Raw genomic sequence first — 54,961 nt, forward strand, 5'->3', positions numbered from 1 at the left:
GCGCACGAGCATCTGCCGGGACTGCCGGGTGATGTCCACCATCCCGGGGAAGACGGCGCGGATCCGTTCTCCCGCCTCTCTGTCGACGGGATAGTGGTCCTTGCCGCCCAGGAAGTAGTTCCAGACGCGAGCCGAGTGCGGCACGCTGCTGTCGATCCTGCGGACGCCGGAGTCGTCGGCGGGAAGGTCGGCGGGAAGAGTGTCACTCATGGGGCCTCGGAGTGGTCGGAACGGAGGGACGACCGCAGCCGCGTCAGTGATCTCCGCTCGTTGCCGGCGGATCGCGCGTCGCGCCCATCCTTTCCGATCAAGCTCCGGCACGCAACCACATGGCCGGGCTTGAAGGGCGACTACGGCCGCGTTCGCCCGCGCTACCATCCCGTCACCGGAGGCGCCGGCGTACGGCCGGCACCAGCGAGACCCGTATCGGGGAGGACAGGGATGATGTCGGCTCGACCGGAGGCTGCGACTTCTCCGGACGGACGGCCGGTTCAGCCGCGGGGCGGGCCGACGGTGGTGCGCATGATGCTCGGCGCCCAGTTGCGCAGGCTCCGCGAGGCCAGGAACATCAGCCGCGAGCAGGCCGGGCACGCCATCCGCGCCTCCACGTCGAAGATCTGCCGGCTGGAGCTGGGCCGCACCCCCTTCAAACGGCGCGACGTGGCCGACCTGCTCACCCTGTACGGCGTCGTCGACAGCGGGGAACGGGAGACGATGCTGGCGCTCGCCGAGCAGGCCGGCACCCCCGGCTGGTGGCACCAGTACAACGACCTGCTGCCCGGCTGGTTCGAGGTCTACGTCGGGCTGGAGGAGGCGGCGGCCACGATCCGCACGTACGAGGTCCAGTTCGTGCACAGCCTGTTGCAGACCGAGGACTACGCACGAGCGGCCATTCGGCTGCGGCACCGCGGGGCGCCCGAGGCCGACGTCGCCCGCCGCGTCGGCCTGCGCATGCGGCGTCAGCGGCTCCTGGACCAGGCCGACGGGCCCCGGCTGTGGTCGGTGGTGGACGAGTCGGCGCTGCGCCGTCCCCTGGGCGGACGGGCCGTGCAGCGCCGCCAGATCGAGCACCTGATCGAGGCCGCCGCGCGTCCGGACGTCACCCTGCAGATCCTGCCCTTCCGGGCCGGCGGTCATCCCGCCGTGGGCGGCCCCTTCACCATCCTGCGGTTCGCCGAGCCCGACCTGCCCGACGTCGTCTACCTCGAACAGCTCAGCAGCGCGCTGTATCTCGACAAGCAGGAGGACGTGGACGACTACACCTCCGTGATGAACGACCTCAGCGTGCAGGCCGAGTCGGCCCGCGACACCGTGACCATGCTGCGTGCGATCCTCCGGGAGCTGTGAGGTCAGTCCCTGCCCAGGTGGGCCAGCAGGCGGTCGAGGGGCCAGGTGTTCACCACGTCGTCGGGGGTGAGCCAGGCCCGCTGCGCGATGCCCACGCCGAACCTCTGGTGGGCCAGATGCGGGACGGCGTGGGAGTCGCTGTCGATGGAGAACTTCACGCCGTGGTGGCGCGCGAGCCGTACCAGGTCGGAGGGCAGGTCGGCCCGGTCGGGGTAGGAGTCGATCTCCATGATCGTGCCGGTCCTGGCGGCGGCGCGGAACACCGCGTCCCAGTCCGCGTCCACCGGCGGCCGCTTGCCGATCTTGCGCGTCGTGGGGTGGCCGATGACGTGGACGTGCGGGTTCTCGCACGCCGCGATGAAGCGGCGGGTCATCTCCTCGCGCGACTGGGTGAAGTGCGAGTGCACCGACGCGACGCAGACGTCGAACCCGGCCAGCACCTCGGCCGGCCAGTCCACCGAGCCGTCCGGGGCGATGTTCAGCTCGCTGCCGTGCAGCAGCCGCATGTCCGGATAGCTCACCTGCAGCTCGGCGATGCGGGCGCGCTGGGCGAGGGCCTTGTCGAGGGTCATCCGCTGCATGACCAGGTCGGGCGCGTGGTCGGTCACCGCGTAGTAGGAGTAGCCGCGCATCGCGGCGGCGGCCACCATGTCCTCCAGTGAGGCGATCCCGTCGGTGAGGTCGGTGTGCGTGTGCAGGTCGCCCCGCAGGTCGTGCAGCTCGACCAGGCGCGGCAGCTCGCCCCGCAGCGCCGCCTCGACCTCGCCGCCGTCCTCGCGCAGCGCCGGGTGCACCCACGCCATGCCGAGCGCCTGGTAGATCTCCTCCTCGGTCTCCGACGCGATGAGGCGGTCGCCGTCGAACAGGCCGTACTCCGACAGCTTCCAGCCCTTCTTGACCGCCATCTCCCGGATGCGGACGTTGTGCTCCTTGCTGCCGGTGAAGTAGATCATGGCCGCGCCCCACGACTCCGCGGGGATCAGCCGCAGGTCGACCTGCAGGCCGCGGTCGGTCCTGACCGAGGTCTTCCGCTCGCCCTTCGCGACGATCTCGGTGACGTACGGCTGCCGCGCGAACAGCTCCATCAGACCGGGGTCGCCGACGGCGAGGATGTCGATGTCGCCGATCGTCTCGCTCATCCGGCGCAGCGACCCGGCGAAGGCGATCCGGCCGGCGGGCAGCGAGGCGATGACCCGCTCCGCCAGGTCCGCCGCGATGCCGAGGTGCACCCGGTCACCCGACCGCTCCATGTGCTCGATGCCCTTGAGCAGGTTCTCCTCGGTCTTGGCGCCGAAGCCGCGCAGGCCCTTCAGACGGCCGGTCCGGATCGCGTCGGCCAGCGCGGCGGGGGAGTCGATGCCGAGCTCCTGGAACAGGAAAAGCGCCTTCTTCGGGCCGAGCGAGGGGATCCGGGTCAGCCTGCGCACCCCGTCGGGCACCTTGCCCCGCAGGTCGTCGAGCTGGCGGAAGCTGCCGCGCTCGAGGAACTCCTCGACCTTCTTGGCGATCGCCTCGCCCACGCCCGGAATCGACCGCACGTCGGTCTCCCCGAGGTCCCCGGGGAACCCCGCGATCGACTTGGCCGCCTTCTGGTAGCTGCGCACCCGGAAGGCGTCTCCGCCGTTCAGCGCGAAAAGCTCGGCGTACTCCTGCAGCGCCGCGGCTGCCTCGTCATTGGCCCGTCCCATGCGTCTCAGGGTAGGAGAAGCGGCAGCGCACGTTCGAACGAACGGAGCCAGTACGGCCAGGTGTGGGTGCCGTTTCCGTAGAAATCCGTCGTCACCTTCACCCCGGCCTTCCTCGCTGCCCTGGCGAAGTCCAGGTTCTGCCGCATGATCGCGGCCTCGGTGCGATCAACCGGGCCGTCCCCGTGGTCCAGGGGACCTGGGTCGCCGTCGCCGGAGGAGGCGTAGAGGCGCACGCCCTTCAGCCGCCCGACCAGGTCGGCGGGATTGTGCTCCGGCCAGGCGCTCGGGTCGCCCCACAGGTCCTCGGTGTCCACGCCGTTGTCCGCCATGAACGACCGGTATCCGGGGACGTCCTCGCGGGTGTCGAGCACCCCCGAGAACGACGCCGCGGCCTCGAACACGCCCGGATGCCGGGCCGCGTAGACGAACGCGCCGAGCCCGCCCATGGAGAAACCGGCGACCGCGCGGCGCGTGCCGACGCCGTACCGCGGCTCGACGAGGCGGGGCACCTCGGTCATGTGGAACGTCTCCCAGGCGGGGCCGTCGCGCCAGTCGGCGTACCAGCCCATCGAACCGCCCTCGGGGACGATGACGACGGCGTCGAGGCTTGCGGTCAGCCGAGCCACCTCGCCCGTCCTGAGCCAGTCCCAGCCGCCGCCGGCGCAGCAGCCGTGCAGCAGGTAGAGCGCGCGCCAGCCGGTGGAACCCGGCTTCCAGGCCGCCGGCTTCACCACCCACACCGAGCGCGGGCCGTCCGTGGCCGGGGAGTCGATCACGAGCTTGTCCGTCCGCTCGTCCACGGCCTCCTGCGAGACGACCCTGGCCGGGGAACCGGCGGGCGGCGGCGTCGCGGACTCGGCGGTGCTCTGGCAGCCGGTCACCATGACGACGAGGACGAGCCACGCCAGCATCTTCTTCACGAGAGCTGAATGTCATACCGATCACCCGCCGTCAACCCCGGAAAAGGGCTTCGCGTAGGTGAAAGGCCCGCGAGGTGGCGGGACCGGTCGCTCGAACACCCGGACCTGGAAGAACTCGCCCCACTTCGGGTCGGGGGCCGTCACACCGTGCGTCTCCGAGTGCTCGAAGCCGAAGCGCGAGTAGTACGCCGGGTCGCCGAGCAGCGCGACCAGCGGTTCGCCGAGCGCCTCGGCCGCCCCGAGCGCGGCGTGCACGACCGCCGAGCCCACGCCTCGTCGCTGGTGGGCGGGGTGCACGGCCAGGGGGCCGAGCCCGAGCACCGGCACGGCCTCCACGTGGGCCCTCGTGCAGACGACGTGACCCGCGATCCCGCCCGCGTAGTGCGCTCCCACGCGCGGCGGCCGCGTCGGCGAGTGGCGACGGCCTCCGGTGCGGCGGATCGCGCGCACCGGAGGCCTCGCTTACAGGCAGGGGGAAAGGGTCAGCAGGGACTGGCCGGACCCCCCGGGCTCACCGCGTGAAGGTCCACTTCTGGTTGTTCCCGCCCCAGCAGGAGTACAGCTGGATCTGGGTGCCGTTGCCGGTGCCCTGTCCGACGGCGTCCAGGCACAGCCCGGACTGGACACCGACGATGGAGCCGTCGGAGTTGAGGCGCCACTTCTGGTTGTCGCCGCCCCAGCAGGAGTAGATCTGCACCTTGACGCCGTTGCCGGTGCCGGCGGCGTCCAGGCACTTGTTGCCGTACACCCGCAACTCCTGCGCGGAGGTGTAGGTCCAGGTCTGGTTGGTCTGGCCGTTGCAGTCCCAGATCTGCAGTTGGGTGCCGTCGGTGGTGCTGGCGTTGGGTACGTCGAGGCAGCGGCCGGAGCCGACACTCCTGATCGGCCCGCTACCGTTCCCGCCACCGGGGCTGGGCGAGGTGCCGGGGCTGGGCGAGGTGCCAGGGCTGGGCGAGGTGCCAGGGCTGGGCGAGGTGCTCGGCGTGGCGGCGTTGAGGGCGTTCAGGACCGAGGTGTAGGCGGCCTTCTTGTTGCCGTTGCCGTCGAACAGCAGCGGGCTGGTGTTCGCACCGAGCCAGGAGTCGCTGTCGCGCACGCCCCACACGGTGACGCCGACGCACCGCGAGACCGCCAGGCAGTCGTTGACCACGCTGGCGTAGGTCGAGGCCGAGCCGCCCTGGATGTCCAGCTCGGTGATGGCCACGTCGACGCCGAGGGCGGCGAAGTTCTGCAGGGTGGTGCGGTAGTTGCTGGGGTAGGGGCTGTTGCTGTTGAAGTGGGACTGGAAGCCGACGCAGTCGATCGGGACGCCGCGGGACTTGAAGTCCTTGACCATGTTGTAGACGCCCTGGGTCTTGGCCCAGGTCCAGTTGTCGGTGTTGTAGTCGTTGTAGCAGAGCTTGGCGGCCGGGTCGGCGGCGCGGGCGGTGCGGAAGGCGACCTCGATCCAGTCGTTGCCCGTGGCCTGCAGGTTCGAGTTGCGCCGCCCGCCGTTGCTGTCGTCGTAGGCCTCGTTGACCACGTCCCAGTAGGGGATCTTGCCCTTGTAGTGGGCCATCACGCCGTTGATGTGGTTGATCATGGCTTGGCGCAGCGCGGTGCCGCTGAGGGACTGCATCCAGCCGGGCTGCTGGGAGTGCCAGGCCAGCGTGTGCCCGCGCACCTGCTTGCCGTTCTGCACCGCCCAGTTGTAGACGCGGTCGGCGTTGGTGAAGTTGAACTGGTTCTGGTTGGGCTCGGTGGCGTCGATCTTCATCTCGTTCTCGGCCGTCACCATGTTGAACTCGCGGTTCGCGATGCCGGTGTACGTCGAGTCTCCGAGTTTGCCGGCGGCGATGGCGGTGCCGAAGTAGCGGCCGGTTTGGGCGGCGGCTGCGCCGAGCGTGCTTGCCGCGGCGTCGGCGGGGACTGTCACCGCCACCACCGCCGTGGCCGCGGTAAGCACGCCGAGAGCGCCGGCGACCAGAGCCCGGCGCAGCCGGGTTCCGGGCGGGGGCATGATGTTTTCGCCCATGTCTGAGCCTCCATAACTGAATCACCAAAGGGGAACGGGGGAGTTCCCGTGGGATCGACGCCGCGCCTCGTCGATCAAGGGCGCACACCACCGGGGCGTCGTGATCGGCGGTCCCCTCCCGTGCACCACCACTTGGGAGCGGGGACCGCCTCGGAGGTTCAGTGTGGGAACCGCTCCCGAAACTTGTCAAGACTCTCCTAGAAACTTTCGGCCTAGCTGGCCGCGAAGTGAGTAGTAAATCGGTTCAGTAGGCGGCATCTGCGCTCCGAAAGTTTCGGCCCTTCGTGTTCTGGGCGGGGAAAAGGAGGGTTGAAAGTTTCACCACATGGCCCTCGCCGAACTCATGCGCCATCGCGATAACGCCCAGTTGGGCCACGATCGGACCCCAAGCGGCGACGCGAATACGTTCCGGGCCGTTGACAGCGGCTCTCTGTCTCGTATTGGCTCCGCCCCACACCACTCCAACCGCCCCGATGGAGAGGAGGGTCGATCAGAGAAGGATTGTGAACGCTAACAGCCATGGTGTTCCGGGTGTCGTTACCGGATCCGAGCTGCCGGCTCGGGTGACTCACCACGGTGGTGGCGCGGGTGTGGCTGAACTTGTCGCGCTCCCGCGGTATCCGCCGCGAGGGCCCTTGGGACAGCCGCGATGGCGCCGACCCCGAGCGCCATGCGGAGCCGGTCGGCTCGGTCGGCTCGGTCGGCCTGGTGCTGCCGGTCACGCCTGCTCGGGCTGCACCGGCCCCCCGTCCGCGGGCGCAGGCCTGGCACGGCACCGACGGCGACGGCGGCTTGCCGCCGTCGTCCCGGGCGCCCGCCTGCCGCGGCGAACGGCGGTGCCGGGGAGACCGGTGGTGGCACTACCCTGCCAGGGTGAGCGTGGAAGTGTCCGTGGTTGTCCGCTATCGCAGGGCCGTGACATACGGTGTGAACGCCCTGCTCGGCGCGCTGGAGACCGCGAAGGCCGAGTGCGATCTGCGGCTCGGGACCACCCCCGAGGAGACGGCGGCGCACATCGCGGCGAGCACCGCGGACCGCGTCCTGGTCCTCTGGTCGTTCTACTCGCCGGACGCCGAGGCGATGGCCGCCGAGCTGGCCACCGTACGGGCCCTCGCCGACGACCCCCGCGTCCTGCACATCGCCGGCGGAGTGCACGCCACCGCCGAGCCGCAGCAGGTCATCGACGCCGGCTGGGACCTCGCCGCGATCGGCGAGGGCGAGCCGACGATCGTCGCCCTGGTCGAGGCGCTGCGTGAGGACCGGCCGCTCACCACCGTGCCCGGGCTGGCGGTGCGCGACGGCGACGGCGCGGCGCTGCGCACGCCACCGGCCCCGCAGCTGCCGCTCGACGCCTTCCCGTCCTTCCCCGACCGGCGCCGCCACTTCGGGCCCATCGAGATCACGAGGGGCTGCGCCTACACGTGCCGCTTCTGCCAGACGCCCTTCATGTTCGGCGGCAGGTTCCGGCATCGCAGCGTGGACAGCGTGCGCGAGCACGTCCGCCGGATGGCCGCCCACGGCCTGCGCGACGTCCGCTTCATCACCCCCACCTCCCTCTCGTACGGCACGCAGGGGCCGGAGCCGGCGCTGGACGCCGTGGAGGAACTGCTGGCGGGTGTGAAAGAGGAGCTGCCCGCGAACGGGCGGGTGTTCTTCGGCAGCTTCCCCTCCGAGATCCGTCCCGAGCACGTCACGCCGGAGGCGATGCGGCTGATCAAGCGATACGTGGCGAACGACAACATCATCATCGGCGCCCAGTCGGGCTCCGATCGCGTGCTGGCCGCGGCCGGTCGCGGGCACGGCAGCGGGCCGGTCCGCGACGCCGTGCGGATCGCCGTGGAACACGGCTTCCGCCCGAACGTCGACTTCATCTTCGGGCTGCCCGGCGAGTCGCCGGAGGACCAGGACGCGTCCCTGCGGCTCGCCGCCGACCTCGCCGATCTCGGGGCGCGCATCCACACCCACACGTTCATGCCGCTGCCCGGCACGCCGTGGCGGGACGCCGAGCCCGCGTTCATCCCGCTGGCCACGATGCGTGAGCTCGACCGGCTCGCGCAGCGCGGCGACGCCTACGGGCACTGGCGCAAGCAGGCCGAGCACGCGGCGCGGCTGGCCGAGACGGCCAAGGCCTACCCGCGCCGCGCCCGGCGCCGCCGTACCACCGATGGCTGACGTCCCCGCCCGCCCCGGCTGGATCGTCGCGCTCTAGAACTGCTGCGGCCGGGCCTGGTACGGCTCCGCCAGGAAGGCGATCTCCTCCTCGGTGAGCTTGAGGTCGGCCGCGGCGAGCGCGTCGTCCACGTGGTGCTCCTTGGTCGCGCCGACGATCGGAGCGGTCACGCCCGGGCGGCTGAGCAGCCAGGCGAGGGAGAGGGTCGCGGGGGAGACGCCTCGCTCGGCCGCCGTCCGCGCGACCCGCTCCAGGATCGCCGCGTCGGCGGGCCCGCCGTACAGCTGCTCCTGCCTGGCGCCGTCGCCGACCTGCCGTACGGTGTCGGCCGGCTTGGCCGCGCGGGCGAGCAGGCCGCGCGCGAGCGGGCTCCACGGGATGAGCCCCACTCCCTGGTCGAGGCACTGCGGGATCATCTCCCGCTCCTCCTCCCGGTGGAGCAGGTTGTAGTGGTTCTGCATCGAGACGAACCGGGTCCAGCCGTGCTTGTCCGCGGCGTGCTGCGCCTTGGCGAACTGCCACGCCCACATGCTGGAGGCGCCGATGTAGCGGGCCTTGCCGGCCCGGACGATGTCGTGGAGGGCCTCCATCGTCTCCTCGATCGGCGTCTCGTCGTCCCAGCGGTGGATCTGGTACAGGTCGACGTAGTCGGTGCCGAGGCGGGCGAGGGAGGCGTCGATGGCCGACATGACGTGCTTGCGGGACAGGCCGTAGTCGTTCCTGCCCTCGCCCATCGGGAAGTAGACCTTGGTGGCCAGCACGTAGTCGTCGCGCCGGGGGAAGATCTTGCGCAGCAGCCGTCCGGTGACCTCCTCGCTGACGCCTCCCGAGTACACGTCGGCGGTGTCGAAGAAGGTCACGCCGCCCTCGGCCGCCTTGCGCACGATGGGCTCGGCCTGCTCCTCGTCCAGGACCCAGCCGCCCCACTTGGCCGGTTCGCCGTAGCTCATCATGCCCAGGCAGATCCTGCTGACCTTCATACCGGTGGTGCCAAGTCGTCGATACTCCATGCGAGCACCCTATTTCCGCCAACCCGGCGGTTGCGTACGGGTGCGCTCATGGCGGCTCTTCGCGGCGCCGATCCGGGAGCGCCGGTTCAAGGCTCAGCGGGAGGCCGAACGCGGCGAAGAGGTGAGGTGCCTCGAACACGTCGATCGCGGACAGAAGGCTCGCCTCCACGGCCGGCACGATCAGCGCGAAGGGGCGGAACGCGGTGTCGCCGGCGCCCTGGACGTAGGCGGCCACCGCCGGTCCGCGGTTCGCGGCGGCCGGCAGCATCCGCCATCGGCCGGGGGTGTTCATGTCTCGGCGCAGTGCCCGGGCGACCGCAGCCTTGCCGGTCCACTCGCCGACGCCGCGACGACCAGGACAGCACGTCGCGCAGGATGAGCACGGCCCGCTGGCGGGGCGGCAGCAGCTGGATCGCGGCGAGGAACGCCAGACCGATCGTCTCGCGACCGACGGCCACGACGTCGGGGCCGGGAGTCTCGTCGAGCAGGTGGTCCGGGTACGGCTGCGGCGGCGGGGTCGTGCGCCGCAGGGTGTCCAGGCAGAGATTGGTGGCGATGCGGTACAGCCAGGTCCGGGCGCTCGCCCGCTCCTCGAACGCGTCCCTGGAGCGCCACGCCCGCAGGAAGACCTCCTGCACGTGCTCCTCGGCCGCGTCGAACGACCCGAGCATCCGGTAACAGTGGACCTGCAACTCCCGGTGGTATCGGCGGGTCAGGTCCGCGAACCTCGCGGCGTCGTCCACGGCAACGTTCATACACCTACCGACGGAAAAAGACGGCCGGATCACCGGTGAGATTTCGGCCGTACCACGTCTACCCGGGTATGGCGATTGTGGAAGTGGACATCTCGATGTCGGTGGACGGGTTCATCACCGGGCCCGACCTGGACGAATGGCCCGGGCTTGGCAGGGGCGGCGAGCGACTGCACGCGTGGCTCGGGCACGACGAGGGGCGGCGGCTCAACGAGGCGACGTTCGCGGCCTCCGGCGCCGTCGTGACGAGCCGGTCGGTGTACGAGGCGACCGGCGGCTGGGGCGACGACGGCTTGTACCGGATGCCGGTCTTCGTCGTGACCCATCGGCCCCATCAGGTGGTGTGCAAGGGCGACACGACGTTCACTTTCGTGACCGGCGGGGTCGCCGCCGCGATCGAAGCGGCCGTGGCCGCCGCGGGCGACAGGCGGGTCCACGTGATGGGCGGCGCGTCGGTCGTCCAGCAGGCGCTGCGGACCGGCCTGGTCGACCGTCTGCGGCTGCACGTCGTCCCGCTGCTTCTGGGGTCCGGCACCGTCCTGTTCGACGGCGCCGGACCGGAGCTGGAACACCTGGACACCGTGGACACGCCGGACGCCACCCACGTGACGTACCGGGTCGGGCGCGCCACCCCCTGACCGGGCTCGGCCGAGGTTCGGGGCCGCCTCTAGAATCTTGTTCCATGGCGATGTACGTCCCCCTCGGCCAGGGCCGGTATCAGGCGGCGGAGCACACCCAGGGGCCGTGGGATCCGCGGCATCAGCACATGGGACCCGTCACCGCGCTGCTGGTGCACGAGCTCGCCCGCGTTCCCGGCCGTTTCCCCGATCTGCCTCTGGCCCGGCTGGCGGTGGACGTGTTCGCCCCCGTCCCGGTGGCGGAGGTGGAGGTGCGCACCGAGATGATCAGGGACGGCAGGCGCGTGCAGTGCCTCGGTGCCTCCGTCACCTCCGGCGGGCGTGAGCTGGTCAGGGCGACCGCGTGGCGCATCAGGGAGACCGGCAGCCCGGCGAGCGAGGCCGCGCCGCCGCCCGCGCCGGTCCCGCCGCCGCTACCGGGCGACGCCGAGTCGTGGATCGCCCGGGGCTTCGGGTATGGCAGGGCCACGGACTGGCGGTTCGTCAAGGGCTCCCTTGACGAGGCCGGGCCCGCCGTCGCGTGGGGCAGGGCGCGGGTGCCGCTCGTGAAAGGCGAGGAGATCACGCCGCTGGAACGGCTCGCGATGTTCGCCGACAGCGGCAACGGCATCAGCGGCGTCCTGGAATTCGACGCCTACCTGTTCGCCAACGTTGACCTCACGATCTCTTTGTTCCGCGCTCCCGAAGGAGAGTGGATCTGCCTGGACGCGGCCACGACGATCGGCCCGAGGGGACGCGGGCTCACCCGCACCACGCTGTTCGACCAGTCCGGCGAGGTCGGCACGGCCACGCAGACCCTCTTCGTCGAGCCCCGGTCAGCCTGACCCCCCCTCAGGTCGCCGTGCAGGTGACGGGCGACGGCGTTCCGTTGGCACCGCCGGACCAACTGGCGATGAAGCCGGCCGTCGTCGACGCGTTCGGCGCCAGCGCACCGTTCCAGGACTCGTTGGCGACGGTCACCGTGGATCCCGACTGGGTGTAGCGACCGCCCCACATCTGGCTGATGCTCTGGCCGTTGGGGAAGGTGAGGGTGACGGTCCACGAGGAGATGGGCAGGGAGCCCGTGTTGCGCACCGCCAGCTCGCCCTGGAAGCCGCCCTGCCACTGGCTGGTGACCCGGTACGCCGCGGAGCACGCGCGCGGACCGGCGGACGGAGACGGGCTGGGGGAGGGCGAGGGGCTGGAGGAGGGCGAGGCGCTCGGCGACGCCGAGGGGCTGGGCGACGAGCCGCCCGCGGGCGGCACGCGGATGACGCGGTCGTCGTCGGCGACAGGGGTCCCCCTGCCGTCGCGGTTGTTCGTCGTCACCCAGAGCCAGCCGTCCGGGCCGACGGTCGCGGCCCGCAGCCGTCCGTACGTCCCCTGGAACTCGGCCACCGGGGCGCCCGTCCTGCTGCCGGCGCTGACCGGCACCGTCCACAGTCGCTTCCCGGCCAGGGCCGCGGCGAAGAGCGTGCTGTTGGCGTACGCGAGACCGCTCGGAGAGGCCTCGGAGGTGCTCCAGGTCTGGATGGGATTGGTGAAGCGCGAGTCGCTGCACACGCCCTCGCAGGTCGGCCAGCCGTAGTTGCGGCCCGGCTGGATGTAGTTGAGCTCGTCCCAGGTGTTCTGGCCGAACTCCGTGGCGTACAGCCGGCCGCCCTCGTCCCAGGCCAGCCCCTGCACGTTGCGGTGACCGTAGCTGTAGACCCGCGAGCCGGAGAACGGGTTGTCCGTGGGGACCGTGCCGTCGGGCCGCATTCGCAGGATCTTGCCGGCCGGGCTGTTCAGATCCTGGGCGTTGGCGGAGGTCCCGGCGTCTCCCGTGGTCACGTACAGCATCCCGTCGGGGCCGAAGGCGATGCGCCCGCCGTTGTGGAACTGTGCGCGGGGAACGCCGGAGAGGATCACCTGCTGGGTCTGCGGAGCGCTGAGCCGGAACCGGACCAGCCGGTTGTCGGAGGCGCTCGAGTAATACGCGTAGACCCACTGGTCCTGGGCGTAGGTGGGGGAGACGGCGATGCCGAGCAGGCCGCCCTCGCCCGCGGGCGACACGTTGGGGACCGTGGCCACCCGTACGGGCGCGGATCCGGGGCGTACCTGCACGATGTTCGCCGTGTCGCGTTCGGAGACGATGGCGCTGCCGTCGGGGAGAAAGGCGATCCCCCACGGTGCCTGCAGCCCGGTGGTGGCGACCTGCGCCCGGGTGAAGTCGAATCCACCGGTGGCCGCGCTCGCGGGGGGTGGCTGGGTCACGACGAACATGGCGGCGGCGGTCACGGCGCTGAGTGCGGTCGCGAGTGCCGCGGCGAGGCGCTTGGGCATCACAGGCTCCCGGGGCGGTATGTCGGGTTCCGGCTCGTGACCATCGAACGCGTCCGCCGCGCCGGGAGCAATCACCCGGACGCCGCGCCATCGCCGCCCGCGGGCTGACCAGTGCTTTGGCCGGACCCGTGGACCCGGACAGGCCGCCGGGCGAGAAACTTTCATGGCCGGACGGAAATCCTCCCGCCGGGCACCGGGCCGCGACGGGGGGGCGTCAGGTCGCCGTGCAGGTGATGGGCGTGGGCACTTCGACGGTGCCGCCGGGCAGCCCGGCATCGAACCCCACCGTCACCGACTGGCCCGGCGCCAGCGCGCCGTTCCAGGACTCGTTGGTGACGGTCACCGTGGCCCCCGACTGGGTGTAGCGGCCGTTCCACAACTGGACCACGTGCTCTCCCTTGGGGAAACCGAAGGTGACGGTCCACGAGGAGATGGGCAGGGTGCCCGTGTTCCGCACCGTCAGTTCGCTCCGGAAGCCTCCCGGCCACAGGGAGACGATCCGGATCGTGGCCTCGCACGAGCGCGTACCCGCCGGCGGGGACGGGCTGGCAGACGGTGACGGGCTGGGCGAGGGGCTCGTCGAGGGAGACGGGCTCACCGACGGAGACGGGGACGGGTTGCCCGTCGGGGCGGCGGGCGGGATCCGGATGATCCGGTCGTCGCCGAGGACCGGCGTCCCCCTGCCGTCGCGGTTGCTCGTCGCCACCCAGAGCCAGCCGTCGGGCCCGACCGCCACGGTGCGCAGCCGCCCGTACGTCCCCTGGAGCTCGGCCACCGGGGTGCCCGCTCCGCCGCCCGCGGCCGGCACCGTCCACAGCCGCGTCCCGCGCAGGGCCGCGGCGAAGAGCGTCCCGTTGGCGTACGCCAGGCCGCTGGGCGACGCGTCGGCCGGGCGCCAGGTCACGACGGGGCCGCGGAAGCGTGTGTCGCCGCACACGCCCTGGCAGGCCGGCCAGCCGTAGTTGCCGCCCGGGACGATGTAGTTGATCTCGTCCCAGGCGTCCTCGCCGAACTCCGTGGCGTACAGCCGGCCGCCCGCGTCCCAGGCGAGTCCCTGCACGTTGCGGTGGCCGTAGCTGTAGACCGGCAAGCCGGTGAACGGGTTGTCCGGAGGGAGCGAGCCGTCGGGCCTGATCCGCAGGATCTTGCCACCCAGGCTGTTCAGGTTCTGCGCGTTGACGGCGTTCCCGGCGTCGCCCGTCGCGACGTACAGCATGCCGTCCGGGCCGAACGCGATCCGCCCGCCGTTGTCGGCCTGGCCGCGGGGAATGCCGGCGAGGACGACCTGCAGCACGTCGGGGGAGCCCCACCGGAACCGGGCCACGCGATTGTCGTAGGCGGTGGTGAAGTACACGTAGACGAACAGGTCCTGGAGGAAGGTGGGGGACAGGGCGATGCCCAGCAGACCGCCCTCGCCCATCGCGAGCACGCCCGGAACGGTGGTCACCCGCACGGACGTGCCTCCGGGGTACACCCGCAGGATCTCCGCCGTGGCGCGCTGGGTCACGAGGACGCTGGCGTCCGGGAGGAAGGCCATCCCCCAGGGCGTCAGCAGCCCTGTGGCGGCGACCTGCGGGTGGGTGAAGTCGAACCCGCCGGTGGCCGCGCCCGCGGCGGTCGGCCGGGTCACGACGAGCGCCGCGGCGGCGGTCACGGCGCAGAGGATGGTCGCGAGTGCCGCGGACAGACGCTTGCGCATCGCACGCTCCCGGGAGGGGATGGGGGCTACCGGCTCTCAACCATCGAAGGCGTCCGCCGCGCCCGAGGCAATCAGCCGGCGGAGGCCCCGTCCGCCGGCCTGCGCGTACGTCCGCCGCCGGGGCCCGGGTGAGGAAACTTTCACGACCCCGGCGCGACGCGCGGTGAACGACGGTCAGTGGGCCGCGGGCGGGATGCGGATGATCCGGTCGTCGTCGGCGGCCGGGGTCCCCCTGCCGTCGCGGTTGCTCGTCGCCACCCAGAGCGAGCGGTCGGGCCCGACGGCCACGGTGCGCAGCCGCCCGTACGTCCCCTGGAGCTCGGCCACCGGGGCGCCCGCCTTGCCGCCGCTGATCGGCACCGTCCACAGCCGTGTCCCGCGCAGAGCGGCGGCGAAGAGCGTGCCGTGGGCGTACGCGAGGCCGCTGGGCGACGCCTCGGCGGGGCTCCAGGTCAGGAGGGGATTGGTGAAGCGTGTGTCGGCGCACACGCCCTCGCAGGTCGGCCAGCCGTAGTTGCGCCCGGGAAGGATGTAGTTGAGCTCGTCCCAGGTGCTCTGGCCGAACTCCGTGGCGTACAGCCGGCCGCCCTCGTCCCAGGCGAGCCCCTCCACGTTGCGATGGCCGTAGCTGTAGACCGGCGAGCCGGCGAACGGGTTGTCCGCGGGCACCGTGCCGTCGGGCCCGATGCGCAGGATCTTGCCGCCCAGGCTGTTCAGGTTCTGGGCGTTGGCCGAGTTCCCGGCGTCGCCCGTGCCCACGTACAGCCTGCCGTCCGGGCCGAACGCGATCCGCCCGCCGTTGTGGATCTGGCCACGGGGGATGCCCGTGAGGATCGGCTGCTGCGTCTGGGGCGAGCTCAGCCGGAACCGGACCACGCGGTTGTCGGAGGCGCTCGTGTAGTACGCGTAGACCCACTGGTCCTGGGCGTAAGTGGGGGAGACGGCGATGCCGAGCAGGCCGCCCTCGCCCCCGGGCGACACGTTCGGGACCGTGGCCACCCGTACGGGCGCGGATCCGGGACTCACCCGCATGATGTCCGCCGTGTCGCGCTGGGAGACGAGCGCGCTGCCGTCGGGGAGGAAGGCCATCCCCCAGGGCGCCCGCAGCCCTGTGGCGGCGACCTGCGGGTGGGTGAAGTCGAACCCGCCGGTGGCCGCGTCCGCGGCGGGCGGCTGGGTCGCGACGAGAGTGGCGGAGGCGATCACCGTGCTGAGGGCGGTCGCGAGTGTCACGGCGAGGTGCTTGCCGAACCTTGGTGACCTGCGCGTTCGCACGTGCGCGGCCGGCACGGCGGCCGTGGCGCGGAGACTTTCACGCACTCGGCCGGGCTCCGCGTCAGCCGATCACGTGGGTCGTCCAGCCGCGTTCGTCGGCGCCGAGCAGGGTGATCCGGTCGAGCAGTCCTTGCGGACCGCCGATCGCGCGCAGCGACACGGGCACCGGACCGTCGACCTGCACGCACAGGTCGAGGCCGGTGGCGCTCGTGCACGTGCTCTTCGGAGGCTTCGGGGAGCCTCCTTCCGGGCTGACGCTCACCGTGACGGGCAGATTGTTCGCCCAGAGGAACAACTGGAGTTCCCACGCGCCGGTGCCGCGTAGCGGGGGCCGCCAGAAATGCACTTCCGTGAGGCGGGCGCCGGCGGGCAGGCCGTCGATGCGCAGCGGCAGCGGCACGGCCCGGTCGCCGACGGTCACGCCGGCCGCGACGCGCAGCAGGACCTCCTGCGGATCGGCGACGTTCAGGTAGTAGGCCTGCAGCTCGGCCCACTGGCCGCTCGCGGTCCGCCAGCGCAGGTAGGTGTCGCCTCCGTTGAGAGGGTCGGATGCGTCGTGGGTGACCCAGTAGGCGGGGCGGCCGCCGACCCGGGCGGACACGGCGACCTGTTCCATGCCATCGGCGAACTCCTCCAGCTCCGGTTCGGCGGCGTACAGGCTGAGAATGATCCGGGCGCCGAAGTCGCCTTTCCCTCGCGCCAGTATCTGGTCTCCGTGCGGCCCCGCCTGGTAGCCGACCCCGGCGATCGGCTCTGGCAACCAGCCGAACGAGGCGTGCGCGATCAGCGGGGCGGATCCGGTGGACAGCGTCACCGCCGAGATCGCCTCCGGCGCCGGCCTGACGAGCGGCATGGCCGCCAGCCCGACGGTCAGGGCGGCGGCGCCCATGCTGCCGATCGTCCAGGCCCGACGACGGCGCAACCTCCTTCGTCCTGTTTCGCGTGCACGGGCGAGGTCCAGGTTCATCGGTGGCGCGGGCGCCTGCGCCAGCATCTTGAGCTCCGCGGCCAGGTCCGCGATGTCGCCGGTCATGGTCATCACCCTCTAAGCGACGGGACGGGGCTGGAGGAGACGGCGCAGGGTGTCGATGCCGCGCGCCGTCTGGCTCTTCACGTTGCCGGTCGAGCAGCCCAGTGTCCGTGCCGCCTCCTCGACGCTGAGGTCGCAGAAATACCGGAGGACGACGGTGGCCCGCTGGCGCGGGGGCAGAGCGGCCAGGGCCGCCCGCAGGTCGAGCGCCGCGTCGACGTCGTCCTCGCGTTCCGCGACGTCGTCGTGGGAGCCGAGCAGCACGGTCAGACGCGCCAATGGCGCTCGCCGTTCGGCCAGGAACGTGTTGACGAGCGTCCTACGGGCGTAGCCGTCGACGTTGTCCGCCCGGCCGGCCCGGTGCCAGTTGGTGTAGAGCTTCGTCACGGTGGCCTGCACGAGGTCGTCGGCCGCGTGCCAGTCGCCGCACAACAGGTAGGCGACCTTGCGCAGCCACAGCGCCCTCGCCGTCACGTACTCGGTGAACTCGGCGTCCCGCGCCGGACTTTCCCCCATGTGCATCCGCCCCCCTTCCGTGGCCGCGGGCGTGCTCGCCTCTCTGATGCGCGCGACGCCTCGGAGGTTGCACGGCAGGCCGAGATCGCTCTCGTGGGCGCCTTCGGCTACGGCTCGGGCAGCGGGGCGGTCCTCAGCGGGGGCGGCGGGTGACGGCGTAGACGATCAGGGCGAGGCCCGCGAGGATCTGGCCGCCCAGGATGAGACGGTTGAGATCGAAGGCCGGCTGCCAGCGCACGTCGCCGTCCTTGAGGACGAACATCCCGACCGGCCTGTTGACGACGCCACCGCCTCCTCCGGCGGTCTCGCCACCCTTCTTCTCCGGGCTGCGGCCGAAGCCGCCCCCCGCGCGCACCGCCGCGACGGGAATGAAGGTCACCCCGTCCTTCTCGTACGGCTCGCCGAAGACGCGCTGGCCGGTCAGCTTCCTGAGCAGTGGTTCCATGTCGCCAATTCTCCGGCAAGCCGCCCACAAGTCGCTATCCGTACAAACAGGGGTGTGAACGACTACGACATCCGGCGGCCGACGACCGCCGACGCGGCGGCCATCCACGAACTGGTCGCCGAGCACGACATCGAAGTGACCGGCAAGCCCGACTGGACGCTCGACGACATCGCCGACACCCTCGGCGAGCTGGACCTGGAGCACGACAGCTGGGTGGTCCGCTCCGGCGGGCGGCTCCTCGGCTGGGGCTACGCCATGCGCAAGGGCGCGAGCGACAACGTGGACATCGACGTGCAGGCGCGGGAGCCCGGCGCGGCCGGCCTGCTGTGGGACCTGGTGCTCGGCCGGGCCGGGGACCTCGCCCGCGAGGCGGGGCACGACCACGCGGTCGTCGACGTCAGCCTCTACGAGCGGGACACGGTCATGCGCGAGGCCGCCAAGGAGCGCGGCTTCGCGCCCGCGACCAGCTTCCACCGCATGCGGACCGACCACGCCGGCGTACGGCCCCTCTTCCTGCCCGGGGTCACGGTCGAGACCGGCTCGTCCGACGGCGAGGAGGTGCTGCGCACGGCGCACGCCGTCCAGCAGGAGGGGTTCGCCGAGCACTTCGGGTTCGTGCCGAAGACGTTCGGCGAGTGGGCAGACGAGATGGAGTCGTCCAGCGCGAACGACTGGACGCAGCTGCTGCTTGCCCGCGTCCACGGCGAGCCCGCGGCCATGCTGCTCGGCACCAACCACTTCGTGCCCGACGAGAACTGCGGCTACGTCCGCACACTGGCGGTGCGGCCCGCCTTCCGCGGGCGTGGTCTCGGGCGGCTGCTGCTCACGCGGGCCTTCGAGGCCGACGAGCGGCGCGGACGGGTGGGCACGATCCTGCACGTGGACAGCAACAACACCACTCCCGCACTCGGCCTGTACCGCTCGGTCGGAATGCGGCCGGTGCTCGTCATCGATGTATGGCGGGCCCTCGTGCGTCCCACACGCTGAGATGTGCTTGCTCACGACCCGGATACCTCTACTGTGAAACAGGGAGAAACCAGACAACTAGGGAGTGGTTGATGCTGCACGAAAGGCTCGAGTCGGTATACGACAACGTCCTGCGCCGCAATTCCGGTGAGATCGAGTTTCACCAGGCCGTGCGCGAGGTGCTGGAGAGCATCGGCCCGGTGCTCGGCAAGCACCCGGAGTACGCGGAGCAGAAGATCATCGAGCGGATCTTCGAGCCGGAACGGCAGATCATCTTCCGGGTGCCCTGGGAGGACGACCGGGGCGAGGTGCACATCAACCGTGGATTCCGGGTCGAGTTCAACAGCGCGCTCGGGCCGTACAAGGGCGGACTGCGCTTCCACCCCTCCGTCTACCTCGGCATAATCAAGTTCCTGGCGGTCGAGCAGATCTTCAAGAACAGCCTGACCGGCCTGCCGATAGGCGCAGGCAAGGGCGGCGCGGACTTCGACCCGAAGGGCCGCTCCGACCGGGAGATCATGCGCTTCTGCCAGAGCTTCATGACCGAGCTGTACCGGCACCTGGGTGAGTACACCGACGTGCCCGCGGGGGACATCGGCGTCGGGGGACGGGAGATCGGCTACCTGTTCGGCCAGTACAAGCGCATCACCAACCGGTACGAGTCCGGCGTCATCACCGGCAAGGGGCTGACCTACGGTGGCGCCCAGGTGCGCACCGAGGCCACCGGCTACGGCTGCGCGTTCTTCGTCGAGGAGATGCTCAAGGCCCGGGGCACGTCGTTCGACGGCAAGCGCGTGGTCGTCTCGGGCTCGGGCAACGTCGCCGTCTACGCCATAGAGAAGGTGCGCGAGCTGGGCGGCGTCGTCGTGGCCTGCTCCGACTCCTCCGGCTATGTGGTGGACGAGAAGGGCATCGACCTCGACCTCCTCAAGCAGGTCAAGGAGGTCGAGCGGCGCCGCCTCAGCGATTACGCCGAGCGCCGGGGCGTGGAGGCGACGTACGTCGCCGGGCACAGCGTGTGGGAGGTGCCCTGCGAGGTGGCGCTGCCGTCGGCCACGCAGAACGAGATCACCGGCAAGGACGCCGAGGCGCTGGTGCGGGGCGGGTGCGTCGCGGTCGGCGAGGGCGCCAACATGCCCACCACGCCCGAGGGTATCCGGGTGTTCCAGGAGGCCGGGGTGGCCTTCGGTCCCGGCAAGGCCGCCAACGCGGGCGGCGTGGCCACCAGCGCCCTGGAGATGCAGCAGAACGCCAGCCGCGACTCGTGGACGTTCGAGTACTCGGAGCGGAAGCTCCAGGAGATCATGAGCGACATCCACGCCCGCTGCCTGGAGACGGCCGATACGTACGGCATGCCGGGCGACTACGTGGCGGGCGCCAACATCGACGGCTTCAGGAGGGTGGCGGACGCGATGCTCGCCCTCGGCCTCATCTGAGCGCTCGTCCGAGTGCTCATCCGGGGTTTCGACGGGTGCGCAGGAGAGGAAGCGCGCACCCGCCCGCGGCCAGTGAGACCGCGGCCAGTGACAGCGACGTCACCGTGGCGGCGTGCGCGGACGGGGTGAGGCTGAGGAACAGCGTGCCGAAGACGGCCACGCCGACGACCTGGCCGAGCTGGAGCGTCATCGCCAGCAGGCCGCTGGCGTCGGGCGCGTCTGCGGGCGCGACCCGGGCCAGCGCCACCGCCATGAGCGGGCTGAACGTGCCCGCCATGCCGGCCCCGATGGCCACGAAGCTGATCTCCAGCAGCGGCTCGCCGTGGCCGCCGCCGGCCAGCGCCCACGTCAGGGCCAGCTCACCGGCGGCGGTCACGACTGCGGACACGACGATCATCGGCCGGTGCAGGCGGGCCGGTAGCCGCTTCCAGTTGAGGCTGGTGAGCCCGAAGGCGGCGGCCGCGGGGATGAACAGGCAGCCCGCCCGCAGGGCGCTGTCGCCGAGGCCGCCCTGCAGGTGGAGGGCCATGGCGAACAGCCAGCCGCCGTACGCCGCCATGACGAGGAAGACGCCCGACGCGGCGGCGGCCACCCCGGGGGCGCGCAACAGGCGGCCGGGGACGAGCGGATGCGCGGCCCGCCGCTCCACGAGCAGGAACGCGCAGAACGCGAGAACCGACAGGCCCATCGCGACCCACCCCCACAGTGGCCAGTCCTCCTCGTGTCCGAGCACGAGCGGCACGACCAGCAGGCAGACGGCGAGCGACAGGGTGACCAGGCCGGGCACGTCGAGCCCCTGCTCACGCCGTACGTGCGCGGCGGGCAGAGTCCGGGCGCCGACGGCCAGCAGCGCGAGCCCGATCGGCACGTTGACCAGGAAGACCGGCCGCCAGGCCGTGCCGAACAGGTCGGCGGTCACCAGCAGTCCGCCGAACACCTGGCCGACGACCGCGCCCGCCGAGATGACCGTGGCGTAGACGCCGAGCGCCCGCCCCCGCGCGGCGCCGTCGAAGGTGACCTGGATCAGGCTGAGCACCTGGGGCACCATCAGGGCGGCTCCCGCGCCCTGCACCAGCCGGAAGGCGATCAGCACGCCGGTCGACGGGGCGAGCCCGCACATCAGCGACGCGGCCGTGAACACCACGAGCCCGGTGAGGAACAGCCGCCGGTAGCCGAGCAGCCCCCCGAGGCGTGCCCCGCTGATCAGCAGCATCGCGTACGCCACGGTGTAGCCGGAGATGACGAGTTGCAGCCCGGAGCCGGTGGCCCCGAGGTCGGCGCGCATCGTGGGCGCGGCGACGTTGACGATGGTGGCGTCGAGGATGGCCATGAACTGCCCCGCCAGGATGACGGTGAGCAGCAGTGCCGACGAGGTTCGCCGCGCGGCCGGCGCACGGGTGGTGACAGTGGTCATGGCGGCAACGATGCGACCGCCGCGATACCGGTAACGAGAGCCTGCCGATACTGGTACTGCCACCACCTGGCAACGCGGTCGCGCACTCGCCAGGATGGAGAGGTGACGACGGGGACCCGCACAAGGCAGACCAGGCGCGAGGAGCTCGCGGCCTTCCTGCGCAGCAGGCGCGAGCGGATCCGGCCCGAGGACGTCGGGCTGCCGCCCGGCCTGCGCCGCCGTACGCCGGGCCTGCGGCGGGAGGAGGTCGCCCAGCTCGCGGGCGTGGGCGTGACCTGGTACACGTGGCTGGAGCAGGGCCGCCCCATCAACGCGTCGGTGCAGGTGCTCGACGCCGTCGCCCGCACGCTGCGGCTGGACGCGGCCGAGCGGGAGCACCTCTACCGGCTGGCGGACATGCCGGAGATCGCCGATCCGGCCGGTGACGGGGACTGTCTGGACGCCGAGGTGCACACCATCCTGCGCCAGCTCGACCCCTTGCCGGCCTGCGTCTACAACGGCCGCTACGACCTGCTGGCCTGGAACGCCGCGTACGGCACGATCTTCGCGTCGGTGGTCGCCCGGCCGCGGCTCGAGCGCAACGTCCTGTGGCGGGTGTTCACGATGCCGGAGTGCTGCTGCCCGCTCGTCAACAAGGAGGAGGAGCTTCCCCAGATGGTCGCCACCCTGCGGGCGGCCTTCGGCAGGCACGTGGGCGAGCCGGCGTGGACGGGCTTCGTCACCCGGCTGTCGGCGGCCAGCCCGGACTTCGCCCGGATGTGGGCGATGCACGACGTGGCCAGGCCGGGCGTCAGGATGAAGCTGTTCAAGCACTCGTCGGTGGGCCTGATCCGCCTGACGTCCACCAGCATGGCGCTGGCGGCGCCGCCGGAGACCCGCATCGTGGTCTACACGCCGATGGACGACGAGAGCCGCCGGCACGTCGAATGGCTGACGGTCCATCCGGAGGTCGCCCACTGCCCGCGGCATGGGGAGCCGCTCCCGGGGTAAAGCCGGGGCCATGGCCTGTCGTATCAGCGAACTCGTCGTCGACTCCCATGACCCCGAGCTGCTCGCCGCGTTCTGGTGCGAGGTGCTCGGCTTCGAGGTGATCACCCGTCAGGACGGCTACGTGGAGATCGGCCCGCCGGGCACCGGCTTCGGCGGCCTCCAGCCGACGCTCGTCTTCGTGCCGGTGTCCGAGCCCACACGGGGCAAGCTGCGCCTGCACATCGACGTCAACCCGACCGACCGCGACCAGGAGGCCGAGTTGGAGCGCCTGCTCAAGATCGGCGCCGTACGGGCGGACGTGGGCCAGACCGGCGAGGAGGGCTGGCACGTGCTGGCCGACCCGGAGGGCAACGAGTTCTGCCTGCTGCGCCGCCGCCTGTGAGCCTCGCGCGGGCCGATGCTGTAGCGTCCGGAGAGTGGCGAGGATCTTCACGGTCGACGAGGCCAGGTCGCTGATGCCGGTGGTGCTTGAGCACGCCCGCGCGTTCGTCGCCGTCCGCGCCGACCTGGCCGAGCTCACCCACGACCTGCGGCACGCGGGCGCCTCACCCCTCGGCGGCGTGCCGGAGGCCAAGGGCCTGGAAGCGCGGATGGACGAGCTCCTGAGCTGGTTCGACGCCGAGGACATCGAGATCAAGGGCGTCGCCCCGCTGCTCGTCGACTTCCCCGCCGTGCTCGGCGACGTGTCCGTACGGCTGTGCTGGCTGGAGGGGGAGACCGCCCTGGGCTGGTATCACCGCAGCGACCTCGGCTTCCCCGGCCGCCGTCCCCTGCCCTGATCCCCGTTCCGTCGGGGATCAGGGGGCTCGACCGAGTATGTGCGCAGGTCGCAGACCCTGCGCTTGGTCCCGCCGAGGGCGGTGGCCGGCCGTTCATGAAGCGGCTGGTTCGGTGGTGCCGCCCGTGCTCCCGGTACGGGCACGGTGGCGGCGCAGCAGCCGCCGTGCTCCCAGTACGGCACCGGCGGTCGGGCCGATCACCACGAGCGCGCCGGCGCCGAGCCAGGGCCAGCCGATGACGGCGGCGATGACGAGGGGGGCCGTCAGGGTTGGTGCCCTCGTACTGCAGCGGGGTCCTTGGCGGGACCTTCCGTTCCGATGTTCGTCAGGCGATGCTGAGCGGGTGTCGCGGAACTCCCTGGAGCGGGCCCGTCTGCTGTGGGCGGGACTGGCCCGCGTCCCTGTCACGTTTCCCGGGCCCGGCGGCGTGACCGTGGTGGTCTCGCCCCAGTCGTGGATGTGCCCGCCGGGATGGACGGGCGTCGTGACGTTGGACGGCGCCGCCCTGGTCACCGTGCCCGAGGCCGATCTGGCCGAGCCGTTGCGCCACGCCCTGCCGGCCGATCGTATGAACCTTTCCCGGCTCCCCGCCCGGCTTTCCGCCCCGCTTTCCGCCCCGCTTTCCGTTCGCGACGTGCTGGGCCCGGCGACGCTCGCGTACCTCGACGCCGGCGACTTCGCCGCCGCCCACACCGGCACCCGGGTCGAACGCCTGCCGGCGGGCCATCCGGACATCGGCGGCCTGGTGGCCTCGGTGGGCAGGCAGGACGCCGAGGAGAGCGGCGTGGAGGAGATCGCCTCGGGGGTCTGGGTGGTCCGCGACGGCCGGGACGTGGTCGCCGCCGCCGGGTATCGCCCATGGTTGGACACGGCGGCGCAACTGTCCGTCCTGACGGCGGCGCGGTGTCGCGGTCGCGGCCTGGCTCGCGCGGTGGCCTCGGCGGCGGTGGCCGACGCGCTGGCCGACGGGCTGCTGCCGCAGTGGAGAGCGCGCGCGGAGCCGTCGCGACGGGTCGCCAGGGCCCTCGGGTTCCAGGAGGCCGGCGCCCAGATCAACCTGCTCGTGAAGCGCTGACCGGCGGCGCCGTTCAGTCCGACAGGTCGTCGAAGCCGTCGAAACCGCCGAAGGCGGCGCCGTATCGCACGCACACCATGCGGGCCACGGACTCGTGCGCGCCGAGGGGCTCGGCGCACCCGGCGCCGATCGACTCGGCGGCCGTCGTGATCCGCTCGCTGTCGGTCTCGGGGCCGATGACGTACGGCACCATGGCCAGCCGGTTGGCCCCGATGTTGCGCAGGCGCTCGGCGGCGTCGCGCACGCTCGGCTGGCCGTCCAGCGCGGCGGGGACGACGGGGAGCGTCAGACGGGCGGCCAGCAGGACGGCCGTCGCGTCGGCGCCGCGGGCGGCCTCGTCGCCCCCGGCGGTCGCGACGATGATCCCGTCGACCGGGGACGAGACGTTGAACAGGCGCATCCGGTCGGCGCGGGCCAGGCCCGCCTCGGCCAGGCGCACGTGCAGGGCCTCGGCCAGCAGCGGATGCGGGCCGAGCGGCTCGGTGACCCGCACCGCGGCCTCGCTCTGCGTCACGGCGTCCCGTACGGCGCGCAGCACGCGCGGATGGGGCCCGGTGACGAGCGGGACGACCACCGCCGCAGGTCCGTCCGCGGGCCGCTGGGCGGCGATGGACGCGAACTCCTTGGTGAGGTCGGCGCCGCCGTCGGCCAGCGAGACGATGCGAAGGTCGATCCGCGGGTTGTCGAGCCTGACGATGGAGGCGACCTCCATGGCCACGTCCCCGCTCGGGCCCACCGGATCTCCGGCCTTGCCCGGCACCGCCAGGACCAGGGCGGGGGCATCGGCGGGCAGGTCGGCGGGGAGCGGCCGTCGGTGGCGGCCGGTCCCGGGCCGAGGAGAGCGCTCTCTGGTGGGGAGCTTCGGCGGGTCCTCGTGACCTTCGTTCACATCGGCGGATTCTAGGGCGAATCTGCTCGAAGAGCAGAACCAACGCGCGGCTTGTTGCGGCTTGGTGATCTAGGCGGTTTACATGTTCGTTACTTGACGCTCTCCAAGGGACCCGGTTTGATATGGACTCATCCGGCCGTAAACGTTTACAGACCGCTGTGCGCTACCAGCCGGTAAACGATTACAGGACACTCTCTTCCAAGTGAGGTGCCGTTGACCGAGGGTCCCACGATCACCACGATCGCGCAACGCGCCGGTGTGTCGATCGCCTCGGTGTCACGGGTGCTCAACGGGCTGCCGACGCGCGAGGACACCGTGCGGCGCGTCATGCGCGCGGCCGACGAACTCGGCTACGTCCCCAACTCGGTCGCCCGTTCGCTCCGCAACCGCCGCACCGACCAGATCGCCTTCGCGATGGCCGATATCGGCAACCCGGTCTACGTGGCGATGGTGCGCGAGATCCAGCCGGTGCTGAAGGAGGCCGGCTACCGGCTCCTGATCCACTCCACGGACGGCGACGCCGAGGACGAGCTCGGCGTGCTGCGCGGGCTGCGCGAGCGCTACGTGGACGGACTCATCATCAGCCCGCTGCGGGGCGTGACCGAGGAGCACGTCGAGGCCATCGTCGCCGCGCGCGCCCCCGTCGTCGTCATCGGCTCGCTGCCGGAGGACATGCCGGAGGGCGCGCTGGTGGACAACGTGCGGACCGACTCCAGGACCGGCGTCCGGCTCGCGCTGGACCACCTGTACGCCATCGGCAGGCGGAGCATCGGCTTCCTCAACGGCCCGCTCGACACCGTTCCGGGCGCCGCCCGCGCCGCGGCCTACCGGGAGGCCCTGGAGGCGCTGGACCTGCCGTACGACGAGGACCTGGTCGAGGTGGGCGACTTCTACCGCGACAGCGGCGCGCGCGCCGCGCGGGCGCTGCTGTCGCGCGTGCCCGGCGTCGACGCGCTGATGTGCGCCAACGACCTCATCGCGCTCGGCGCGCTCGACGTGCTGCGCGAGCAGGGCAGGGACGTCCCCGGCGATGTGGCGGTGGTCGGCATGGACGACACCGACCTCGCCTCGGTGACCTGGCCGACGCTGACCAGCGTCTCGCTCGGCTCTGCCGAGCGCGGCCGGGCGGCGGCCGGGCTGCTGCTCGACCGGCTGCAGAGCGGCCCGCGCGAGCCGCGGGTGGCGGTCGTGCGGCCGAGCCTCACCATCCGCGGCTCGACCACCCTTCCCGGGACGTCGCCGGGAGGTGCCCGGTGACCGCGGTCGCAGGGCGGCCGTACGGCCGCGCAGGAGGCGGGTCGCGGCGCGGGCCGCGGTCCGGGGGCGGGCTCGTGCTGCTGCTCCCCGCGCTCGTGCCGGTGCTGGTCTTCAGCGTGGGCCCGCTGGTCTACGGCATCCTGCTGGCCTTCACCGACGCGCGGTCCGGCCGCAACACCGAGACCTCGTTCGTGGGCCTGGAGAACTTCGCCGAGCTGCTGTCGGACGGCGACTTCTGGGAGTCGTTCCGGATCGGCCTCATCTGGGGCCTGTCGGTGACCGTGCTGCAGTTCCTCGCCTCGCTGGGGCTCGCGCTGCTGCTGAACCAGGACCTGCGCCTGCGCGGCGTCGCCCGGGTGCTGGCGGTCGTGCCGTGGGCCATGCCGCCGGTGGTGGTCGGCCTGATGTGGCGGCTGGTGTACCACCCGGACGCGGGCCTGCTCAACAGCCTGTTCGGCACGAACGTCGACTGGCTGCACGACTTCTCCCTCGCGCTGCCCGCGGTCATCGTCGTGGGGGTCTGGACCGGCATGCCGCAGACCACGGTCGTGCTGCTCGCCGGCCTGCAGAGCGTGCCCAGGGAGCTGTACGAGGCGGTCAGCGTGGACGGCGCGGGCACCTGGCGGCGGTTCTGGAACGTCACGCTGCCACAGCTGCGGCCCGTCATCGTGGCCATCACCTCGCTCGACTTCGTGTGGAACATCAACCAGTTCAGCCTGGTCTACGTGCTCACCCAGGGCGGGCCGGGCGGGCGGACGAGGCTGCCCATGCTGTTCGCCTACGAGGAGGCGTTCCGGTACGGCTTCTTCGGGTACGCCGCGACGCTCGGCGTGGCGATCACGATCGTCGTGCTGGCCGTGCTGGGCCTGTACCTGTGGCGGCAGGCGCGGGAGGGAGACTGACATGACCCGCGCGCTGAAGTACCTCGCCCTGCTGGGATACGTCGTGTTCCTGGCGTTCCCGCTGCTGTGGCTGCTGTCCACGGCGCTGAAGACGCCGCAGGAGATGGCCGCCCTCGACCCCACGTGGATCCCGCGCCGGCCCACGCTGGCCAACTTCGCCGACGCCTTCGCGGAGCAGGACCTGGTCGGCGCCGGGCTGCGCAGCCTCGTCGTCGCGGTCGCCACCGCCCTGATCACGGTGGCGCTCGCGCTGCCCGCGGCGTACGCGCTGGCCCGGTTCCGCGGCACGGCCGGAAAGATCGCGATCGGCTGGGTGCTGGTCAGCCAGGTCTTCCCGGTCGTCCTGATCATCATTCCGCTGTTCATGGTGCTGCGCCGGCTGGAGCTGGTGAACACCCTCGCCGGGCTCACGGTCGTGCACGTCACGTTCGTCATGCCGTTCGCGCTGTGGATGCTGCGCGGATACGTGCGGGCGGTGCCGCGCGAGCTGGAGGAGGCGGCGGCCGTGGACGGCGCGGGGCGGTTGCGCGCGCTGGTCGCCGTCGTCGCCCCGCTGCTCGCGCCCGGCGTGGTCGCGACGCTGCTGTTCAGCTTCATCTCGTCCTGGAACGAGTTCCTGTTCGCCCTCGTGATCCTCAAGGATCCCGAGGTGGAGACCCTTCCGCTGACGCTGGTGCGCTTCGTCGGCCCGGAGGGGGTCGCCCGGCTCGGCCCGCTGGCGGCGGCGTCGCTGCTCGCGACGGTGCCGAGCCTCGTCTTCTTCGCGATCATCCAGCGGCGCCTGCGGTCCGGCCTGATGGCCGGGGCCGTCAAGGGCTGACCCGCATGGCGACCTTTGATAGGAGGTCTCAATGAAGAGATTGGGTGCCGCGCTGGCTGTGGCGGCGGTCGCGCTCGCCGCGGGATGCGGGAGCGGCGGTGACGGCGGTGGCGGCGACGCCGCGTCCGGGGAGCCGGTGAAGCTGCGCTTCCTCAGCCTGGCCTGGCAGAAGGAGTCGATCGAGGCCAACAAGCAGATCGTCGCCGACTGGAACAAGGCGAATCCGGAGATCCAGGTCGAGTACGTCCAGGGGAGCTGGGACAACGTCAACGACCAGCTCGTGACGTCGTTCGAGGCCGGCGACCCGCCGGACGTCATCCACGACGACTCCCCGGCGCTGTCGAGCTTCGCCTCGCGGGGCTTCCTGCTCGACCTCACCGGCAAGGTCCCCGCCGAGCTGAAGAGCGACATCCCGCAGGCCGCGTGGGACACGGTCACCTTCTCCGACGGCAAGAGCGGCCAGGGCGTGTACGGCGTGCCGTTCCTGCAGGAGTCGCAGGTGCTCATCGCCAACAAGAAGCTGCTCGACGGCGCCGGCGTGCGGGTGCCCTCCCCGGACTCCCCGTGGACGTGGGACGAGTTCGCCGACGTGGCGAAGAAGCTCACCAAGAAGGGCGCGTACGGCGTGGCCTGGCCGATGAAGTCGCCGGTCAACAAGGTGCTGAACCTGGCGCTCAACTTCGGCGGCACCTTCTTCGACACGCAGAACGGCAAGACCACGGTGAAGGTCGGGCCGCAGGAGCGCGAGGTGCTCCAGCGCATCCACGACCAGCTCTACACCGACAAGTCGGCCGACCCGTCCGCGCTCGGCATGGGCACCGCCGACCCGCTGCCGGGCTTCTTCGCCGGCAAGTACGCGATCGTCCCGGCCGGGGTGTACCTGCGCCAGCAGGTCGCCGAGCAGGCGCCGAGCGGGTTCGAGTGGGTCACGCTGCCGCCGCTGAAGGGGCAGAGCTCCCAGCAGGGAGCGGTCTCCCAGACGCTGTCGGTCGCGGCCGACAGCAAGCAGCCCGACGAGGCGCTGAAGTTCATCGCCTACTTCCTGAACGGCCCCAACCAGGCGAAGCTGGCCAAGGGTGACTGGCTGCTGCCCACCAGCACGACCGCCGCGCAGGACCCCGCGCTCACCACGAAGGAGAACGGCTGGGACGTCGCCACCGCCTCCGCGAAGGACCTCGTCGTCGCGCCGTTCCTCAAGGTGAACGGGTTCGACGAGTGGAAGAGCAAGGTGGCCACGCCGGCGATGCAGGAGTACTTCGCCGACAAGATCAGCCTGGACGAGCTGGCCAAGCGGCTCGTCGAGGAGGGGAACAAGGTGCTGGAGCGGTACACCCGGTGATCTCCGTCCGCGACCGCGCCCGGGGCTGTCTGCTCGGCCTCGCCGCCGGCGACGCCCTGGGCGCTCCTGCGGAGAACCTCGCTCCGGAGGAGATCGCCAACCGGTGGGGCGTGCTCACCGAGATCGAGCGCGGCGGCACCGACGACACCGAGTACACGATCTTCGCCGCCACCGTGCTCCTGCGCCACGGCCACGCGCTCACTTCCGAGGACGTGGCGCGGGCCTGGCGCGAGGAGATCGTGGCGCGGCTCGACGGGCCGATGCGCGGTGCGGGATTCTCCGAGCTCGGCACCGTCGAGGCCCTGCGCCGCGGCCTGGAGCCGCCGCTCACCGGCCGGTGGCACGCCCACGGCTGGTCCGACGGCCTGGCCATGCGGGCCGCGCCGTACGGGATCTTCGCGGCGGGCGACCCGGACGAGGCGGCGCGGCTGGCGGAGACCGACGGGCGGGTGAGCCACACCGGCGAGGGGATACTCGGCGGCCGGGCGGTGGCCGCGGCGGTCGCGGTCGCGATGACCGGCGCCCCGCCCGGCGAGGTGACCGAGGCGGCCCTGCGGGCGGTCCCGGAGGACTCCTGGACGGCCCGCAACCTCCGCGCCGCGCTCGACGTCGCCGCCCGCACGCCCCGCGCCCTCCTGGGACGTGCCCTGCACGACACGGTCGTGGTGGCGCACTACCCGTGGACGGACCTGGCGCCCGAGGCGGTCGCCCTCGCGTTCGCCGCCTACGCGGCGGGCGGCGGGGAGGTCGAGGCGTCGGTCGTCACGGCGGCCAACCTCGGCAGGGACGCCGACACCACCGCCGCCGTCGCCGGGGCCCTCGCGGGGGCGGGCCGCGGCGAGGCGGCGGTGCCCGCGCGCTGGGCCGAGCGCATCGGCCCGGTGGCGGGCCGGTGCCTGCCCGTGGTCGCCGGACGGGACGTCCGCGACGTCGCCGACGAGATCGTGAAAGGAATGTAGGACCACATGTCATCGGGGGAGAGGTTTGACCGTGTGAAGGGGACATTCGCCGGTCTCGCCGCCGGCGACGCGGCCGGGTGGCCGGCGGCCCGGCACCGGTCCACCCTGCTGGCGGGCTGGAGCAGGCGGCTGCACCGGGAACTCGACGCGTTCGCCGAGGAGCACCAGGTCACCACGCTGCCGGTGCCGTTCGCGCTGAACCAGCCGGTGGCGCCGCTGGCGGTCGGCCCGTCGGACGACGCCGAGTGGCTGGCCTGGACGGCCCTGACGATCCGGGAGGACCGGGCGGAGGCGTTCGGCCGCCTCGCGGGCCGCGACGACGTCCGGGCGCGCGTCTCGGTGTGGGCGGCGCTCGACAACCTGGCGGCAGGCAAGCGCCCGCCCGCCAGCGGGCACGACAACCCCCACCACTTCGACGACGCGGCGGCCGTGCGGGCCGTCGCCTTCGGCGCGGCCGGGCTGGACCCGCTGGAGGACGCGTGCGTCACCAACGCGGAGGACGGCGTGCTCGCCGCAGTCGCGATGGCCCGTGCGGTGGCGGCGCTGGTGGACGGCGCGCGGATGGCCGACGCGGTGGAGGCGGCGCTCGGCGCGCTGCCGGCCGGCACGGCCATCGGGCACGCGGCGCGCGAGGCGCTCGCGGCGGCGCGGGCGGCCGGATCGCCCTTCGCCGCCGTCCCGGCCCTGGACGCCGCCGTGCTCGACCACGTCTACAGCTACGGCGTCGCCGCCGCGCAGACGGTGCCGATCGCGCTGGCCCTCGCGGACGCCGCCGTCTCCTCCGCCGGAGGGACGCCCGGTGTGGAGGAGTTCAGCGCGGAGGCGTTCGGCGCGGGCGTCTCGGCGGCGGCCTGCCTCGCGCCGGTCGCCGACTCCGCGCCCGCGCTCACGGGCGCGCTGCTCGGCTGCGCCGCGGGGCACGACGCGCTGCCCGCCGCCTGGCGCGAGCGGGTCCGCACCCTGGCGGGTTGCTGCCTGCCGGAGCTCGCGGGAACCGACCTGCTGGACATCGCCGGGCGACTCGTATGAGGCCCGTCGCATCAGGCGTAGAGACCGACGTCACGCGTATGGACAAGGGGGAGGACTTGATGACGCCGCTGGAGGACCCGCCGGCCGATGTGCTGGCCGACAAGGCGGTCGGGTGTGTGGCGGGCGCCGCGGTGGGCGACGCGCTCGGCGGGGCCACCGAGGGATGGACGCCCGAGCAGATCCAGGAGCGCTACGGGGGCCGTGTCCGCGGCGTCGTCCCTCCCTTCAACGAGGACTGGCGCAACGCCCGCCCGATCGCGCCGTACCACAAGGGGGACGGCCACGTCACCGACGACACGTTGATGACGCACGCCCTCATCCGGGTGTACGAGCGGGTCGGCGGCCACCTCGACGCCTACGCCGCCGCCGAGCACCTGGTGCCCGAGATGATGGGGGAGAAGCGCTGGATCCCCGAGCTGGAGGCCGAGGCGCTGCCGCTCCACCGGGTGTTCCTCGCCGAGAAGTGGCTCGTGCTGCGGCTGCACTACGGCCACGCCGACCCCCGCGAGGCCGGCGTCGGCAACATCGTCAACTGCGGCGCCGCGATGTACATGGCTCCGGTCGGCGTCGTCAACGCGGGTGACCCCGACGGCGCGTACGCCGAGGCGATCGACCTGGCCGGGGCGCACCAGTCGAGCTACGGCCGCGAGGCGGCGGGGGTGCTCGCGGCGGCGGTCGCCGAGGCGATGCGGCCGGGGGCGACGCCCGACTCGGTCGTCGCCACCTGCCTGCGGCTCGCCCGCGACGGCACCCGGGCCGCGATCGACGCGGTCTGCTCCGTCGCCCGGGGGCTCGGACACTGGGAGGGCTCGTTCGAGGCCCTGCGGGCGGCGGTCCGGCCGTACGACACGGTGGCCGAGACCTACCGCGACCAGGGCCTGGGGGCGCGGCGGCCGAGTCGGCTGCACAGCATCGAGGAGCTGCCGCTCGCGCTCGCGTTCCTGGTGATGGCCAAGGGCGACTACCGCGAGACCGTGCTCGGCGGCGTCAACTACGGGCGCGACGCCGACTCGATCGCCTCGATGGGCGGGGCCGTCGCCGGGGCGCTCGGCGGGCGGGCCGCCGTCCCGGCCGGCTGGCTGGAGCAGGTGGCGACGGCCAGCCGTACGGACCTGGTCGGGCCGGGGCTGGCGCTCGCGGAGGTGGCGCGGCGGGTGCACCGGGCCGACCGGGAGCGCCGCCGCGCCCACGAGGCCGCCTTCGACGTCCTGCTCGCGCCGCACGGGGAGGGAGAGGTGCGATGATCCGGCTGACGTGGGTGCAGCCGGAGGACCTGGTCGGCCACGAGCTGCGGCAGGCGGCCGAGGACGGCCGTGGGGTGCTCCCGGAGGTGGCGGCGATCGGCGACCGCTGGCACGCCGCCGGGGGACACGACGCGCCGCCCCGGGCGGGCGCCTCCGCCGGGCCCGCCACTGAAGAGCTGCGCACGCTGGCCGGGGAGCTGCTCGACGAACTCGCGGCGATCCCCTCGCCGCTGCCCGAGCCCTCGGGGTTCGAGGAGATCGTCGCGAGCTGCCCGGACTGGCCCGCCTCCCGCCCGCAGATCCGTCCGGCGCCCGACCGCGTACGCGGAGCCTGGCGGGGCAGGGCGGCCGGATGCCTCCTGGGCAAGCCCGTGGAGAAGATCCCCCGCGAGGGGATCAGGGCCATCGCCGAGGCGACCGGCAACTGGCCGATCCGCGGCTGGTTCACCGCGAAGGCGCTGCCGCCGGAGATCGCGGAGCGGTGGCCGTGGAACCGCCGCAGCGCGGCCACCAGCCTCGCCGAGAACATCGACGGGGTGCCCGAGGACGACGACCTCAACTACGCGCTGCTCGCGCTCACCGTGCTCGAACGGCACGGACGGGACTTCACGACCGAGGACGTGGCGCAGACCTGGCTCGACGCGCTGCCCGCCGGGCGGGTCTTCACCGCGGAGCGGGCGGCGTACCGCAACCTGCTCATGGGTCTCGAACCCCCCGCGACCGCCGTCCATCGGAACCCGTTCCGCGAGTGGATCGGCGCGCTGATCAGGGCCGACGTGTACGGCTGGGCCAATCCGGGCGACCCGGCGGCGGCCGCGTCCCGGGCGTGGCGGGACGCCCGGCTCAGTCACACGGCCAACGGGATCTACGGCGCGATGTTCGCCGCCGCCATGTGCGCGCAGGCGCTCGTGGCCGGGGGCGTGGGCGAGGTGATCGAGGCGGGGCTGTCGGTCGTGCCGCCCGGCTCGCGCCTGGCCGAAGCCGTACGGCAGGCCGTCGCGGACGCCGCGGCGGAGCCGGACTTCGAGCGGGTCGTGGACCGGCTGTACGCGCGGCACGGGCACCTCCACTGGGTGCACACGGTCAACAACGCGGCGCTGCTGGCGGCGGCCCTCGTCCACGGCGCCGGGGACTTCGCCGCGACGGTCGGCGCTGCGGTGGCGGGAGGCTGGGACACCGACTCGGCCGCCGCCACGGCTGGGTCGATCGCCGGGGCGCTGGCGGGCGGCGTCCCGGAGCGGTGGACGACCCGGGACCGGCTGGCCAGCAGCCTGCCCGGCTTCGACGGCGTCTCCACCGCGTCGCTCGCCGCCCGCACGCTCGCGCTCATCGAAGGGGACCGACTGTGATCTCGGTGTTCGGCAGCGCCAACATGGACCTGGTGGCGTATGTCGCCCAGGCTCCCAAGCCGGGGGAGACCATCACGGGCCGGGAGTTCCGCACGATTCCCGGCGGCAAGGGGGCCAACCAGGCGATCGCCGCGGCCCGCGCGGGGGCCGACGTGGCCTTCCTCGGTGCCGTGGGCGACGACGCGTTCGGGCCGGGGCTGCGCGCCGCGCTCGCCGAGGCGGGCGTGGACACGGCCGGGCTGCGGGTCGTGCCCGGCCCCTCGGGCGTCGCCCACATCGTCGTGCAGGACGGCGGCGACAACTCGATCATCGTGGTGCCCGGCGCGAACGGCGCGGTCACGGGGCCCGCCGGGCGGGACGCGGAGGTCATCGGCCGGTCCGGCGCGCTGCTGCTGCAACTGGAGCTGCCGATGGACGCCGTTGTGGCGGCGGCTCACGTTCCCCGTGCTGTTTCGTCCCGGGCCGAGGTGATCCTGACCCCGGCCCCGGCGGTGCCGCTGCCCGCCGAACTGCTCGAGGCCGTCGACCTCATCGTGCCCAACGAGCATGAGGCGGCGGCCCTCACCGGCCGCGACGATCCCCGGGACGCGCTGGAGGCGCTGCTCGGCCTGGTCCCCGAGGCCGTCGTCACCCTGGGCGCCCGGGGCGCGCTGTACGGCTCGCGCGACGGCACTCGCCTGCGCGAGGCCGCCGTACCGGTGCGGGCGGTTGACACCACGGCGGCGGGGGACACCTTCGCGGGGGCGCTGGCCGTGGCCAGGACCGAGGGGGCCGACCCCGCGCGGGCGCTGCGCTTCGCCTCGGCCGCGGCGGCGCTGTCGGTGCAGCGGGAGGGCGCCAGCACCTCCATGCCGCACCGCCACGAGATCGACCGTCTTCTGGAGGGGCTGTGACCATGGAGGGCGGACGGAACGGGCCGCTCGACGGCGTACGGGTGATCGACGCCGCGACGTTGTTCGCCGGGCCGACCGCGGCGATGCTGCTCGGCGACTACGGCGCGGACGTCGTCAAGGTGGAGCACCCGCGCAGGCCGGACCCGTCGCGAGGGCACGGGCCCGAGGGGTTGTGGTGGAAGATGCTCGGCCGCAACAAGCGGACGATGACGCTCGACCTGTCCACCGAGGAGGGCCAGGACCTGATGGTCCGGCTCGTCGAGGACGCCGACGTGCTCATCGAGAACTTCCGCCCCGGCACGCTGGAGCGCTGGAACCTGTCCTGGGACCGGCTCAGCGAGGTCAACCCCGACCTGGTGCTCGCCCGGGTCACCGGGTTCGGCCAGTTCGGCCCGTACGCCAGGCGGCCCGGCTTCGGCACCCTCGCCGAGGCGATGAGCGGGTTCGCCGCGATGACGGGGGAGCCCGGTGGGCCGCCCACGCTGCCGCCGTTCGGGCTCGCGGACGGCATCTGCGCGCTGGCCACCGCGTTCGCCGTGATGACGGCCCTGCGGTCGGGGCACGGGCAGGTCGTCGACCTGTCGATCATCGAGCCGATCCTGACCGTGCTCGGCGCCCAGCCGACCATCTACGACCGGCTCGGCGTCGTGCCCCCGCGCACCGGCAACCGCTCGGTCAACAACGCGCCGCGCAACACCTACCGGTGCCGCGACGGCTCCTGGGTCGCGGTCTCCACCTCGGCGCAGAGCATCGCCGAACGGGTGATGCGCCTGGTCGGGCGGCCCGACCTGGTGGACGAGCCGTGGTTCGCCACCGGCTCGGGCCGGGTGGCGCACGCGGACGAGCTCGACGCGGCCGTGGCGGCGTGGGTCGGGGAGCGGACCCGGGAGGAGGTGCTGCGGGCGTTCGAGGAGGCGGAGGCCGCCGTGGCGCCGATCTACGACGTGCGCGACGTGCTGGCCGACCCGCAGCTGCGCGCGCTCGACGCGGTGACCACGGTGGAGGACCCCGAGCTGGGCCCGCTGCGGATGCAGAACGTGATGTTCCGGCTGTCGGAGACTCCGGGACGGATCCGGTGGACCGGCCGCCCGCACGGCGCCGACACCGACGAGATCCTGCACGGCCTCGGCCTGACCGGCGTGGAGATCGAGGCGCTGCGCGCCAAGGGAGTGGTGTGACATGTCACACCGTGATCGGGCATGAGCGCTGATCTTCAGGAAAGGGGTGCGGGGGATTCGCGAGGAGTTGACGCCGTGCCTGCTTCCGGGCCTTCTTCTGGTCCTTCTGCCACCCCCCTGACGTGGTTGTACGTGCCCGCCGACCGCCCGGACCGGATCGCCAAGGCGCTCGGCGGCGAGGCGGACGTGGTCGTCGTCGACCTGGAGGACGCGGTCGCCCCGGAGCACAAGGGCGTCGCCCGGGCCGGAGTCGTCGCCCTGCTGGCCACGCCGCATCCGCGCGTGGAGGTCCGCGTCAACGACGTGCGCACGCCGTACGGCCAGGCCGACCTGCACGCGCTCGGAACGCTGCTGCACGGCAGCGGCGGCCTGCGCGTCCCCAAGGTGGAGTCGGCCGACGAGGTCCGCTGGATCGCCGACGCGGTGCCGGGCGTGCCGCTGCGCCCGATCGTCGAGTCGGCCCTCGGGCTGGAGCGCGCCTTCGAGATCGCCACCGCCTCACCGGCCGTCGCCGGGATCGGCCTGGGCGAGGCCGACCTGCGCGCCGACCTCGGCGTGACCGACGAGGCGGGCCTGGCCTGGGCGCGTTCCCGCATCGTGGTCGCGGCCCGGGCGGCGGGGCTGCCGGCCCCGGCCCAGTCGGTGTATCCGCACGTCCGCGACCTCGACGGCCTGGCCGCGTCCTGCGCCGCGGGCCGGGCCATGGGCTTTCGCGGCCGGGCGGCCATCCACCCCATCCAGCTCCCGGTGATCGCGGCGGCCTACCGCCCGACCAGGGAGGAGATCGTGGCCGCCCTGGAGGTCGTCTCCGCCGCCGACCAGGGCGCGGTCGCCCTCGCCGACGGCCGCTTCGTCGACGAGGCCGTCGTCCGCCAGGCCCGCCGCATCCTCACCGACGCCGGCGACCACTGACGTGCTTCACGTCGCACGCTGCGCGACGAACACGAACTCGCGGCCCGGGCGATCGGGGGCGTCCCGCACGTCCAGCACCCGGTAGCCGTTCGCGGCCAGGCTCGCTTCCACCTCGTCCCGCTCGCGGAACCGGAGAGTCGAGTCCGACGTGACGACCGCGCCGTCCGCCAGGAAGGTGTAGGTGTAGCGGAAGGACACCGACGGCAGGCTCACGTCGGTGACCTCGAGGCGCCGCTCCACGACCCCGGCCTCCGGGAGGTCGAGGACGACCGGACCGGTGTCCGAGGCCCACTCTTCCCACGCCCGGCGTTCGGGGCGCCTGGTCTCGAACACAAGGTGGCCTCGGGGGCGAAGCGCGCCGTGGACGCCCCGGAGAGTCCGCGTCCAGTCGTCGTCGGTGAGAAAGACCTGCGCCACGTTCCCCGTCATCACGGCGAGATCGGCGTCGAACGCCGAAACCTTGGTGGCATCGCCGCGGACCCAGGTGATCCTTCCGGTCCGATCCTTCGATCTGGCGACTCGAAGCGACGCTTCGGCGGGGTCGACGCCCATGACCGTGCGTCCGCTGCCGGCGAGCAGAATCGCCAGGCACCCCGTTCCGCACCCGACGTCGAGCACGCGGTCCGCGCCCAGTTCGTCGGCGATGCCGAGATAGGCGCTCAGGTCGTCGCGGTCGCCGTCGAAGGCGTCGTAGACGGCGGCCAGGCGAGGGTGGGCGAAGATCGGGTCAGGCATTGCACGACCATAACCCGCATTACGCCGGCGTCGCGGCCGTGGGACGGGCGTGCGGAGCCCGGGCAAGTGCATGACCATCGGGAACTCCAGCACGGCGAACGGGGCAGCCGTGATCCAATGGGACTGCCTCACCAGCAGCCCCGGTCAGTTATGGCATCTGCGGGTGGGCAGGATCCACTCCTACCTCAATGAGCGCCATCCTGGCCGACACCGCCTACCGTCTGCTGCTGGCCTGACGGCCCGGCCTCACTTCAGGTGCCGGGCCGAGAACCGGGCCGCGTCGTCCCTCCAGGTCCTAACCGGCGAGTCGCCGGAGGAGGCCCTCCAGATCGCGTTCGCCGTCGGGGGTCTGGGCGCCGTGGGCGAGTCCGTCGCGGATCAGCTCTGTGGCCGCAGGGCGAATGATCTGTCCCGTCCAGGCGTCGTTCTCCCGCAGGAGCCCCTCGGCCAGGTCCTCCGGCAGGATGGCGCGCTTGGCCGCCGCGATCACGCCCTCGGGCAATGCGGCGATGTTGCGGGCGAGTCGGTCGACGACGTCGTCGAGTTCATCGGCGGGGACGGCCCGGTTGACCCAGCCGTAGCGCTCCGCGGTCTCGGCGTCGTACAGGTCGGCACTCAGCACCGCCTCCAGTGCGCGGTTGCGGCCGACCCTGGTGACGAGATACTGCGTGCCCCCTCCGCCGGGGACGATGCCCATGAGAGCTTCGATCTGGCCGATCCCGGCACGGCCGATCGCCGCGAACGTCATGTCCGCGGAGGCGACGAACTCCGCCCCGCCGCCGCGCGCCATCCCGGCGAGCTCGATGATGGTCACCTGGGGCTGGTGCCGCAGCAGTTCCCCCAAAGCCTGGAAAACGTTGACACCATCCGGGAGGTCTTGCGCGATCTTGTCGAGCGCGTCCGGCGTGTCACCAAGCGACATGTCGACGTGGGCGATGAAGAACTCAGGATTGGCACTGTCGAACACGATGACCCGAACCGAGTCGTCGTCCCGCAGCGCGGTCAGCAGGCGCCGGATGTCGCCCATCAGGGCGACATCCAAGACATTGACGGGTGGATTGTCGAGGGTGACGCGGGCGATGCCGGCTTCGCGGCTCACCCGCAGGGTCGTGTAGGCGTCGTTCATGGAGATCCCCGATCCGTATCTGGTGTGCACCTAGGTTCCCGATGCATACTTACGATGCGGCGGCGGGCAACCAACCGTCAATAACGCACTTTCGGCATCTCAAGGATCGCGAAGGATACCGATATGGCCATTCCCGAAGCCGGCACCTCAGCAGACATCGTCTACCGCGCCGACTGCCCCAGCCGCCCCATCCTCGACCAGATCGCCGACAAGTGGTCGATGATGGTGATGGCGGTCCTCAACGAGCCCAGGCGGTTCAACGAGCTCAAGCGCCGCCTTGAGGGCGTCACCCAGCGGGTCCTGACCCAGACCCTGCGCCGCCTGGAGCGCAACGGGATGATCGCGCGCCGCGTGCTACCCACCTCGCCGGTCGGGGTCGAGTACTCGCTCACGCCGCTCGGCGAGTCGCTGCGCGAGCCGTTCGGCCGGTTGTACGACTGGACGGTTGACAACGCGGACGAAATCCAAAGGCATCAAATGGAGTACGACCGACGCGTTCAGAGCTGAGAACCTGATGTGCATGCCCTGCACGCGCGAGTTTCCGGCGCTGAGCGGAGGGGGCAAGGGCAGGACTCCGAAATTGGCCGTACCTGACAAAAGATCGGAGCCGGGATGGACATGCGCGCGGAGGTGGAGTGGGTGGACCCACGGCAGAGGCTGCCGGGGGACGGAATGCCCGTGGCCGCCGCGATCGCGGGCCGTTACGCGTCCGACGATGCGGACGACCGCGATCCGGACGCCGGACAGGAATTCTGGCTGGTGAGACCGATGTACTTCACCACCCGTCACTTCGCTGAGGACGGGCGTGAGTACCGCGACTGCTTCGTCGACTCTGACGGGGTCGTCCGCCTGCCCTACGGCCGGGACCGTGACGACCCGCCTGGCTGTGACGAGCCGATCACCCACTGGGCCGAGCTGCCCACTTTGCCGGGGGCGACAGTGCATTACCTGGTGGGCGAGGGGGCGAAGACCGCTCGCGCGAACGCCTTGGGGGAGGGGACATAACGGCGGTCATGGCGCGCTCGTGATCCCATAGCTCCGCCTTCTCCCGCACTATCCCCGACAGCGTGTCCACCAGGACGGCGGCGGCGTCCGCAGCGGACAGGGCCGCGTCGAGCAGGTCGAGTTCCTCGGCCGCGTCGCCGAGCGTGGCCTCGACGACCGACAGATAGGCCGACTCGAACGAGGCCATCACGTCCTCGACGATCACTTCGGCCTCGGCGAACAGTTCCGCCCGGTACTCCGCCTCGACCGCGCCGGCGAAAAATTCGATCTTGATGGCCAGGACGTCGTAGAGGGGTCGGCGACGGGCCGACCGGAGCGCCGTGCGGCCTCGGCCGCGGCGCACGGCTGGGGAGGGGCGCCAACGGCAACGCTCTCCGCCCGATGTTCGATTGCCATCACCCTACAAATTTGGTAGGAAATACCTGTGTCTACGGCATCGTGGTTGGTCCGGCGTCTGCACGTCGACCTGTGCCGTCTGAACGGCTCGGTCTGTCGCTCCTGAACTCGACCTCCCGTCCGGCGCGGTCATCTTCGCCGGACGTCCTCCTTCCGTTGCCGTGCCGTGCCCGCGATCGAGCGGCGCGGCCCGGAGCCCTCCTCCCGGAGCGACCACTGTGACGTCATCCCCCTCCAGATCCGTCTCCGCCGCCCCCAGCCTCCTGACGCCGGACGAGGCGCCCGAGTCCGCCGGTCCGCCGCCCGCAGAAGGAACGCCTGCCGCCCCGGCGCCGGCCGGGCGGGGGCGCAGGGCCCGCCGGATCGGCGTGCGGGTGCTGTCGCTGCTCGCACTGCTCGCGCTGTGGCAGCTGGCGGCGGCAGCGGCGGGCAACCCGTCGTTCGTGCCCGCGCCCCGGGCCGTGTGGGACCAGCTCGTCCTGCTGTCCACCACCCACGACGGCGTCCGCGGCTACAGCGGTCACCTGCTCGTCGAGCACCTGGGCATCAGCCTGCGCCGCATCCTCATCGGCTCGGCGCTCGGCGTGGCGGCGGGGCTCGTCCTCGGCGTCGTCCTGGGCGCCGTGCCGTGGATCCGCCTCGTGGCCGAGCCGGTCGTGACCTTCGTACGGGCCCTGCCTCCGCTGGCGTACTTCAGCCTGCTCATCATCTGGTTCGGCATCGACGAGACGCCCAAGCTGTGGCTGCTCGCCATCGCCGCGCTCCCGCCGGTCGCCGTGGCAACCGCCGCGGCCGTCCACGGCGCGCCGACCGGCCTGGTGGAGGCGGCCAGGGCACTGGGCGCCTCGCGATGGGACGTGATCAAGGACGTGGTGCTGCCCGCCGCGCTGCCGGAGATCTTCACCGGTGTCCGGCTGGCCGTCGGGATCGCGTACTCCTCGGTCGTCGCGGCGGAGACCGTCAACGGCGTGCCCGGCATCGGCGGGATGGTCCGCGACGCCCAGCGCTACCTGCAGACCGACGTCGTGGTGCTCGGACTGCTCGCCATCGGCCTGTCCGGACTGCTGATCGACGGCCTGCTGCGCGCCGCGGAGACCCGGCTCATCCCCTGGCGCGGCCGCGCCTGACCACCCTCTCGCCCCCGTCAGCCTCATCGACCCCTCGCCCCCATGCAAGACCAGTGCACAACCAGCGCAAAAGGAACTCTCCGCCATGTCACGACCACGTCTCACGCGCCTGCTCTCCGTCGCCCTGGCCGCCGCGACGGCCGCCGTCCTGGCCGCGTGCGGCAACGGCACCGCCTCCGGCGGAGGCGGTGGCGGAGGCGGCGATGGTACGGCGGACCGCACCATCCGCGTCGCCTACCAGGCGTTCCCCAGCGGGGACCTCATCGTGAAGAACAAGGGGTGGCTGGAGCAGGCGCTGCCCGGCTACACGATCAAGTGGATCAAGTTCGACTCCGGCGCCAGCATCAACACCGCCTTCGTGGCCAAGAGCGTGGACATCGCGGCCATCGGGTCGAGCCCGGTCGCGCGCGGGCTGTCCGCGCCGCTGAACATCCCCTATCAGGTGGCGTTCGTGCTCGACGTGGCCGGTGACAATGAGGCCCTGGTCGCCCGCGACGGCACCGGCATCTCCTCCGTGGCGGACCTGCGCGGCAAGAAGGTGGCGACGCCGTTCGCCTCGACGTCCCACTACAGCCTGCTCGCCGCGCTCGAGAAGGCGGGGGTGCCGGAGTCCGCGGTGAACCTGATCGACCTGGAGCCGCAGGACATCCTGGCGTCCTGGACCCGCGGCGACATCGACGCCGCGTACGTCTGGCTGCCGACGCTGGACGAGATCAAGAAGACCGGCAAGACGCTCATCAGCAGCCGTGAGCTGGCGACCGCGGGCAAGCCGACCCTCGACCTGGGCGTGGTGTCCACCGCGTTCATCCAGGCGCACCCCGACGCGGTCGACGCCTGGCGCAAGGTCGAGGCCAGGGCGCTCGACCTGATCGTGGACGATCCCGACGCCGCGGCCCAGGCGGTGGGCGCGGAGCTCAACCTCGGCAAGGACGAGGCCAAGGCGCAGCTCAGCCAGGGCGTCTTCCTCAAGCCGGCCGATCTGGCCTCGCCCGAGTGGCTCGGCACGCCGGACAAGGCCGGCGGCCTGGCGCAGAACCTGGTGAGCGCGGCGCAGTTCCTCAAGGACCAGCAGAAGATCGACGCGGTGCCCGACCTCGCCACGGTGGAGCGGGCGATCTACACCAAGGGGCTTCCCGGTGCCCTCGCGTCCTGACCCGGCCGCCGCCCCGGCCACGGCGGACAAGGACGTCGCCGCCGTCCACCTGCACGAGGTCGAACACGTCTACGGCGGCGCGGGAGGTCCGGTCGCCGCCCTCGGGCCGATCTCCCTGACCGTCCCTCCCGGCGCCTTCCTCGTGCTCGTCGGTGCGTCCGGATGCGGCAAGAGCACGCTGCTGCGCCTCGTCGCGGGCTTCGAGAGGCCCACCTCCGGCACCGTACGGACCGGCGGGGCCGAGCCCGTCCCCGGCAGGGGCGCCGGCATGGTCTTCCAGCAGCCGCGCCTGTTCCCGTGGAAGACCGTGGGCGGCAACGTCGAGCTGGCCCTGCGCTACGCGGGCGTGCCCCGTGCCGAGCGCGCCCGCCGGGTGCCGGAGCTGCTGGAACGGGTGGGCCTGCACGACGTGGCGGACCGCCGGATCTGGCAGATCTCGGGAGGGCAGCAGCAGCGCGTGGCGATCGCCAGGGCGCTCGCGGGCGACGATCCGCTGCTGCTGCTCGACGAGCCGTTCGCGGCCCTGGACGCGCTCACCCGCGAGCGTCTCCAGGAGGACCTGCGCCGGGTGAGCGCGCAGACCGGCCGCACGTCGGTGTTCGTCACCCACAGCGTCGAGGAGGCCGTGTTCCTCGGCAGCCGCGTCGTCGTGCTCACCCGCCGGCCGGGCCGGATCGCGCTCGACCTGGACGTCGACCTCCCGCGCACCGGGGTGGAACCGGACGAACTGCGCGCCCTTCCCGAGTACGCCGCGCTCCGCGCCGAGGTCGGCCATGCCGTACGGGCCGCCGCGGCGTGAAGCACCGCACCAACCAACCACGAGGAGAGTGAGATGACCACACCGACCGCCGTGAAGCTGGACCTGCGGCCCCTCGGGCCCCACTTCGGCGCCGAGGTCGAGGGGCTGGATCTGGCGACCGCCACCGACGAGGAACTGGCCGCGGTGCGTGCCGCCCTGGTCGATCGGAAGGTGCTGTTCTTCCGCGAGCAGAGCCTGGACGACGACGGGCAGGTGGCGCTCGGGCGCCGTCTCGGCGAGCTGACCGCCTCCCACCCGGTCGTCGGCGGCGTCGACGAGGCGCATCCCGAGATCTACGCCCTCGACAGCGCCGACAACGGCTTCGCCGACGTCTGGCACACCGACGTCACGTTCATGCCCCGCCCGCCGCTCGGCTCCATCCTGCGCGCCGTGATCCTCCCGCCCACCGGCGGCGACACGAGCTGGGCCGACAGCCAGCTGGCCTACGACTCCCTGTCCGCCCCGGTGAAGGAGTTGGCCGACCAGCTCACCGCGGTCCACGACGGCAACCGCGAGTTCGGTTACTACCTGGCCCAGCGCCGCGGCGGCGAGGGCAACGTCTGGGACGGCGAGATCGTCACCCGGCTGGAGCCGGTGGAGCATCCCGTGGTCCGCGTCCACCCGGAGACCGGCCGCAAGGGGATCTTCGTCAACCCCGGGTTCACCTCCCACATCGTCGGCGTGTCCGAGGCCGAGAGCCGGGCCATCCTGGACCTGCTCTACGCCCACCTCACCAAGCCCGAGCACATCGTGCGTCACCGCTGGAGGGTCGGGGACGTCGCGATGTGGGACAACCGGAGCACCGCCCACTACGCCAACCGCGACTACGGTGACGCGCACCGGGTGATGCACCGCATCACCCTCCGCGGCGATCGCCCCTTCGGCCCGGGCCGTACGGACGGGTGACCGGGCGGCGGGACGCGATCGGCTCCGGCCCCGCAGGGTCGCGGTTCCGGCTGTCGCGGCGATTCAAGCTTTCGTCCCGATCGGATCGGAGGCCCGTACGCACGCGCGCGTCGGCTGCGCGACGGTGACCCCGGCTTCTTAGCGTGATGCCCTGCAGGTGATCAGTGTTACTGCCGCCCCTGCCGGGGCGTTCACATAGGCGGGGATGAAGTATGCGACTCAGGCCGCTCGCGTTGATGTCGGGGGCCGCGCTTGCGCTGGCCATGCTCACCGGCCAGGCCGACGCCGCGGACACGACGGTGACCTTCACGGTCACCTCGGGCGCGTTGACGATCACGGCGCCCGCTGGTCCGGTGAGCCTGGGCAGCACGACGCCGGGCGGCAGCGTCAGCGGGCCGATCGGCACCGTCACGGTGACCGACGCCCGCGGCGGCGTCCCGACCTCCGACTGGACGGCCCGTGTCTCGTCCACGGGCTTCGTGAGCCCGACCGACACGGTTCCGGCGTCCGCGACGACCTACACGCCCGGACCGGGCACGCTGATCGTCGGCAACGGCACGCTGACGCCGGGGCCGGGCGGGACCCTCGACGTGCAGCGGGTCGCCATGACCTACACCGGCGGCACCGGGAACAGCCAGGCGTCCTGGCACCCGACCATCAGCGTGGTCGTCCCGCTGTCGGCGGACCTCGGCGCCTACAGCGGGACGGTGACCCATTCCGTCGCCTGACCGATACGCGCGTCGCGCCGCGGCCGTCATGCTCTCCGTGCTGTGCTCCGGCGCGGTCGCGGTACAGGCGGCCGCGGCGACCGCTTCCGTCACGCGCGGCGTCGTGGTCTCCACGGACGGCCCCGGTGAAGGGCTCGGCATCCGGCTGGTCGACGCGCCCGTCGCCCGCCGCGACGATCCCCGGGCCCGCAAAGGAGTGGTCGACCACCTCAGCCCCGGCACCACCATCAAGCGCCGGCTCGAGGTCTCCAACAGCAGCGGCCACCCCATGCACGTCTCGCTGTACGCGGCGGCGGCCGACATCCGCAACCGGGCGTTCGTCTTCGCGCCGGACCGCACCCCCAACGAGCTGTCGACCTGGACCACGGTCACCCCATCCGAGATCGACCTGGCGCCGGGCCGCACCCGCATAGCCTGGTTCACCATCCGCGTGCCCCGGGACGCCTGGCGTGGTGAGCGCTATGCGGTGATCTGGGCGCAGACGACCGCGGAGCCGGACGCGACGCACAACCTCGGACTCGCCAGCCGCACCGGGATCCGGGTCTACCTGGACATCGGCCCCGGCGGCGAGCCCCCGTCCGACATGAGCATCGACCGCCTCACTCCCGAGCGGGACGCCGGCGGGCGGCCGGCCCTCGTCGCCCAGGTACGCAACACCGGCGGCCGCGCCCTGGACCTGTCCGGATCGCTGTCCCTGTCGGAGGGGCCGGGCGGGCTGCGCGCCGGGCCCTACCCCGCGGAGCTTGGCGTCACGCTGCGGCCGGGGGACACCGGACGGCTGGCGGTCGTGATGGACCCCCGGCTGCCCGACGGCCCCTGGAAGGCCGATCTCGTCATCCAGAGCGGTCTCATCAAGCGCACGGTGTCGGCCACCGTCGTCTTCCCCCGGTCGGGGGCGGGCCGGCCGGTCGCCATGTCCGCCACCCCGTTGCCGCTCGTCGCCCTGGTCGCCGGCGTGATCGGGCTCGCCGCCACCGGCCTCGTCGTCCGGCGCCGCAGAGCCGTCTCCCCCCACGATTCCCGAAGGGCATGAATGCTCCTACGACCCACACCCCTCACCACCGCGACCGTGCTCGCGATCTCGGCTCTCCAGGGCGCCCTGCCCGGTCCGCCGGCCGCCGCGGCTCCGTCGCTCGCCACCTACACCCTGGCCAGGGCGGGATCGTTGACGATCTCCGCCCCCGTCGCGGTGTCCCTCGGCAGCGCGGCGCCCGGGGGCCGGCGCAGCGCGCCTCTGGGTACGGTGACGGTGACCGATCACCGCGACCCCGGCGCCGGTGTGTGGACCGCCACGGTCTCCTCGACCGACTACACCCGCACCACCGCCCCCGTCGTGACCATCGGCCGGGCGAACATGAGCTATTGGTCCGGCCCGGCTACCGACACCCAGGGCGGCGGCACCTTCATTCCCGGCCAGCCCACGGCCGCGAGCAGCGTGACCCTCGCCGTCCCCAGGACGGCGTTCTCCCACACCGCGCAGGCAGGGGTCAACAACGCCTCCTGGAATCCCACCCTCGTCCTGTCGGTCCCCTTCGCGGGCGTCTCCTCCGGCGCGTACACCGGCGTCGTCACCCACTCCGTCGCCTGACCACGGGCCTCCCGGCCGGTAGGCGTCAGGGGAGGACGGCGGGCTTGAGGGTCTGGACGCACCACTGCTCGAAGGTGGTGGGGGAGGCGGTGTCCGGCGTACGGGTGACGCCGGAGTCGAGGCCGTCGTCCTCCCCAGCCACCTGGCCGCGATGAGCCTCGCCGGCCGCAGCGACGTCGTCTGCCTCATCCCCACCGCATTCCCCGGCGCCGACCCCCCGCCCCTCACCGACGCCGCCACCACCCTCGGCCTGCACCTGCTCGACATCCCCCTCCCGCTGCCGCCCCTGACCATCGGCATGGCCTGGCATCCCCGCCACGCCGCCGACGGAGCCCACCACTGGCTCCGCGACGCCGTCCGCCGGACTCTCCGCGCACCCGGGGGCCACAAGGCTTAGCCTCGTCGCTCTGGCCGCGCACGCCTTCAGCGGTGGCCGGCGGAGCCGTTCTTCTCGCAGTGCCCCGCCGCGCTGGCGAGCAGCATCTCCAGCGCGGCGGGATAGGCGCTGTCGTTCATGTCGGCCACCAGCAGGGGCGCGACCGCCGCGATGTTGGGGTGGGTGGCGGGGGACATGCGGGCGTAGGTCGCCTGCCACATCGCCTCGTCCGCCCTGCGCGCCTGCTCCGGCAGCGCGAGGGACGCCGCGTCCAGCGCGGCGAAGGCCAGCGTCATGTCGATGAAGGCGTGGTAGACGCGGACCGCCTCACGATCGGGGAACCCGGCGCCGCGCAGCAGCCCGAGGATCGCCTCGTCTGCCGCGATCTCTTGGGACTTGCCGCTGATGCGGCTGGCGGTCAGCACCGCGGCCTGGGGGTGTTCGAGGTAGGCGGCGTGGATGCGCAGGCCCAGTTCGCGAAGGTCGGCGCGCCAGTCACCGGTGACGTGCCAGCCGGCCAAGGCCCGGCCGATGAGCATGTCGCCGATGGCCAGGGTCAGATCGTCGATGCCGGCGAAGTAGCGGTAGAGCGTGCTGGGGTCGGCGCCCAGGGCGATGCCGAGCCGCCGTACGCTCAGTCCGGCGGAACCGTGCTCGCGCAGCATGCGCAGCGCGGTCCGCACGATCAGGTCCTCTGATAGAACCACCCCGTTCTTCGTCGGGCGGCGCCGTCGGCGCGCCGACTCCGAGACCACCGGCTTGGGCATCGCGCTCTCCTCTCCGCCTGCTCCACCACCGGCCACCTTATGCCAACACCATTGACGTTTCGTATGGCGGTGACGTTGGATTTAGTGCATCAAAGGAGCCTTTGTCCTGAAAAGGGAGTTTTGTCATGCGTGTTCTGCTCGTCGGCGCCGGTGGCGTGGGCACGGCGATCACCCGGATCGCGGCCCGCCGGTCCTTCTTCGAGCACATGGTCGTCGCCGACTACGACCTGTCTCGCGCGGAGGCGGCCGTCGCCGCGCTGGGAGAGGCGGGCGCCCGGTTCGGCGCCCGGCAGGTGGACGCGAGCGACGAGGCCGCGGTTGAGGCACTGCTGGCCGAGCACCGCTGCGACGTCCTGCTCAACGCCACCGACCCGCGGTTCGTGATGCCGCTGTTCCGGGCGGCGCTGTCTGTCGGCGCGAACTATCTGGACATGGCGATGTCGCTGTCGCGGCCGCATCCGGAGCGCCCGCACGAGGCGTGCGGGGTCAAGCTGGGAGACACCCAGTTCGAGATGGCCGCCGAGTGGGAGAAGGCGGGCAGGCTCGCGCTGGTCGGCATCGGGGTGGAGCCGGGGCTGTCGGACGTCTTCGCCCGGTACGCCGCCGACGAACTGTTCGACCACATCGAGGAGATCGGCATCCGCGACGGCGCCGACCTCACCGTCGAGGGGTACGACTTCGCGCCGTCGTTCAGCATCTGGACCACCATCGAGGAGTGCCTCAACCCGCCGGTCGTCTACGAGGCAGGCCGGGGCTGGTTCACCACCCCGCCGTTCAGCGAGCCGGAGGTGTTCGACTTCCCCGAGGGCATCGGCCCGGTCGAGTGCGTCAACGTCGAGCACGAGGAGGTCCTGCTCGTGCCCCGCTGGATCGACGCCGAGCGGGTGACCTTCAAGTACGGGCTGGGCGCGGAGTTCATCGACACGCTGCGGACGCTGCATCTGCTGGGGCTGGACCGCACCGAGCCCGTCCAGGTCGCCGCAGAGGGCGGCACCGCCGTCAAGGTGACCCCGCGCGACGTGGTCGCGGCGTGCCTGCCCGACCCGGCGACCCTCGGGGACCGCATGCGCGGCAAGACGTGCGCGGGCACCTGGGTCAAGGGCACCAAGGACGGCGCCCCGCGCGAGGTCTACCTCTACCACGTGGTCGACAACCAGTGGTCCATGCGCGAGTACGGCTCCCAGGCGGTGGTGTGGCAGACCGCCGTCAACCCGGTCGTGGCCCTCGAACTGATGGCTTCCGGCGTCTGGTCCGGCGCCGGCGTCCTGGGCCCGGAGGCCCTGCCGCCCCGGCCGTTCCTCGACCTGCTCACCGCGTACGGCACCCCGTGGGGCCTGCGCGAACAGTGACCGCAGCCGGGGCGTTGCGGGGCGGTGCGGAGGGCTGGCGCCGGTACGGCGTCGAGTCGTTCACCTGCCTGCAGTTGACGGCCGCCGCCCGGCACTCGATCGCGACGGGCGCGGCCATCGTCTTCTGCTGACGTTCAGCGGCCGAGGTGCCGGTCGAGGAAGTCGCGGACGGTCTCGGCGAGTTCGAGGCGGTGGTCGGAAAGGGCGTGATCGGTGACGAACACGCGGTGCTCCAGGCGCGGCACCGGATGGGCGGTGTAGGCGGCCACCACGGGGTCGTGGTGTTCGGCGGCGGGGGTGACGGGGTCGCGCCCGGCCGTGCCGACGAGCAGCACCGGCCGGTCCGCGAGCTTCGGCGCGAGCGCGGACAGGCTCCACGCCTCGCCCGCCGCGATCATCTCGTCCACGAGGGCCGCGCCGCTGGTCCCCTTCAGCGGAAGCAGGTCTTCACCGAATCCCTCGACGTACGCCGCCCGCAGCGCCGCGTCCTCCCGGCAGGCGGCCGCCACGGAGCCGAAGTCGAACGCCGACACCGACGCGACGGCGCCGACGCCCGGGTCGGCCGCCGCGGTCGTCAGCGCGGCGAAGCCGCCGAAGCTGTGTCCCGTCAGCGCCAGCCGGTCCGGGTCGAGGCGGTGCGCGGCGGCGAAACCCGGCTCACGTACGGCCGCCGCGACGCGGGCGGCGTCCTCCACGGCGCCGGCCCAGGACCAGGAGCCGCCGACGCCCCAGGAGCCGCGGTAGTGGAAGACGAGGGCGGCGTACCCCGCCCGGCGCAGATGCTGGGCCAGGTCGAAGTTGCGCTCGTGCCCAGGGAAGCCGTGCAGCAGCACGACGACCGGATGCGGTCCCGGCCCGGCCGGCAGGTGGAGGACGCCCAGCAGGGTCTCGCCGTCGCTGTCGAACGTCACGGCGGCGTTGGCCGCGGGTATCTCGGGGGTCATCCGTCCTCGCAGAGATCGAACCGATCGGTACGATCTAAGGCTACTAGGACCGCGCAGCCTCTCTCAACGCGCCCCGGCCTCACCTGCCCGCTCCCGCCCCGCCGACCGGCGAGACGCCGTCGAGCGGTCTGCTGACAGCTTCCGGCCGGTCGCATGGCTGCCGGGGCGGATGGGAACGATCCCGCCCGCGCCGAGGCGCGGGCGGGATCGGGACGAGGTGCCTACCGCGTCAGGCCCGGCGCCGTACCCGTCACCTGGGCGTAGCCGGCGGGCCGACTGGTGAAGGCGCCCCTGCCCTGGGTCCGGCCGCGCAGCCGGGTCGCGTACCCGAACAGCTCGGCCAGCGGCACGGTCGCGGTGACCACGACGGCGCCCGCCCGTGCCGCCGAACCGGTGACCCGGCCGCGCCTGGCCGCGAGGTCGCCGAGCACCCCGCCGACGGCGTCGTCGGGCACGGTGACCGTGACCTCGGCCAGCGGTTCCAGCAGGGCCATCTCACCGGCACGCAGCGCCTCCCGCAGCGCGAGCCGCCCGGCCGTGCGGAACGCCATCTCCGAGGAGTCCTTCGGGTGGGTCGCGCCGTCGGTCAGCGTGACCCGCAGGCCGGTCACCGGATGACCTCCGAGCGGGCCCTCGGCGAGGGCGTCCCGGCAGCCGGCCTCCACCGCCCCGACGTATTCGCGGGGCACCCGGCCGCCGGTGACCGTGGACCGGAACACGAAACCGGCGCCGTGCTCCAGCGGCTCCACGTCGAGCACGACGTGGGCGAACTGCCCGGCGCCGCCGTCCTGCTTGACGTGCCGGTACAGCAGCCCGGACACCTCGCGGACGACCGTCTCCCTGTAGGCGACCCGGGGCCGTCCGACGGCGACGTCGAGCCCGTGGGCGCGGCGGAGCTTCTCCACCGCGACCTCCAGGTGCAACTCGCCCATCCCCGACAGCACCATCTGGGCGGTCTCGGGGTCGGTGCGGACCGACAGCGAGGGGTCCTCGTCGGCCATGCGGGCCAGCGCGGTCGCGAGCCGGTCGGCGTCGCCGCTCCCGCGCGGCTCGACGGCCACGGAGACCACCGGCGAGGCCGTGACCGGCGGCTCGAGGACCAGCGGCGCCCCGGGAGCGCAGAGGGTGGCTCCGGCGCGGGCCGCCTTGACCCCGGCCACCGCGACGATGTCCCCGGCCGTGGCGCGGTCCGTCTCGGTGTGCCGGTCGGCCTGCACCCGGAGGATGCGTCCGATGCGCTCGGTGCGCCGGGCGCCGGCGTCCAGCACGACGTCTCCCCTCCTGATCGTCCCCGAGTACACGCGCAGGTAGGTCAGCCGCCCGGTGGCGGCGGCGTGCACCTTGAAGACCAGCGCGGCGAACGGCGCCGCCGGGTCGGCGGGCCGCTCCTGCCCGGCCCCGTCCCACGCGGCGCGCACGGGCGGCACGTCGGGCGGTGCGGGCAGGTAGGCCACGACGGCGTCCAGCAGCGGCTCGACGCCCCGATTGCGGTACGCCGACCCGCACAGCACCACGACGGCCTCACCACGCAGGGTCAGGTCGCGCAGGGCGGCGGCCAGAGTCGGCGTCGAGATCTCCGGCAGGGCGCAGAACTCCTCAAGCGCCGCCGGATGGAGCTCGGCCACCGCCTCCTCGAGCAGGCGGCGGCGCCGGCGGGCCTCGTCCCCGAGGGCTTCCGGCACCGGCCCCTCCGCGACCGCGTCACGGCCGGCGTCCCAGACCAGCGACCGCATCCGCAGCAGGTCCACAACGCCGGTGAACCCGTCCTCCCGCCCGATGGGCAGCTGGACGACCAGCGGGGTTACCCGCAGCCGCTCGCGGATGGACTCGGCCGCCGTGTCGAGGTCGGCGCCCGCGCGGTCCATCTTGTTGACGAACGCGATGCGCGGCACGCCATACCGGTCGGCCTGCCGCCACACCGACTCGCTCTGCGGCTCCACGCCGGCGACGGCGTCGAACACCGCGACCGCACCGTCGAGCACCCGCAGCGACCGCTCCACTTCGTCGGAGAAGTCCACGTGGCCCGGGGTGTCGATCAGGTTGATCCGGTGGCCGTCCCACAGGCAGCTCACGGCTGCGGCGAAGATGGTGATCCCGCGGTCGCGCTCCAGGGGGTCGAAATCGGTGACGGTGGTCCCCTCGTGCACCTCGCCGCGCCGATGGACGGCGCCGGTCAGGTAGAGGATCCGTTCGGTGACGGTGGTCTTGCCCGCGTCGACGTGGGCGAGGATGCCCAGGTTGCGGATGCCGGTCGGCGGGACGAGGTGGTTGCGGTGCAGGTCGGCGCGCATGGCCATGCCCTTCGGGAAGGTTCCTACGGTGGCGGGCGCGATTGGCCTGACGAGACGAACCGGCCGGATTCAGGCCGGAACCCCTGGGGCGGACCCCACGGCAGGACCGCCGGGGAGACCGAGGGACGACGTTGTGGAGCGGGGCACGCGCGCGTGCGGGCCTACGTGCGCCACAGAGCCACAGCGCGGCCCCAGACCGGACACAGCGCCGCCCCGGACCGGACACAGTGCCCGATCCGCCCTGACCAGGGGTGCGGAGTTCGTCAGGAACGTCCGGTGCCGGCCGCGCGGCGGGCACCGGGAAGCGACGTAGACACCAGGATCACCTCGTGCCGTGACCGGAGGACGACGACCGCGATGCGCTGGCGCACGGTCAACTCCCCTCTCTCGGTCAAGGCGCGCGCCGCGGGGTGGCGGCGCGCGTGATCAGTGGCGAGTGTACGGAAGCCGCCCCGGGCCGGAAAACGGTTTTCCTCCCCGCCCGTGCGGGGCGGTCGCGCACGCGGCCCTACTCCTGCGGGTACGCGCCGGTGGCCAGGCCGTAGGCGACGGCGTAGCGGTGGCCGAGGACGCCCGCGACGTTTCCCCGGCCGACGACGGTGCCGGGGGGCAGCTCCCGGGCCAGCACGCCGAGCACCTCGTCGTCTCCGGCCGGACCGCCCACGACCACGACGCTTCCTCCGCCCGGCCCACGCCCGCACAGGCTGTCCGGGGCGTCCAGGGCGTCCAGGGCGCGACGGACGGTCGCGCCCAGGACCTCGCGCTTGACCGCGAGACGGAGGTTGCGCCATTCGGCCGGGCTCATCGCGGCGGAGAACGGCAGCGGCCCGGCCGGCCCGGGGACGGCGAGCCAGCCGACCGCGCCGGGCGGGGCGGGCGAGTCGAGGAACACCCGCGAGCCGTCCTCTCCCAGCGCGACGTGGGGCGTCTCGATCCGCACGCAGGGCCCGCGCTTCACCCAGTCGGCCGCGCCCCTGGGGATGCCGAGCACCGCGGCCACGGCCGCCGTGAGCAGATCGCCGGCGCCCGCGGCCACGACCTCGCCCGGCGGGCCGACGACGTCGACCGTGCCGCCGCCCAGGTCCACCACCAGGGAGTTCCCGTCCGCGCCGGGGGTGGTGAGGGCTCCCGCCCGGGCCGCCGACGCCTCGCTCGGGGCCCGCCGCACGGGAACGGCCCCGCTGCCGGCCTCGCCTGCCCCCGCCCGCCCGGACGGAACGGTCTCGCCCAGGTCGAGGCGTACGGGCGGCGCGGCGGGGGCGGAGGCCGACATCTCGGCCACCAGCAGGGACCTGGACCGGCTCGTCCCGGCGCGGGCACCGGCCGTCGCGGCCACCCTGCTCAGGTCGGCCACCGCACGTTCGACCGACGCCTCCGGAGCTTTTGGTCCAACCGAACCGGCCTGACGATGCGCGAACCGGGCGACGACGGCGCAGGACACGTCGTACAGCTCGGCGCAGATCGCGGGCGCGTCGTCCCGCTCGCCGAGGCGCGCGGCGAGGAACAGCGCGTCGGACAGGTGGCGCAGCGGACGCCCGGGCGGGCGCACCTCCACGGCGACCCGTTCTGCGGCGGCGACCGCCGCGACGTCGACCTGGTCGGCGACGGGCAGCGGCGCCCCGATCCGGTTCGCGATCAGGCGGCCCTCGTCACCCTCGGCCAGCACACCGGGCAGCGGGACCCCGGCGTCCAGCGCGGCTCGGATGAGCCGGGCGGCCTCCGCGTATCCCAGATCGCGCGGCACGAGCGCGATCACGTCCTCACCGTGGGGCAGGTCGCCCGGCGTCAGGCGCAGGGGGCGGCCGACCGCGACGCCCTCCCCTCCGGGGGTGGGGCTGCCGGCGGCGACGATGCGGAGGCGTCCGGATCCGGCCGCGACGGCGGGCATCTCCACGGTCGTCGTGCGCACCGGGCGCATGGGGGCCATGACGACCTCCGCCACGGCCTCGCCCAGCCCGCGTTCGAGACGGCGCAGCAGAGCCGCCGCCCCGGCCAGCGACGACGGCGAGCCCTTCTGGCCGCGCGTGACGACCCGGTCCCAGGCCACCGGGACGCCGTCGCGGACGATCACGATCTCCGTGGTCGCGTTGCCGACGTCCACGCCCGCGACGAGCCCGCTCACCGGGTCAGGCCCCGCCGTACGTACACGTCGCGGGCCTGCCGGACGAGCGCGGCGTTGCGCGGGCAGCCGCGCTCCTCCAGCCAGCCGGCCAGCGCGGACAACTCCCCTTCGGTGGAGCGGCGGGGGCGCAGCGCCTCGTAGACGCGCATCACGTCCTCGTCGCAGATGCGGGCCAGTTCGGCGGCGCGGCGCAGGTTGGCGGCGAGCTGGGGGTTGCCGTGCCGCTCGGCGGCCACGGCCTGCGCCTCCAGCGTCTCGGGGTGGATGCGCAGGTCGTCGGCCGACACCTCGCCCCGCCGCACGGCCTCCA

General features: G+C 72.7%; 57 protein-coding genes and 1 pseudogene (2 of these 58 cut by a window edge). 34 read left to right on the top strand and 24 right to left on the bottom strand.

All coding sequences use genetic code 11. From position 1 onward, the window contains the following. A protein-coding gene (locus ACQEVJ_RS14025; protein WP_433100921.1) for an SAM-dependent methyltransferase crosses the window boundary here: on the bottom strand, positions 1-210 show its beginning. It extends 618 nt beyond the left edge of the window; 210 of the gene's 828 nt are visible here — the first part of the coding sequence; its start codon is at positions 208-210; its stop codon lies off the left edge, out of view. A gap of 231 nt (positions 211-441) precedes the next feature. On the opposite strand from ACQEVJ_RS14025, the gene ACQEVJ_RS14030 reads away from it, so the two are divergent. After that, positions 442-1,347: a helix-turn-helix domain-containing protein gene (locus tag ACQEVJ_RS14030; RefSeq protein ID WP_433100923.1), complete on the top strand. Its 906-nt coding sequence runs from the start codon at positions 442-444 to the stop codon at positions 1,345-1,347. Positions 1,348-1,349: 2 nt separating this feature from the next. Here the strand turns inward: ACQEVJ_RS14030 and polX are convergent, their stop codons facing one another. The 4 genes from polX to ACQEVJ_RS14050 form a co-directional block, all read right to left on the bottom strand. After that, positions 1,350-3,035 (bottom strand): DNA polymerase/3'-5' exonuclease PolX, encoded by a 1,686-nt coding sequence (gene polX / locus ACQEVJ_RS14035; RefSeq protein ID WP_433100925.1) that lies wholly within the window; start codon positions 3,033-3,035, stop codon positions 1,350-1,352. Between the two features lie 5 nt (positions 3,036-3,040). After that, on the bottom strand, positions 3,041-3,946 hold the full coding sequence (locus tag ACQEVJ_RS14040; RefSeq protein WP_433112716.1) for an alpha/beta hydrolase: 906 nt from the start codon (positions 3,944-3,946) through the stop codon (positions 3,041-3,043). Between the two features lie 30 nt (positions 3,947-3,976). After that, the gene (locus ACQEVJ_RS14045; RefSeq protein WP_433100927.1) at positions 3,977-4,405 is read right to left on the bottom strand and encodes a GNAT family N-acetyltransferase; all 429 of its coding nucleotides are present in this window, start codon (positions 4,403-4,405) and stop codon (positions 3,977-3,979) included. Positions 4,406-4,466: 61 nt separating this feature from the next. After that, the gene (locus ACQEVJ_RS14050; protein WP_433100929.1) at positions 4,467-5,969 is read right to left on the bottom strand and encodes an endo-1,4-beta-xylanase; all 1,503 of its coding nucleotides are present in this window, start codon (positions 5,967-5,969) and stop codon (positions 4,467-4,469) included. Positions 5,970-6,842: 873 nt separating this feature from the next. On the opposite strand from ACQEVJ_RS14050, the gene ACQEVJ_RS14055 reads away from it, so the two are divergent. Next, positions 6,843-8,141, top strand: a complete 1,299-nt coding sequence (locus ACQEVJ_RS14055) for a TIGR04013 family B12-binding domain/radical SAM domain-containing protein (protein ID WP_433100931.1) — start codon at positions 6,843-6,845, stop codon at positions 8,139-8,141. A gap of 33 nt (positions 8,142-8,174) precedes the next feature. Here the strand turns inward: ACQEVJ_RS14055 and ACQEVJ_RS14060 are convergent, their stop codons facing one another. The 3 genes and pseudogenes from ACQEVJ_RS14060 to ACQEVJ_RS14070 all read right to left on the bottom strand — a co-directional run. Further along, complete coding sequence (locus ACQEVJ_RS14060; RefSeq protein ID WP_433100933.1) at positions 8,175-9,149, bottom strand: aldo/keto reductase; 975 nt, start codon at positions 9,147-9,149, stop codon at positions 8,175-8,177. A gap of 46 nt (positions 9,150-9,195) precedes the next feature. Then, positions 9,196-9,441, bottom strand: a complete 246-nt coding sequence (locus tag ACQEVJ_RS14065) for a hypothetical protein (RefSeq protein ID WP_433113346.1) — start codon at positions 9,439-9,441, stop codon at positions 9,196-9,198. Between the two features lie 127 nt (positions 9,442-9,568). After that, positions 9,569-9,904: pseudogene (locus ACQEVJ_RS14070) on the bottom strand (sigma factor); the annotation flags it as partial. A 68-nt stretch (positions 9,905-9,972) separates the two neighbouring features. Between ACQEVJ_RS14070 and ACQEVJ_RS14075 the strand changes: the two are divergent. Next, the gene (locus tag ACQEVJ_RS14075) at positions 9,973-10,539 is read left to right on the top strand and encodes a dihydrofolate reductase family protein (RefSeq protein ID WP_433100935.1); all 567 of its coding nucleotides are present in this window, start codon (positions 9,973-9,975) and stop codon (positions 10,537-10,539) included. Positions 10,540-10,583: 44 nt separating this feature from the next. Continuing rightward, positions 10,584-11,363: a thioesterase family protein gene (locus ACQEVJ_RS14080; protein WP_433100937.1), complete on the top strand. Its 780-nt coding sequence runs from the start codon at positions 10,584-10,586 to the stop codon at positions 11,361-11,363. Between the two features lie 7 nt (positions 11,364-11,370). Here ACQEVJ_RS14080 and ACQEVJ_RS14085 read toward each other — a convergent pair whose 3' ends face one another. From ACQEVJ_RS14085 to ACQEVJ_RS14110, 6 genes are all read right to left on the bottom strand, one after another. Next, complete coding sequence (locus ACQEVJ_RS14085) at positions 11,371-12,843, bottom strand: PQQ-dependent sugar dehydrogenase (RefSeq protein ID WP_433100939.1); 1,473 nt, start codon at positions 12,841-12,843, stop codon at positions 11,371-11,373. A gap of 214 nt (positions 12,844-13,057) precedes the next feature. Then, positions 13,058-14,542, bottom strand: coding sequence for a PQQ-dependent sugar dehydrogenase (locus ACQEVJ_RS14090; protein WP_433100941.1), 1,485 nt, complete (start codon positions 14,540-14,542; stop codon positions 13,058-13,060). 174 nt (positions 14,543-14,716) lie between these two features. Continuing rightward, positions 14,717-15,862 (bottom strand): PQQ-dependent sugar dehydrogenase, encoded by a 1,146-nt coding sequence (locus ACQEVJ_RS14095; RefSeq protein WP_433100943.1) that lies wholly within the window; start codon positions 15,860-15,862, stop codon positions 14,717-14,719. Between the two features lie 16 nt (positions 15,863-15,878). Beyond that, on the bottom strand, positions 15,879-16,850 hold the full coding sequence (locus tag ACQEVJ_RS14100) for a hypothetical protein (protein ID WP_433100945.1): 972 nt from the start codon (positions 16,848-16,850) through the stop codon (positions 15,879-15,881). A gap of 12 nt (positions 16,851-16,862) precedes the next feature. After that, a complete protein-coding gene (locus tag ACQEVJ_RS14105) occupies positions 16,863-17,369 on the bottom strand; it encodes a SigE family RNA polymerase sigma factor (protein WP_433100947.1) in 507 nt (168 codons plus the stop codon). A 127-nt stretch (positions 17,370-17,496) separates the two neighbouring features. Continuing rightward, positions 17,497-17,808, bottom strand: coding sequence for a spore germination protein GerW family protein (locus ACQEVJ_RS14110; RefSeq protein WP_433100949.1), 312 nt, complete (start codon positions 17,806-17,808; stop codon positions 17,497-17,499). A 54-nt stretch (positions 17,809-17,862) separates the two neighbouring features. On the opposite strand from ACQEVJ_RS14110, the gene ACQEVJ_RS14115 reads away from it, so the two are divergent. Further along, positions 17,863-18,795: a GNAT family N-acetyltransferase gene (locus ACQEVJ_RS14115; protein ID WP_433100951.1), complete on the top strand. Its 933-nt coding sequence runs from the start codon at positions 17,863-17,865 to the stop codon at positions 18,793-18,795. Between the two features lie 71 nt (positions 18,796-18,866). Continuing rightward, positions 18,867-20,210 (top strand): NADP-specific glutamate dehydrogenase, encoded by a 1,344-nt coding sequence (gene gdhA / locus ACQEVJ_RS14120; RefSeq protein WP_433100953.1) that lies wholly within the window; start codon positions 18,867-18,869, stop codon positions 20,208-20,210. Positions 20,211-20,226: 16 nt separating this feature from the next. Here gdhA and ACQEVJ_RS14125 read toward each other — a convergent pair whose 3' ends face one another. Next, a complete protein-coding gene (locus ACQEVJ_RS14125; protein WP_433100955.1) occupies positions 20,227-21,624 on the bottom strand; it encodes an MFS transporter in 1,398 nt (465 codons plus the stop codon). Positions 21,625-21,726: 102 nt separating this feature from the next. Here ACQEVJ_RS14125 and ACQEVJ_RS14130 point away from each other — a divergent pair, with 102 nt between their 5' ends. The 4 genes from ACQEVJ_RS14130 (at position 21,727) to ACQEVJ_RS14145 (ending at position 24,468) form a co-directional block, all read left to right on the top strand. Then, on the top strand, positions 21,727-22,614 hold the full coding sequence (locus tag ACQEVJ_RS14130; RefSeq protein WP_433100957.1) for a helix-turn-helix transcriptional regulator: 888 nt from the start codon (positions 21,727-21,729) through the stop codon (positions 22,612-22,614). A 10-nt stretch (positions 22,615-22,624) separates the two neighbouring features. After that, positions 22,625-22,996 carry a VOC family protein gene (locus tag ACQEVJ_RS14135; protein ID WP_433100959.1) on the top strand — a complete coding sequence of 124 codons (372 nt, stop codon included), beginning with the start codon at positions 22,625-22,627 and terminating at the stop codon, positions 22,994-22,996. A gap of 34 nt (positions 22,997-23,030) precedes the next feature. Beyond that, complete coding sequence (locus ACQEVJ_RS14140) at positions 23,031-23,393, top strand: DUF2203 domain-containing protein (protein WP_433100961.1); 363 nt, start codon at positions 23,031-23,033, stop codon at positions 23,391-23,393. A gap of 343 nt (positions 23,394-23,736) precedes the next feature. Next, a complete protein-coding gene (locus tag ACQEVJ_RS14145; protein WP_433100963.1) occupies positions 23,737-24,468 on the top strand; it encodes a GNAT family N-acetyltransferase in 732 nt (243 codons plus the stop codon). 13 nt (positions 24,469-24,481) lie between these two features. Here the strand turns inward: ACQEVJ_RS14145 and ACQEVJ_RS14150 are convergent, their stop codons facing one another. Further along, the gene (locus ACQEVJ_RS14150) at positions 24,482-25,357 is read right to left on the bottom strand and encodes a sirohydrochlorin chelatase (RefSeq protein ID WP_433100965.1); all 876 of its coding nucleotides are present in this window, start codon (positions 25,355-25,357) and stop codon (positions 24,482-24,484) included. A 213-nt stretch (positions 25,358-25,570) separates the two neighbouring features. Between ACQEVJ_RS14150 and ACQEVJ_RS14155 the strand changes: the two genes are divergently transcribed. The 11 genes from ACQEVJ_RS14155 (at position 25,571) to ACQEVJ_RS14205 (ending at position 37,239) form a co-directional block, all read left to right on the top strand. Further along, positions 25,571-26,614 carry a LacI family DNA-binding transcriptional regulator gene (locus ACQEVJ_RS14155; RefSeq protein ID WP_433100967.1) on the top strand — a complete coding sequence of 348 codons (1,044 nt, stop codon included), beginning with the start codon at positions 25,571-25,573 and terminating at the stop codon, positions 26,612-26,614. Further along, positions 26,611-27,516, top strand: a complete 906-nt coding sequence (locus tag ACQEVJ_RS14160) for a carbohydrate ABC transporter permease (protein WP_433100969.1) — start codon at positions 26,611-26,613, stop codon at positions 27,514-27,516. The genes ACQEVJ_RS14155 and ACQEVJ_RS14160 overlap by 4 nt, the downstream gene beginning before the upstream one ends. A 1-nt stretch (position 27,517) precedes the next feature. After that, positions 27,518-28,336, top strand: coding sequence for a carbohydrate ABC transporter permease (locus ACQEVJ_RS14165; protein WP_433100971.1), 819 nt, complete (start codon positions 27,518-27,520; stop codon positions 28,334-28,336). Positions 28,337-28,367: 31 nt separating this feature from the next. Further along, positions 28,368-29,675: an ABC transporter substrate-binding protein gene (locus ACQEVJ_RS14170; RefSeq protein ID WP_433100973.1), complete on the top strand. Its 1,308-nt coding sequence runs from the start codon at positions 28,368-28,370 to the stop codon at positions 29,673-29,675. Further along, positions 29,672-30,634 (top strand): ADP-ribosylglycohydrolase family protein, encoded by a 963-nt coding sequence (locus ACQEVJ_RS14175; protein WP_433100975.1) that lies wholly within the window; start codon positions 29,672-29,674, stop codon positions 30,632-30,634. The genes ACQEVJ_RS14170 and ACQEVJ_RS14175 overlap by 4 nt, the downstream gene beginning before the upstream one ends. A gap of 33 nt (positions 30,635-30,667) precedes the next feature. Continuing rightward, on the top strand, positions 30,668-31,663 hold the full coding sequence (locus ACQEVJ_RS14180; RefSeq protein WP_433100977.1) for an ADP-ribosylglycohydrolase family protein: 996 nt from the start codon (positions 30,668-30,670) through the stop codon (positions 31,661-31,663). Positions 31,664-31,722: 59 nt separating this feature from the next. Further along, on the top strand, positions 31,723-32,907 hold the full coding sequence (locus ACQEVJ_RS14185; RefSeq protein ID WP_433100979.1) for an ADP-ribosylglycohydrolase family protein: 1,185 nt from the start codon (positions 31,723-31,725) through the stop codon (positions 32,905-32,907). Then, positions 32,904-34,256, top strand: coding sequence for an ADP-ribosylglycohydrolase family protein (locus tag ACQEVJ_RS14190; RefSeq protein WP_433100981.1), 1,353 nt, complete (start codon positions 32,904-32,906; stop codon positions 34,254-34,256). The genes ACQEVJ_RS14185 and ACQEVJ_RS14190 overlap by 4 nt, the downstream gene beginning before the upstream one ends. Continuing rightward, entirely contained in the window at positions 34,253-35,149 is an 897-nt protein-coding gene (locus tag ACQEVJ_RS14195) for a ribokinase (protein ID WP_433100983.1), read from the top strand. Before ACQEVJ_RS14190 ends, ACQEVJ_RS14195 begins: the two co-directional genes overlap by 4 nt. Positions 35,150-35,151: 2 nt before the next feature. Continuing rightward, positions 35,152-36,327, top strand: coding sequence for a CaiB/BaiF CoA transferase family protein (locus tag ACQEVJ_RS14200; RefSeq protein WP_433112719.1), 1,176 nt, complete (start codon positions 35,152-35,154; stop codon positions 36,325-36,327). A 132-nt stretch (positions 36,328-36,459) separates the two neighbouring features. After that, positions 36,460-37,239: an HpcH/HpaI aldolase/citrate lyase family protein gene (locus tag ACQEVJ_RS14205; RefSeq protein ID WP_433100985.1), complete on the top strand. Its 780-nt coding sequence runs from the start codon at positions 36,460-36,462 to the stop codon at positions 37,237-37,239. A gap of 6 nt (positions 37,240-37,245) precedes the next feature. On the opposite strand, the gene ACQEVJ_RS14210 is transcribed toward ACQEVJ_RS14205, so the two are convergent. Together ACQEVJ_RS14210 and ACQEVJ_RS14215 are read right to left on the bottom strand one after the other, a co-directional pair. After that, positions 37,246-37,974: a class I SAM-dependent methyltransferase gene (locus ACQEVJ_RS14210; protein WP_433100987.1), complete on the bottom strand. Its 729-nt coding sequence runs from the start codon at positions 37,972-37,974 to the stop codon at positions 37,246-37,248. A gap of 295 nt (positions 37,975-38,269) precedes the next feature. Continuing rightward, the gene (locus tag ACQEVJ_RS14215) at positions 38,270-39,100 is read right to left on the bottom strand and encodes an enoyl-CoA hydratase/isomerase family protein (protein WP_433100989.1); all 831 of its coding nucleotides are present in this window, start codon (positions 39,098-39,100) and stop codon (positions 38,270-38,272) included. A 123-nt stretch (positions 39,101-39,223) separates the two neighbouring features. Between ACQEVJ_RS14215 and ACQEVJ_RS14220 the strand changes: the two genes are divergently transcribed. Then, positions 39,224-39,607, top strand: a complete 384-nt coding sequence (locus ACQEVJ_RS14220; RefSeq protein ID WP_433100991.1) for a winged helix-turn-helix transcriptional regulator — start codon at positions 39,224-39,226, stop codon at positions 39,605-39,607. Positions 39,608-39,772: 165 nt separating this feature from the next. Further along, positions 39,773-40,105: an AQJ64_40280 family protein gene (locus ACQEVJ_RS14225; RefSeq protein WP_433112722.1), complete on the top strand. Its 333-nt coding sequence runs from the start codon at positions 39,773-39,775 to the stop codon at positions 40,103-40,105. On the opposite strand, the gene ACQEVJ_RS14230 is transcribed toward ACQEVJ_RS14225, so the two are convergent. Then, the gene (locus ACQEVJ_RS14230) at positions 39,999-40,448 is read right to left on the bottom strand and encodes a hypothetical protein (protein WP_433113349.1); all 450 of its coding nucleotides are present in this window, start codon (positions 40,446-40,448) and stop codon (positions 39,999-40,001) included. The two genes, ACQEVJ_RS14225 and ACQEVJ_RS14230, sit on opposite strands and share 107 nt — an antisense overlap. Positions 40,449-40,529: 81 nt before the next feature. Between ACQEVJ_RS14230 and ACQEVJ_RS14235 the strand changes: the two genes are divergently transcribed. The 9 genes from ACQEVJ_RS14235 (at position 40,530) to ACQEVJ_RS14275 (ending at position 47,199) form a co-directional block, all read left to right on the top strand. Then, positions 40,530-40,607 carry a putative leader peptide gene (locus tag ACQEVJ_RS14235; protein WP_433112724.1) on the top strand — a complete coding sequence of 26 codons (78 nt, stop codon included), beginning with the start codon at positions 40,530-40,532 and terminating at the stop codon, positions 40,605-40,607. A gap of 112 nt (positions 40,608-40,719) precedes the next feature. Continuing rightward, on the top strand, positions 40,720-41,628 hold the full coding sequence (locus ACQEVJ_RS14240) for an ABC transporter permease (RefSeq protein ID WP_433100993.1): 909 nt from the start codon (positions 40,720-40,722) through the stop codon (positions 41,626-41,628). An 85-nt stretch (positions 41,629-41,713) separates the two neighbouring features. Then, entirely contained in the window at positions 41,714-42,781 is a 1,068-nt protein-coding gene (locus ACQEVJ_RS14245; RefSeq protein WP_433100995.1) for a taurine ABC transporter substrate-binding protein, read from the top strand. Continuing rightward, positions 42,765-43,580, top strand: coding sequence for an ABC transporter ATP-binding protein (locus tag ACQEVJ_RS14250; protein ID WP_433100997.1), 816 nt, complete (start codon positions 42,765-42,767; stop codon positions 43,578-43,580). Before ACQEVJ_RS14245 ends, ACQEVJ_RS14250 begins: the two co-directional genes overlap by 17 nt. 33 nt (positions 43,581-43,613) lie before the next feature. Further along, positions 43,614-44,486 carry a TauD/TfdA dioxygenase family protein gene (locus ACQEVJ_RS14255; RefSeq protein ID WP_433100999.1) on the top strand — a complete coding sequence of 291 codons (873 nt, stop codon included), beginning with the start codon at positions 43,614-43,616 and terminating at the stop codon, positions 44,484-44,486. Between the two features lie 212 nt (positions 44,487-44,698). Next, positions 44,699-45,214, top strand: a complete 516-nt coding sequence (locus ACQEVJ_RS14260; RefSeq protein WP_433101001.1) for a hypothetical protein — start codon at positions 44,699-44,701, stop codon at positions 45,212-45,214. A gap of 28 nt (positions 45,215-45,242) precedes the next feature. Continuing rightward, complete coding sequence (locus ACQEVJ_RS14265; protein WP_433101003.1) at positions 45,243-46,247, top strand: hypothetical protein; 1,005 nt, start codon at positions 45,243-45,245, stop codon at positions 46,245-46,247. Further along, on the top strand, positions 46,248-46,802 hold the full coding sequence (locus ACQEVJ_RS14270; RefSeq protein ID WP_433101005.1) for a hypothetical protein: 555 nt from the start codon (positions 46,248-46,250) through the stop codon (positions 46,800-46,802). Positions 46,803-46,953: 151 nt separating this feature from the next. Next, positions 46,954-47,199 carry a hypothetical protein gene (locus ACQEVJ_RS14275; RefSeq protein WP_433101006.1) on the top strand — a complete coding sequence of 82 codons (246 nt, stop codon included), beginning with the start codon at positions 46,954-46,956 and terminating at the stop codon, positions 47,197-47,199. A gap of 26 nt (positions 47,200-47,225) precedes the next feature. On the opposite strand, the gene ACQEVJ_RS14280 is transcribed toward ACQEVJ_RS14275, so the two are convergent. Next, positions 47,226-47,945, bottom strand: coding sequence for a TetR/AcrR family transcriptional regulator (locus ACQEVJ_RS14280; RefSeq protein WP_433101008.1), 720 nt, complete (start codon positions 47,943-47,945; stop codon positions 47,226-47,228). Between the two features lie 125 nt (positions 47,946-48,070). Here ACQEVJ_RS14280 and ACQEVJ_RS14285 point away from each other — a divergent pair, with 125 nt between their 5' ends. Together ACQEVJ_RS14285 and ACQEVJ_RS14290 are read left to right on the top strand one after the other, a co-directional pair. Beyond that, positions 48,071-49,294, top strand: a complete 1,224-nt coding sequence (locus ACQEVJ_RS14285) for a saccharopine dehydrogenase family protein (RefSeq protein ID WP_433101010.1) — start codon at positions 48,071-48,073, stop codon at positions 49,292-49,294. Then, positions 49,291-49,425 carry a hypothetical protein gene (locus tag ACQEVJ_RS14290; protein ID WP_433101012.1) on the top strand — a complete coding sequence of 45 codons (135 nt, stop codon included), beginning with the start codon at positions 49,291-49,293 and terminating at the stop codon, positions 49,423-49,425. Before ACQEVJ_RS14285 ends, ACQEVJ_RS14290 begins: the two co-directional genes overlap by 4 nt. 3 nt (positions 49,426-49,428) lie before the next feature. Here the strand turns inward: ACQEVJ_RS14290 and ACQEVJ_RS14295 are convergent, their stop codons facing one another. The 4 genes from ACQEVJ_RS14295 to ACQEVJ_RS14310 all read right to left on the bottom strand — a co-directional run. Next, a complete protein-coding gene (locus tag ACQEVJ_RS14295) occupies positions 49,429-50,238 on the bottom strand; it encodes an alpha/beta hydrolase family protein (protein ID WP_433101014.1) in 810 nt (269 codons plus the stop codon). A 221-nt stretch (positions 50,239-50,459) separates the two neighbouring features. Next, complete coding sequence (gene fusA / locus ACQEVJ_RS14300) at positions 50,460-52,529, bottom strand: elongation factor G (RefSeq protein WP_433101016.1); 2,070 nt, start codon at positions 52,527-52,529, stop codon at positions 50,460-50,462. Between the two features lie 508 nt (positions 52,530-53,037). After that, positions 53,038-54,651: a diol dehydratase reactivase ATPase-like domain-containing protein gene (locus ACQEVJ_RS14305; protein WP_433101018.1), complete on the bottom strand. Its 1,614-nt coding sequence runs from the start codon at positions 54,649-54,651 to the stop codon at positions 53,038-53,040. Continuing rightward, on the bottom strand, positions 54,648-54,961 hold the 3' portion of the coding sequence (locus tag ACQEVJ_RS14310) for a diol dehydratase small subunit (RefSeq protein ID WP_433101020.1). The gene runs 61 nt beyond the window's last position; 314 of the gene's 375 nt are visible here — the last part of the coding sequence; its start codon lies off the right edge, out of view; its stop codon occupies positions 54,648-54,650. Before ACQEVJ_RS14310 ends, ACQEVJ_RS14305 begins: the two co-directional genes overlap by 4 nt.

The organism is Microbispora sp. CA-102843, assembly GCF_050936215.1.
GTDB lineage: Bacteria > Actinomycetota > Actinomycetes > Streptosporangiales > Streptosporangiaceae > Microbispora.

Bases quoted from the DNA above. Each gene is read 5' to 3' on its own strand.
- ACQEVJ_RS14030 (WP_433100923.1), top strand. From the start codon at position 442: ATGATGTCGGCTCGACCGGAGGCTGCGACTTCTCCGGACGGACGGCCG.
- polX (WP_433100925.1), bottom strand. From the start codon at position 3,035: ATGGGACGGGCCAATGACGAGGCAGCCGCGGCGCTGCAGGAGTACGCC.
- ACQEVJ_RS14040 (WP_433112716.1), bottom strand. From the start codon at position 3,946: ATGCTGGCGTGGCTCGTCCTCGTCGTCATGGTGACCGGCTGCCAGAGC.
- ACQEVJ_RS14050 (WP_433100929.1), bottom strand. From the start codon at position 5,969: ATGGGCGAAAACATCATGCCCCCGCCCGGAACCCGGCTGCGCCGGGCT.
- ACQEVJ_RS14060 (WP_433100933.1), bottom strand. From the start codon at position 9,149: ATGGAGTATCGACGACTTGGCACCACCGGTATGAAGGTCAGCAGGATC.
- ACQEVJ_RS14065 (WP_433113346.1), bottom strand. From the start codon at position 9,441: ATGAACACCCCCGGCCGATGGCGGATGCTGCCGGCCGCCGCGAACCGC.
- ACQEVJ_RS14075 (WP_433100935.1), top strand. From the start codon at position 9,973: ATGGCGATTGTGGAAGTGGACATCTCGATGTCGGTGGACGGGTTCATC.
- ACQEVJ_RS14080 (WP_433100937.1), top strand. From the start codon at position 10,584: ATGGCGATGTACGTCCCCCTCGGCCAGGGCCGGTATCAGGCGGCGGAG.
- ACQEVJ_RS14085 (WP_433100939.1), bottom strand. From the start codon at position 12,843: ATGCCCAAGCGCCTCGCCGCGGCACTCGCGACCGCACTCAGCGCCGTG.
- ACQEVJ_RS14090 (WP_433100941.1), bottom strand. From the start codon at position 14,542: ATGCGCAAGCGTCTGTCCGCGGCACTCGCGACCATCCTCTGCGCCGTG.
- ACQEVJ_RS14100 (WP_433100945.1), bottom strand. From the start codon at position 16,850: ATGACCGGCGACATCGCGGACCTGGCCGCGGAGCTCAAGATGCTGGCG.
- ACQEVJ_RS14105 (WP_433100947.1), bottom strand. From the start codon at position 17,369: ATGCACATGGGGGAAAGTCCGGCGCGGGACGCCGAGTTCACCGAGTAC.
- ACQEVJ_RS14110 (WP_433100949.1), bottom strand. From the start codon at position 17,808: ATGGAACCACTGCTCAGGAAGCTGACCGGCCAGCGCGTCTTCGGCGAG.
- gdhA (WP_433100953.1), top strand. From the start codon at position 18,867: ATGCTGCACGAAAGGCTCGAGTCGGTATACGACAACGTCCTGCGCCGC.
- ACQEVJ_RS14125 (WP_433100955.1), bottom strand. From the start codon at position 21,624: ATGACCACTGTCACCACCCGTGCGCCGGCCGCGCGGCGAACCTCGTCG.
- ACQEVJ_RS14135 (WP_433100959.1), top strand. From the start codon at position 22,625: ATGGCCTGTCGTATCAGCGAACTCGTCGTCGACTCCCATGACCCCGAG.
- ACQEVJ_RS14165 (WP_433100971.1), top strand. From the start codon at position 27,518: ATGACCCGCGCGCTGAAGTACCTCGCCCTGCTGGGATACGTCGTGTTC.
- ACQEVJ_RS14170 (WP_433100973.1), top strand. From the start codon at position 28,368: ATGAAGAGATTGGGTGCCGCGCTGGCTGTGGCGGCGGTCGCGCTCGCC.
- ACQEVJ_RS14185 (WP_433100979.1), top strand. From the start codon at position 31,723: ATGACGCCGCTGGAGGACCCGCCGGCCGATGTGCTGGCCGACAAGGCG.
- ACQEVJ_RS14190 (WP_433100981.1), top strand. From the start codon at position 32,904: ATGATCCGGCTGACGTGGGTGCAGCCGGAGGACCTGGTCGGCCACGAG.
- ACQEVJ_RS14200 (WP_433112719.1), top strand. From the start codon at position 35,152: ATGGAGGGCGGACGGAACGGGCCGCTCGACGGCGTACGGGTGATCGAC.
- ACQEVJ_RS14210 (WP_433100987.1), bottom strand. From the start codon at position 37,974: ATGCCTGACCCGATCTTCGCCCACCCTCGCCTGGCCGCCGTCTACGAC.
- ACQEVJ_RS14215 (WP_433100989.1), bottom strand. From the start codon at position 39,100: ATGAACGACGCCTACACGACCCTGCGGGTGAGCCGCGAAGCCGGCATC.
- ACQEVJ_RS14220 (WP_433100991.1), top strand. From the start codon at position 39,224: ATGGCCATTCCCGAAGCCGGCACCTCAGCAGACATCGTCTACCGCGCC.
- ACQEVJ_RS14225 (WP_433112722.1), top strand. From the start codon at position 39,773: ATGCCCGTGGCCGCCGCGATCGCGGGCCGTTACGCGTCCGACGATGCG.
- ACQEVJ_RS14245 (WP_433100995.1), top strand. From the start codon at position 41,714: ATGTCACGACCACGTCTCACGCGCCTGCTCTCCGTCGCCCTGGCCGCC.
- ACQEVJ_RS14255 (WP_433100999.1), top strand. From the start codon at position 43,614: ATGACCACACCGACCGCCGTGAAGCTGGACCTGCGGCCCCTCGGGCCC.
- ACQEVJ_RS14260 (WP_433101001.1), top strand. From the start codon at position 44,699: ATGCGACTCAGGCCGCTCGCGTTGATGTCGGGGGCCGCGCTTGCGCTG.
- ACQEVJ_RS14265 (WP_433101003.1), top strand. From the start codon at position 45,243: ATGCTCTCCGTGCTGTGCTCCGGCGCGGTCGCGGTACAGGCGGCCGCG.
- ACQEVJ_RS14270 (WP_433101005.1), top strand. From the start codon at position 46,248: ATGCTCCTACGACCCACACCCCTCACCACCGCGACCGTGCTCGCGATC.
- ACQEVJ_RS14275 (WP_433101006.1), top strand. From the start codon at position 46,954: ATGAGCCTCGCCGGCCGCAGCGACGTCGTCTGCCTCATCCCCACCGCA.
- ACQEVJ_RS14280 (WP_433101008.1), bottom strand. From the start codon at position 47,945: ATGCCCAAGCCGGTGGTCTCGGAGTCGGCGCGCCGACGGCGCCGCCCG.
- ACQEVJ_RS14285 (WP_433101010.1), top strand. From the start codon at position 48,071: ATGCGTGTTCTGCTCGTCGGCGCCGGTGGCGTGGGCACGGCGATCACC.
- ACQEVJ_RS14295 (WP_433101014.1), bottom strand. From the start codon at position 50,238: ATGACCCCCGAGATACCCGCGGCCAACGCCGCCGTGACGTTCGACAGC.
- fusA (WP_433101016.1), bottom strand. From the start codon at position 52,529: ATGCGCGCCGACCTGCACCGCAACCACCTCGTCCCGCCGACCGGCATC.